Here is a 57,671-nt window from a genome sequence, read left to right on the forward strand (position 1 = left end):
ATTTCCCGGTTGTCAAGCCAATGTCAATCTGGTATCATCGTAAGCTTACTGGATTACAGCTTTCCAGCACCACATAGCTTTCAGTGGTAAGCTACAGGTTGGGAAATCATGCGTAAATCTCTGATTTTTAGATTAACGCTAACGAGTTTCCATCCAGAAACTGATTTTTCCGGATGGGCTGTTAGCTATCAGCCTTTAGCTCTCAGCTTAACCCGTTGTTTTTTCAATATTTTACTAAAAGCTGACTGCTGATTGCTGAAAGCGTTCATCAGGAAATGAACGTTTCCGGATGAACACTAACTAATTAATTCTCGCAGTCAATCAACAAGGTTTTATTGCATGCAAAGATATCACCTGAAGGAAAAAATCGGGGCTGTTGATGATATCCCCCCCCTGCCGGCTATCGCCACCAGAATTATTGATGGATGCATTAACGAACAGGTAAACAACAAGCAACTGTCCGATTTAATCAAACATGACCTGGCACTTACCAGCAAGGTCCTCTCCCTGATCAATTCCAGTTTCTATTCTCTGGATGATCATATTGATGATCTTTCCCATGCCATTTCTCTGCTGGGAAGAAAAACCATTCGGAACCTGGTCCTCAGTATCAGTATCTATAATACTTTTACCCCGGAGGGGAAAAAACATGAAAAGCAGCTGGCAGCTTTCTGGCAGCACAGTCTGGCCTGTGCCACAACGGCTGAAACTCTGGCTCGAATAACCGGATATCCGCAAACCGAAGAAGCTTTTATCGGCGGGCTACTCCATGACATAGGCAAGCTGATTGCTTTTATCAAATTTCCCGAAGAATTCAGTCTTTTTCTGCATCAGCTGCAGGAACAAAACAAATCAGGTGGAAACGATACCACACTGCTGGAGCTGGAAGATAAAATCCTTGGCCTCAGTCATCACCAACTGGGCAAATGGACAGCGGAACGCTGGGGTTTTCCGGAAAATATCATTAACGCCGTCTGGCTGCACCATCAACCCATCACCTCATTCGCCAAAAAGACTGACCCCCTGCCGGCCATTATCAGGTTCGCAGATGCTTTCTGCAACATTCATCACCTCGGTTCAAACTATTTTATCAACCGGGAAATTGATCTTCCCTGTCATAGCAATCATGTGCAAAGTTATGATCTGTTGAAAAAATTTTTCAAGATCGACGATGATAATATCAGTGACATCCTTTCCCTGACCATGGAACGTTTGGATGAGTTTGCTGAAACCCTGGATCTTTCTGATGACCAACGTTATTTTGATGCCATCAAACACGCCAACCGGGAATTAGGCCGGATAAACGTGGCCCGTGAACAGACATTGAACGAACTGCAGATGAAAAAGAGGGTTCTTAAAGGAATCTATCATCTGGACCGGGAAATCAGTCAGCATCACACCCCTGCCGAACTTGCCAGGATTATTATCCAGACAACCATCGATACCTACAAAAGCGAACTGGCACTTTGTTTTTTGAAGACTGATGACGAACAATTGCCTGTTGGACTGGGCTATGCCAATAAAACTTTTTTCAACCCCCGGGACTGGCTCAGCCATGATAAACAGCAAGGAGAAAAAGCGATAAAAGTCCCTCCCCAACAACGGAAAGCCCTCGATTCGATTGAAAAGTTGCTCTTGAACCCGGATATTTTTCTCACTTCTGAAAAGATCACTCCACTGTTACCCCGCTCATCATTTTTAGCCATTCCATTGACCTATCATGCGGGCAACAATAAAGGAATTATTGGTCAACTCATTCTTGATTGTCGAAAAATAATGCGTTATGGCGGGGAAAAAGAATCGCTGTTGCAAGGTTTACATATTTTCGCTGCCGCCATTGCCAATAATGTCCATAAAGTCATCTTGTTTGACCACCTGAATCAACAATCAGAAGAGCTGGCAGAACTACAGCGACAGACAGAACAAATGCAGGAACAGCTCTACCTTTCACAGCGTCTGGCCACCGTCGGCCGCCTGGCAGCCGGCGCCGCCCATGAAATCAACAACCCACTGGCGGTCATTTCCGCCAACATCCAGGTATTGCTGAAAAAAACCAACGCGGCTGAGAACCGAAAGAAAGAACGCAGCCAATATCAGACGATACAGCAGCAAACCGGTAAAATATCAAAAATAATTACTGACTTGGTGAACTATGCCCATCCGGAAAAGCCTCATAAGCAGGCAGCAAACATCCAGCAGATTGTTACTCAATCCCTGGAAGCGGTCGATCATCGAACCGCCTTTAAAAAAATCACGCTGAAGAATAAATTGCCCAAGGATCTTCCCCGGCTGAACGTGGATGCCATACAGATAGGCCAGGTATTGATTAATCTGCTGATCAATGCTGAACAGGCCATGCCGGATGGTGGAACCATCACGATTACTGGCAGGAAAGAAGATGGGCAGGTAGTAGTTCAGGTAGCGGATACCGGGCAAGGCATCCCCCCGGAGCAGCAAACCGTTATCTTTGATCCCTTTTTTACCACCCGTGAAGCCGGCGAAGGTACCGGTCTGGGATTGGCAATCTCTCATTCCCTGATGGAGCAGAATAATGGTAAAATCAGGGTTAAAAGTTTGCATGGCTCCGGGACAACTTTCAGCCTTTTTCTGCCAAAAAGCAAAGAAAAACATAATCCAATCTCCGAGGCATTACAGCAGAATTCAGCCGGCGATGAAAACCCTGGGACAGTCCCGGAAAAGATGGGACAGTCCCGGGTTTTCCAGCCACGCATACTCTTCGTTGAACCTGGCAGGGGAATTGGCCCCCTGCTGTCGGAAGAATTAAGCAGTTCAGGTTATCAACTGGAAACCGCTGACAGCAGTTTAAAAGCTATCGAAACCATTAAAGGAAATGTATTCAATCTCCTGATTATTGACCTCGATATGGGAGTAAGGGAAACAAGACAGATCCTGCGGTGGGTAAATAAATTCTTTAACAAACTGCCGGTTATTATTCTTACCGGGCTTAATTCCATGGAACAGCTGGAAAAGTTAAAGGATTTTGACATAAGCAGTTATCATCAAAAACCATTCCAGATTGAAACCTTGCTTAAATCCGTCACTGAATTGATCAATCGACCAGCCAATGAATAAACCCCGGCAATTTTCATGAAAACACCTGCTAATGGGTACCTGTCACTCAAAACAATTTCTGCTAAGCTCAGCCTGGAACTAAGCCTCCTGCGTTTTTATGAAAAGATTTACTCTTCCTTCCTGCCTGCCAGGATCAACGCCGGAGATCGCCTTGTCTATCCGGCCGAAGCGATAGAAATTTTCAAGACCATTCATCAGCTGAAATCAATGCATCTTGCTGAAGAAGAGATTAAAAGCCAATTGGCCTCATTGCCCCATGGGGAAAAAAACCAGAACAACAAACCTCTGGCCAGGATCATTACAGTTACCAGTGGCAAAGGAGGCGTCGGCAAAAGTAATATTTCCTTAAACCTTGCCATTGCCCTGCGCTTGCTGGATAAAAAAGTCATGCTGATTGATGGAGATCTCGGCTTGGCAAATCTCCATCTGCTGGCCGGGGTTAAAGCAGAACGCACCCTTGAAACCCTTATCAAGATGGATCTCTCACTGGCGGATATCATTACCAGCGGACCTTGCGGCATTGCCATGATTGCCGGTGCCAGCGGCATTGCCGAAATGGCCAATCTGCCTGATTACAAAAGGAGCTATCTACTCAAACAACTGGAACAACTGGAACAGGTTGCTGATTACATTATCATCGACACCAGTAGTGGCGTATCTCCGGCAGTCCTGGATTTCATCCGCGTTGCTGATGATATCATGGTCATAACAACTCCTGACCTTACTTCACTGGCCGATGCCTATGGATTAATCAAGGCATGTGTACAACAGAAAATCGGCAGCAGATTTGGGGTATTTACCAACCAGGTGAGGAACTTGAGCCAGGCAGCAGCCATCTACCAGCGGCTTGCCAGCTGCTCCCAACAATTTTTGCACCTGTCACTAACCAATCTGGGCTATATGTACCGGGATCGCAGCATAGAACTTGCCGTCAGAAAACGCCGGCCTTTTATCCTGGAACCGGAAAAAAACCGTGTCTCTTTCTGCATTCGGCAACTGGCAGAACTCCTGAACCATGATAATTTCGATATTTCAGCCCGCAAAACCCCGGCATTCCGGCGATTGCAAAATCTTTTAAACGAGACCAATGATGATGGAAGACTTTCTGAAGTTCTTTAACCTGCAGCGAGATCCGTTTCAGGACACTATTGATCCGGATATCTTTTTCCCTACCGAGATTCATGAGCAGATAATGCTGAAGCTGACAACCGGCTTGAGCCAGCGGCGACCAATTATGATGCTTTGGGGTTCGAGCGGCACCGGAAAAACGATCCTGACCCGTCTCCTTCTCAATCAGTTGGACCCGGAAAAATTTCTTTCCCTGCTGATTCTACCATCTCCCCAGATTACCCCAACTGCTTTGCTGAACCTTTTCTGCCAGCAGCTAGGCGGACCACAAGGACGCCAGCAGGCAAATAAACAGGAAAAACTTACCTGGCTGCAGCAACGAATCATCAAAGAAGGTGAAAAAGACCGGCAGACAGTTTGCCTGGTTGATGAAGCCCATTTTCTCAAGTCTGAATCTCTGCACCTGATCCGTTCGATGAGCAATTGGGAATCTTCCTGGGGCAAGCTTCTGTCAATCATCTTCATGGCTGAGCCGCCTTTTATCAAGCGCCTTAAACACCCGGCCCATGCCTCTATCCGCAGTCGCATTTCCCTGTCACTGGAGTTACCCCCCCTGAACGCCGGAGAATCAGAACAACTGATCAAGTTCCGGCTGTTGGTCTCCGGTGGCAACCCACAAATTTTTGTCCCGGGATGTTATCCACTCATCCACCAGGCAAGTGGAGGAGTTCCACGAATAATCATTAAAATCGCTGGAAATGCCTTGCTTGAAAGTTATTGCCAAAAAGAAAACCAGGTCGGCCCGGCGGCCGTCAATACAGCGGTAGCTGAAAGTTGCTGAAGGAGGAAAACATCAATGTCGGAACTCCGTAAAGATCCGGTGGTTGATCGCTGGGTTATTATTGCCCGGGAACGGGGGAAAAGACCTTCTGACTTCGCCGGTTTTGATGCAAACAAGCCGAAAGGATTTTGCCCTTTCTGCCCCGGCAATGAAGATGTAGTTCCCCCTGAAGTCCTTGCTTATCGCAAACCCGGCAGTAAACCGAACGGTCCTGGCTGGCGGCTTCGGGTGGTGCCGAATAAATTTCCAGCCCTCAAGGATGAGGAACAGTTATACAGGCATGGAAACGGCATGTATGACATGATGAACGGGGTTGGCCTGCATGAAGTCATTATCGAAACCCCTGACCACGAATCAACCCTGTCAACCATGCCGGCATATGGGGTAGAGGACGTTCTCTGGGCATATCGTGACCGGCTGGAAGCCCTGGCAGAGGATAAACGTTTTCAGTCGGTAATCATTTTTAAAAATCAGGGGATGGCCGCCGGCGCCACCCTGGAACATTCCCATTCGCAGCTCATAGCCCTGCCTATCATTCCTAAACAGATTAAAGAAGAGCTGGCCGGGGCCAAAAAATATTATGACTACAAGGAACGTTGCATTTTCTGCGATATAGTTGATCAGGAATCGTCACAACAAAATCGGATTGTCTGTGAAAACCAGGATTATATAGCCATCTGTCCCTACGCACCCCGTTTCCCTTTTGAAATCTGGATAATCCCGAGAACCCACAGCGCCCATTACCAGAAAACCAGCAAGGAAAAGATTGAATCGCTATCCATTATCCTATCTGAAACCCTGAAGCGACTGGATGTCGTCCTTGATATCCCGCCATACAACTTTGTTCTTCATTCCGCCCCATTCAGACAGGATGTTGACAAACATTTCCACTGGCACCTGGAGATCATGCCAAAACTGACCCGGATTGCCGGTTTTGAATGGGGCTCCGGTTTTCATATCAACCCGACACCGCCGGAGGAATCAGCCAAGTATCTCCGGGAAGCGAAAATCATCGACTGATATCCGCTTCATCTGACCGGAAATCGGTGGCATTGGCAGTTCAGAAAAAGGTAGAATTTTAAATAATATCAGCCTGACAGGGAATATAATCCATGAGCCAGAAAATTCTTGTGGTCGACGATGAGGAAAGTATTCGCTTACTTTATCGAGAAGAACTTGAAGATGAGGGATATACCATAAAAACGGCAGCCAGTGCTGAAGAGGCATTGAAATTTTTACCTGATTTCCACCCAGACCTGGTCATTATGGACATCAAGATGCCCGGGATATCCGGAGTGGAGGCCCTGATCAAGATAAAAGAAATGGACAGGAATATTCCGGTAATCCTTTGCAGTGCCTATGGTGAATATAAACAGGATTTCTCTACCTGGGCATCTGATGCCTATGTGGTCAAGTCTGCCAATCTGAATGAATTAAAAAAACATATTCGAACTATTCTTGCCGGCAAGACACCATGATGAAATTCTAATACAACAAATTTTTCTATTTCATCCCAGAGTCATCCGGTAAGATTTATACACCCGGGTTAGCGAAGGCTCAATCAGCAGTTTTTTCGCTGGCTGAAACAAGTCAACGAGATTGACAACTCCACAAATTTCTAGTAGGAAAAAGCGAGAGTCAGTAGTGGATATGATGTAATAAAATTTCCCATGGGGGATTAGCTCAGCTGGGAGAGCGCCACGTTCGCAACGTGGAAGTCGAGGGTTCGAGTCCCTTATCCTCCACCATTTTATCATAAAAGGCCTGTCTGCTTACTGACCGGCCTTTTATTTTTACCATCCGCAGCAGTAAAACTACAGAACATAAAACATGAGATAAGAATGAAAAACTGGCTGGATCAATATTTTCAGATTACTGACCATAACTCAACCATCAGACGGGAGCTTCACGCCGGCCTGACAACTTTTATTACTGTCGCTTACATCATGATCGTTAATCCCGCCATTCTCGAAGTGGCAGGAATACCCAAAGGGCCATCCATGGTGGCAACCATCTTGAGCGCCGTGGTTGGCACCCTGATCATGGGATTCTATGCCAAGCGCCCGTTCGTTATTGCTCCCTATATGGGTGAAAATGCTTTTATCGCCTATACGGTGGTAAAAGTTTTAGGCTATTCCTGGCAAACCGCCCTGGGAGCAATTTTCATTGGCGGTGTTCTCTTTGTCCTGTTGACCGTTCTCAAGATACGTAGCTGGTTCGTCATCGCCATCCCCCCATCACTGAAGTATGCCTTTGCCGTCGGCATCGGCCTTTTTATAACCCTGATAGGGCTGGTCAATACCGGACTGGTCACCGTTGGAGTACCGCTGGCACCGATTAAAGTGGGCGCTATAACCTCGCCACCCGCCCTGCTGGCCATTGCCGGATTCCTGCTCATCACTACCTTGATGATGCTAAAAGTTCCCGGCGGTATTTTAATCGGGATGTTAGCGGTTACCTTAACCGGCTACCTGACCAGCATTACTTCCCTGCCGCAGCATTTTTTCAGTTTGCCCCCATCACTTGAGCCAATTTTTTTTCAGCTTGATATCAAGGGAGCCCTGACCTGGGGATTTTTTTCCGTCATTCTCACCGTATTTATCATGGATTTTGTCGATACCATCGGAACCGTCATCGGCCTATCAGCCCGGGCCGGCATGTTGGATAAGAACGGAAATCTTCCCGAAATTGAAAAGCCAATGCTGGCCGATGCCATTGCCACAGTGGCAGCAGCCCTGCTGGGCACCACGACTACCGGCACATTCATCGAATCAGCGGCCGGGATAGAAGCCGGCGGCCGTACGGGCCTGACCGCCGTCACGGCCGGCTTGCTTTTTCTTACCGGCTTGTTTTGCGCCCCCCTGATCACCGCCATTCCCAGCTATGCCTATGGTCCGGCCCTGATAGTGGTAGGCAGCCAGATGATCGTCGCCATCACCCATATTGATTTCAGTGATCATACTGAATGGATGCCGGCCTTTGTCACTATTGTCCTGATGGTTTTTACCTATAATCTCGGAATCGGCATAACCGCCGGCTTCGTTGTTTATCCTCTGTTAAAACTCATGGCTGGGCGGAGCAGGGAAATACACCCGGGTATGTGGGGATTATTTGCTCTTTCCTGTCTATTTTACTGTTTCTTCCCTTATCATTAACAAAACCATGACGATTAAACTATGACAACCTTTCCCCTAGACAAAAAATTCGGCCTGCTATGGCCGAAATTATATCCGGGAACCCTGCTCAAACGCTATAAACGCTTTCTTGCTGATGTACGGCTGGCTGACGGCCGGCAACTACGACATGCCAGGCAGCAAGGCCTGGAAATCCTGGTCTATGATGTCCGGATTAACCTCAAACAGATTACTATTAATGCCCCGGTTCCAGTTGATTTCTAACTGGTGCTATCACCCTTCCGGACGGTCAATAACCGCTGTCACCAGCCGCTCAACCTGTTCAGCTTCAGCAATTTTACCCCGTTTCAGACAGCCATTACGAAAGATACGGACTTTTTTTCGCAATTCCGTCACCACCTGCTGCCGTTGAATTGCGGACAACTCCTCATGCTGCAACAGTTTACACAGAGATTGAATCCGGTATCTATCCAGAAACAGAACCGTTCTGGAAAGTTGATCTTCATGTCCCCCCCGTTTAATGATCAAAGGTTCTTCCAGCAGAAAAATGGGGTGATGTGCGGCTATCCGCAACCATAAATCGTAATCCTCACAGGCCGGCAGTTGCTCATCAAAAAGACCGACCCGCGATATGAGTTCACGCTTGAACATTACCGCCGAGGGGCTGACAATACATAAGGGAAGACAATGGCTGAAAATAGAGCCGGAATACTTGCGGTGTTTATGCTTGGGGTTGACCCGTTTTCCCCGACGAATCCAGGTTTCTTCAGTCTGGCAGATCATGGCTTCCGGATGAGTGAAAAAAAAATCCATCTGGCGCTCAATTTTATCCGGCAGCCAGAGATCATCGGAATCCAGCAGCGCCACGTAAGAACCACAACTCCGGCGAATGCCACAATTGCGGGCGGCACTTACCCCGCTATTCAACGGCCGCCTGATGACCTTTACGCATTCCCCGTAGGCCGCCAGACGCACCCTTGTATCATCCGTTGACCCATCATCAACAACAATAATCTCCAAAGGTTGATAGCTTTGCGCCAGAACCGAATCCACCGCTTCAACAACCATGGCCGCCCGGTTAAAGGTAGGAATGATCACGCTGACCAGAGGCTTCTTATCGATCATAAACAATGTTCATTATTAAAAAAGTTGACAAAATATATCATGTTAGTTATATTTATACTATCCGATAAATATCATAATTTTCTCACAGAAAGGAGACAGCTCATGAAAAACAGTGTCATCCGGTCAAGCAAAATAATCCTGCTGTCACTGGGATTTTGCATTTGTCTGGCATCACTATCTTTGGCAGCCAAAGACTCATGCCTGGCCGAAGACATCAACTCTCTACAGGCTTATGACATGGTAACCAACGCCAAGGAAGGAACAACATTTTTACTGGACGTTCGCACCCCGGAGGAATATCAACTGATCGGCCATGCTCCCATGGCCTATAATATTCCTGTCATGTTTTTAAGTGATGAATTCGTCGCCAAGGGCGGCCAGTTCCGCGGCAAAAAAGTAACAAAAACCCGTTACCAATATTATCTCAATCCCGATTTTGTCGCTGAAGTGGCCAAAAAATTCAAGAAAACCGACACACTGCTAGTCACCTGCCGGAGCGGCAACCGCAGCGTCCCTGCGGTAAATTTACTGGTCAAAAATGGCTTCACCAACGTCTATAACATTCGCGATGGAGTTGAAGGCGGGAAGTTCTATGGTCAAGGGGAAAATAAGGCTTTAATGAAAAAATACAGCACTTTCTATGGCCACCGCAACCACGTGGAAGGCTGGAAGTTCTATGGTCTTCCCTACACCTATCATATGAATCCAAAATATATTTATGAACCGCATATCAAAAAATAGTTTCAAATCGTTGAACACATCTGCTCAATGATTAGCCGAACAGCTGTTATTTATAACTGAGAAAAAGGGGTATGGTTAAACCATACCCCTTTTTTTTCATTGTTGTTCACCAACTCATCCAACTGAGAGGCTTTTAACAAAGCCCGCCAACACCCGAGCCCCGAAGCCGGTGGCTCCGGGAGCGAAATACTTCCACTTCTTGCTCACAAAAGAGGGACCGGCAATATCAAGATGAGCCCAGGGAACTCCCTCCGGAACAAATTCATGGAGAAACAGGGCGCCGCGGATAGTACCACCATAACGATCACTGCCAACATTAGCCAGGTCCGCGGCATCCGACTTCAAATCCTCCTTGTAACCGGGCTCCAGCGGCAACTGCCAGAGCATTTCTCCACTTCCTTCACCGGCTTTACGCAGCCGGTCCACCACCTGCTGATCGCCCAGCACTCCGGCAATTTTATTCCCCAGAGCCACCAGGCAAGCGCCGGTTAAGGTGGCAATGTCAACCAGATAGTCTGGTTTTAATTCAGCCGCCCGTAAAATACCGTCAACCAGCACCAGGCGGCCTTCAGCATCTGTATTTTTCACTTCCACGGAAGTCCCGTTTTTCATCGTGATAATATCACCAGGCCGCTGAGCCCGGGCATCGGGCATATTCTCCGCCAAAACAACAATTCCGGTCACCTTCACCGGCGGCTTTAACGCCGCGATAATTTCCAAAGCCCCGATAACCGCTGCGGCTCCGGCCATATCACGCTTCATTTCTTCCATGGAGGCCGGCGGTTTCAACGACAGCCCTCCGGAATCAAAAGTAATGCCTTTGCCCACCAGCACCACATGTGCCCGGCTTTCAGCCTCGGGAACATACTGCATCTGAACCATGCGCGGCGGCCTTATACTGCCCTGACCAACAGCAATCAGGGCAGTATAACCTTCACTTTTCAATCGCGATTCATCCCAGACATCAATGGACAGTCCTGATTTTCGGGCAACTTCCATACAGACGGAAGTCAACTCTTCCGGTCCCAGGATAGCAGCGGGCTGGTCAACCAGATCACGAACCCGGTTGACGCTGGTGCAGACAATTTCAGTTCGCTTTAAATCAGCCTCAATAGCCGCCGTATCCAAATCACCAATTACAAAAGAGATATCCGGGCACTCTCCCTGATCCTTATCCGCTTTTTTAAAGGTGGAAAACTGGTATCCTCCCAGCAAGATACCCTCAAAAGCCTTTTTATGAAAACCTGACGAGCCAGGAGCATCCATCACCATAATAACCGGTGAAATTTTCATCTCCCTGGCCAGTACAAACGCCCGCTCAGCAGCAACTTTCACCGACTCCCAGATATTCAAGTGAGTCAAAGATCCCAGGGGAAACAGATAATCGCCGGCATCTAAATCAGACCCGGTGAAATAAACCGGTTTCTTGATTTCTTTCCGGGCCATGAGCTTCGTTAATCGCTGACTTTGTTCATGCTCAACAAAAAATTGGTGTTTCTCGGCCAGCAGATAAACCCGCAGGCCTTTTTTTTCTGCCGGCAGAACATCGGTAATGCTCCAGGTTACAGCAACAGACATGTTAATTCTCCATTATTGAAAATTATTATCTCAACTTTCTGAGTTGTTCTAAAAACAGCCCTGCCTGTCGGCAGACACGGCTGAAAGAAATTGACAGAGATGTTACGGCATGGCTCTCGCTCATTCTCGCCGGCCGTCCATGGCCGGCATTCCTTTACAGCTTCAGCCAGCCTATGGTATAGAAGAAAGCAAACAAAACCGCAACCGGGGTAATGAAACGGATGAAGATCCCCCATAATGAAGCCAGAGTAAAAACATGAACCGGGGCGTTGTGTGATGGATCATCCTTAAGCCCGGCCAGCAGGCTGAAAAGATGAACATCGGCAAAGTTGGTTGATCCATGTCGAATCTCATTCACTGCCTGCCGGGGACCCCAGATCCAGCCGACAAACAGGGAAATAAACAAACCGCCCAAGGGCAGCAGCCAATTAGATGAAAGGTTGTCCATTACATCAAAAAATGAACCTTTTGAAACCCCAAAAACCACCAGAAATATTTGGTGCAGCCATTCGATATGTTCCCAACCGGTGACACTGATAGCACTCAAACAGCCAATCAGGAAGGTGATAAAACCAAAAACAATGGTCGCCCGCGGTCGGGTCCAGCCTTTTTCATCGACAAAATAGGCAATAACCACTTCCAGCAGACTGATCCCGGAAGTCAGCGCCGCAACCAGCAGCAGTATAAAGAAAACCGCCGCCCATAAAGCCCCCAGGGGAATCTGGTTAAAAACCGTCGGCAATACCTGAAAAACCAGACCAGGACCGGCATCGGGTTGAAAACCCTGGGCAAAAACAGCTGGGAAAATAGCCAGACCGGCCATCAGGGCAATCAACGTATCCAGCCCGGCGATGGACAGGGTGGCGATAAAAAGATTCTGTTTTTTATCCACATAACTGCCATAGGTAGTCATGGCCCCCATTCCCAGACTGAGAGTGAAGAAAGCATGACCAAGAGCCTGAAGAATACTGTTGGCATTAATTTTACTGAAATCAGGGCTCAGGTAAAATTGAACCCCGGCTATCGCTCCCGGCAGGGTTACCCCCCTGACAATCAACGCCACCAACAGGAAAAAAAGTATCGGCATCAGGATTTTAGACCAGCGTTCAATCCCGGACCGTACCCCTTTATAGACAATTACCATACACATGAGCATAAAAACAGCATGGCAACCGATGGCCCAGACCGGGTTGCTAATAAATTGGCCAAAATGACCGGCAGCCGCATCAACACTGTTGAAACCCAACTGCCCGGTCAAAGCCTGCCAGACATAGCCAATGGTCCAACCGGCCACGACGCTGTAAAATGAAAGGATGGTAAAACCAGCCAATACCCCCATAGCCCCGACAACCGTCCAGCTATAACGAAAGATGGCAAAACCCAGGAGCAAAATAACCACCGCCCAGCCGTAATCCTGAAAAACCAGCAAAAATACCCCGGAAAGAACCAGCAACGCCCCAATCAGATGAGCCAGTGTGGATGAATCAGGAGTAATTTTTTTAAAAGCACCGACTGGATTAAGCTGGGTATGGCGTCCCAGGGACAATTCACAGAGCATAACCGGCAGGCCGATAATGGCAATACAGATAAGATAGACCAGAACAAAGGCTCCCCCACCATTTTCACCGGTGATATAGGGAAATTTCCAGATATTGCCAAGGCCAACCGCTGAACCGGCAGCAGCCAGGACAAAGCCTAAGTTACTGCCCCAGTGTTCCCGTTTTACCTCTGTTTTTTCCATTGTCTTTTTTCCCTCTATTTCCCGTTAATCCACCAGGATTCATCATCGTCTTCAAACCACCAGGATGACCAATCGGTACAAAGGATGGCCTGGGCCAGTTCGATTGCCGCATCGGTTTTCAACCGCTTAATAGCAATGGGAATCCAGTCTGCAGAATATTTATTCCCCAAGTCCTGACATTCACGCAGCAGCAAAATCAACTCAAGCTGATCTGCATCATTGGCCAACTGTGATTCAAGGGTTTTCTTGTCGTTAAACTCCTGGAATAAAGATTCCATTTCCTCGCCAAAGGGAAGCGGCCGGCAGATATCCGCCATTGCCCTCGTTTCATCAGACTGGACATACTTTTTATTAACATAATTCAAATCTCCGGTCCGGGTTTCCACCAGGTCATGGAACAGGCACATCTTCAGTAAGCGGTTTTCATCGATACCATCAACCATCTTGGCCAGGGCAAAAGCAATGTATAGCGTCCGGCAGGTATGCTCAGCTACTGACTCGCTTCCCGAACCCAGAAACTGCAGTCCACTTCGTGGCGTCCGTTTGAGCATCCCTACTTCAAAAAGAAATTTGGCTAACTTTTTCATCTGCCTGCTAAAAGATCTTAAGGGCTTCCAACTCACGCAATCGTGACTGAACCAGGCTTTTCTTGATTGTTGCCGCCTGATATTTCATTTCATCCCCTTCTTCGATGGCTGCTTCTATCTCCTTATCCAGTTTTTCCAGGCCGGCAAACATCCTGGAATAGGATTCCCGCAATTGGGAAGTCACCTGATCAAGCTCTCCATCAACATCACTCATCAATTCAGTCATCCACTGGTTATCTTCCACATCATAAGCTAATTTATCTTCATGACCCTGTTTTTTATCCTTATCTTTCATCAAAGCCTCCGTTTTTAATCCAGGGAAAAAGCTGCCGGCAACCATTCTATCTCCGGCTTACCGGTGGGTGATTTGGTAATTGCCACCACATCAAAACGGATATCCATTGTCACCTCCTGATTGCCAAGGTACCAGGATGCAACTTTGGCAATTTTATGCTGTTTCGTCCAGGCCACTGCCTCCTGGGGCAAACCATATTCTTTGGAACTTCTGGTTTTTACCTCACAAAATACCAGACAATCACTGTCCCGGGCAATTATATCAATTTCCCCCAGAGGACAGCGATAATTACGGCAGATAATCCGCAACCCATGGGATTGCAAATAGTCAGCCGCTTGTGATTCTCCCCATTTTCCCAATGTCTGACGTTGCATTCTATATAGCCGTATCAGTTTACCTTTTGTTCTTTCAGTCTGAAACTCCGGCGATGGACAGGAGATAAACCGTAAAGATTTACGGCTTGGCGATGGACCTCAGTGCCATAACCTTTATGGCGATCAAAACCATAAAGCGGATAACGGCGATGGTAAAATTGCATAATCCGATCACGAACTACCTTGGCAATGATCGAAGCCGCAGCCACCACCTGGCAACAGGAATCTCCTTTCACCAGCGGGTACTGACAAAGGGGAAAAGGCAAACGCTGACGACCGTCAACCACCACCAGATCAGGAAAAATATTTGTATGATTGATGGCCTTTACCATTGCCAGAAACGTTGCCTGGAGAATATTTATCTCGTCGATTTCAGCCGGGGATACAACTCCTATCCCGAAAGCACAGGCCTTGCTGACAATAGCACTAAAAAGCTCTTCCCTCCGAGCGGAAGAAAGAGCTTTTGAATCATTGACCCCGGCAAGATAGACTTCCGGTGACAAAATAACGGCAGCAGCCACCACCGGGCCCGCCAGCGGACCCCGACCCGCTTCATCAACACCAAGAATATACCGGTATCCCAACCGGTGAAAACATTTCTGAAGTCCCCTCGGGGCAGTGGTCATCTTTGGCCAATCAATGGAATAACCTGCTTAAAAACAGCTTATTATTTACCTGATGGTTTTGATCCTTGCCGCTTTCCCTCGCAGGGCTCTCATGTAATACAGCTTAGCTCGCCGTACCCGGCCACGGGCAACCACCTCTATTTTATCAACCAACGGCGTATGAAGCGGGAAGGTTCGTTCAACCCCAATACCAGCGGATACCTTGCGGACAGTAAAGGTTTCCCGGTTTGATTCGCCCTGACGCCGGAGAACAAAACCCTGAAATATCTGGATGCGCTCTTTTTCTCCCTCACGGATTTTAACATGCACCTTAACCGTGTCACCGGCCTTGAAAGGCGGCACATCCATCCTTAAAAAATCTTGTTCAAGCTGCTGTATCTGGTTCATTTTACTAACTTCTCCTTTTCCGATAAATTGTCTGCACCTCTGGCAAACAGTAACTAAATTGAGCTATTAGCTTTTAGCCGTTAGCTATTAGTTTAATGATTAAAGGGATTTCACTATATACATACAGTCACCTGTTGGGTGCTGTGTATTATTAACCTAAAACGCTAATTTTACTCAGCTAAATACTAAGAGCTGATTGCTTAACATAGGAGCAATTATGTCCTAAAAATAGCTTCCGCCACAACTTTTCAAAAATCCATCTCAACGACCCAGCAATCGGTCAACTGCTATCGCCACCGCCGCCCGGACCGGTAAGTGGTTATAGATACCCCCGGTCTGAATAGGCTCCAGCTGGTAATCAGCCTGCTGCCGCAACTTCCTGCTGATTCCGTGAGCGGTGCCAAACAGCAATAGATAACGGCCTTGCCGCTGTTCAAGACGCCGACGAAACAACTCAAAACTCAGCTCAGAGCCAGTTTTTCTGGCACTGGTGGAAACGGTAAAAACCGGACCGGAAGTATCGCTGTATAATGCCTGTACTACCTCTTCCAGGCTAGCTGCCAACCTGATTTTAGACAATGCCAGTTTCCGGTCAGGATTGTGGCGGGAACCAGCACCACAGGTCCAGTGTTCAACAATATCCCTGACCAGTTGTTGCTGCTCGGGGATTGGCGTCACCACCCACACGTCCCCGGTTTCATAAGTTATGGCAATCCGGGCCAGATCATGAAGATCCAAGTTGGTTACCGCGGCGGATATCTCGTTACCATCCTTATCTTCAACCGGATAATGTAACAATACCGGATAAAGTGACGATCCAGTCACAACTGTTACTTCTCTCTGTCAGCCTTCCAACCGGATAAAAGTCTTTTTTCGGTCGGGGAAAGCGCGATATTTTCCAGAAGATCAGGTCGGCGGCAAAAGGTCCGCCACAATGCCTGCTGCCGGCGCCACTCGCTGATCTGCTGGTGATGCCCTGAACGCAGGACATCGGGAACCGCCATTCCCTCAAACTCCGCCGGCCTGGTATAGTGGGGATATTCCAGTAATGGAGAAAAACTTTCCTCAGCCAGCGATTCGGCAGAGCCAAGAACTCCGGGCAGCAGTCGCACCACTGCGTCGATAATCACCATGGCCGGCAATTCACCACCAGTCAGGACGTAATCGCCAATGCTGATTTCACGATCCACATGCGAGCGGATGCGTTCATCAACTCCCTCATAATGACCGCAAAAAAAGATTAATCGATTTTCCTCGACTAGCTCGGCAGCCATCTCCTGGGAAAAAATATCTCCCTGGGGGGAAGTAAGAATAACGGAGGCCGGACGATCTCCATCCCGAAGGGATTGAATCGCCCGAATAGCCGGCTCAGGCCGCATAACCATCCCCGCACCACCACCATATGGGTAATCATCCACCACCCGATGACGATCATGGCAGAAATCCCTGAGGTTGTGAAGCTGCAAAGAAACCAGTTGCCGCTCCATAGCCCGCCGGATTATGCTTTCGCCAAAAGGGGAAACAAACATGTCAGGAAAAATAGTTACTACATCAATATGTATCATGCCTGGCCTAAGCCTCTTCGCGCAAAGTCCGGGGATCAACAACCATACTTCCCGCCGATATATCTATGTTGACAATGAACGGTGAAACAGCCGGGATAAGCAGCTCTTCATCAGACTCTCCCCGGATACAATACACATCATGAAATCCGGTCGGTAGAATTTCAACCAATTCTCCCAGATAAACCCCGGATATATCCCTGACCGTCAACCCCAACAGCTGGAAATGATAATATTCATCATTATCCAGTGGGGGTAAATCATCTGCGCGAATCACCACCTCCGCTTTTATCAGCGGAGCCACCGCATCCAGATCCGAATATCCTTTCACCCTGAAAAGATATCCCCCCGATACCCGCCGACCACCATGGAAAACCGCCGGCATCAGGCGCCCGTCCGCAAACCGCAGGTGAATACCGGGAAGCGTCAGGTTATCGGGGGTTTCACCCGACAAAACAATCTTTATCTCACCACGAAGCCCGTGAGTCTTGACAATTTTTCCCAGCACCTGCCAGGAACACTTTTTATTCAACAATCTCTAAAATACTTTTCTTGCCCAGCTTAGCCGATGATGCCCCCAGGATTGTGCGCATCGCCCGAGCTGTTTTTCCCTGCCGGCCAATTACCTTGCCCAGATCAGTTTTGGCCACCGACAGTTCCAGCGTTATAGCACTTTCCCCTTCAACCTCAGTCACTTTAACCTCTTCAGGGTTGTCCACCAGAGCTTTAGCAAGATATTCGACCAAATCTTTCAGCATGGCTTCTCCTCCACTTGCATCTAAGTGCTGTCTCTCTGCTTACCCCCGAGCCACATAGGCTTCCAAAAATTCCGGGGAATAACCAACAAAACAGTAGTTCTACCAACAGGCAAAAATGGTTACTCCTGATTTATTCCTGAGGAGCAGATCTTCTAATCAAATTAGCCACTACAGCAGTGGGCAGCGCCCCTTTGCCCAACCAGTAGTCCACTTTATCCATTTTCATGGTGATTTCACTTGGTTCTTTACGAGGATCATAGGTCCCCAGCACTTCGATGAAACGCCCATCACGGGGAGCTTCTGAGTCAGCTACCACGATACGGTAAAAAGGCTTTTTCTTTGCGCCTCTACGGGTTAATCTGATTCTTACTGCCATTGGCTTTCTTCTCCTTTGAGTTACTGATTGGGTTTACTGTAAAAGTTTTTTAAGCCCTTTCGGACCCATTTTATTAAATTTCTTCATCATTTTTTTCATTTCAAGATAATTTTTCAACAGCCGGTTCACATCCTGCACGGTAGTACCGCTGCCTCTGGCAATCCGTTTGCGACGGCCACCATTAATCAACCGGTAATTCTGACGCTCCCCGGCAGTCATGGAATTGATAATCGCCTCAACCTTTACCAACTCATGGTCAGCCTGACCATCGGCGGCCAGCTCTTTTATTTTTCCCAAACCGGGAATCATTTTCATCAGGCCGCCCATGGAACCCATCTTTTTCAACTGCCGCAGCTGCCCGCGGAAATCTTCAAAGTTGAATTCATTTTTCCGCAGTTTCCGTGCTAGTTCGGCGGCATTCTTCTCATCAACAACATCCTGGGCCCGCTCTATCAGGGTTAAGACATCACCCATACCCAGAATTCTGGAAGCCATGCGATCCGGATAAAAGGCATCCAGGGCATTAAGCTTCTCACCCTCACCAACAAACTTGATGGGTTTACCAGTCACTGCTTTAATGGAAAGAGCGGCGCCACCCCGGGCATCACCATCAAGTTTGGTCAGCACTACACCAGATATATCGAGCAAATCATGAAATGATTTGGCAATGGTTACCGCTTCCTGACCGGTCATGGAATCCGCAACCAGAAGAATTTCCCGGGGGCTTACCGCCTTTTTTATCCGCTCAAGTTCGGCCATCAATTTATCATCAATATGGAGACGACCGGCGGTATCAATAATCAGAACGTCAAAAGCATTCTCTTTGGCATAAGTAAAAGCTTTTTTACTGATTGCTACCGGATCCTGCCCGGTCTGTGCCGGAAAAACAGGAATATCAATCTGTTTTCCCAAGCTCTGCAACTGGTCAATGGCTGCCGGTCGGTAGACATCGACCGGAACCAGCAAAACTTTTTTTTTCTCTTTGTTTTTCAGGTAAAGAGCCAGCTTGCCACTGGAAGTGGTTTTCCCTGAGCCCTGAAGACCAACCATCAGGATGGCTACCGGCGGTGTGGTAGCCAAATCCAGCGGCGAAAGAACCCCACCCATCAGGGCAACCAATTCCTCATGGACAATTTTCACAAATTGCTGGGCCGGGGTAAGGCTCTGCAGGACTTCCTGACCCATGGCCCGTTCCCGCACCGCCTTGACAAACTGCTTGACCACCACAAAGTTAACATCGGCCTCAAGGAGGACCATCCGGACATCCCGCAGGGCATCCTTAACGTTATCTTCGGTCAGTCGTCCATGACCGCGCAGTTTCTTGAAACTTACATCCAGCTTTTCTGATAATGACTCAAACATATTAAGAGAATAACATTCTCCCACAAACAGGCTAAAACAAACGCCAGAAGGCAAGGCTCAGCCCCCCATTCCCCAAAGGAGGCAACAGTAAAGCGTCGGATAATACCGCAAGGCAAAGTAAAAGTCAAGAATTCAAAATGGGCGTGTAAGTAACACGCAATCTGTCCGAATCATGTTTAAACCGGGAGGTAAGACATGAGACGGATAGAGCCGTTGCAGGAGATATGGAGAATGAGGTTTGAAGAGTCGTGCAACAACCATAAAACTATCAGCAATCATATCTCATAAACGGCATCTAGAATGGTTTGCTATACATTGAATTACTTGCTATATTTCCAAGATCATTTTATAAGTTGTGAATATCAAATGACAATAATCTGCTAATATCATTAGGGTATAGAAGGTTTTTAATATGTTTCAAATCGCAGGAATACAGATAAATCCTATCTTAGCTGATGTTAAAGCCAATTTAAAACGCGGAATTCAATTTATGCGACAGATAGAAGATGAAGCCGATCTGATCGTTTTCCCGGAATTATGGACAACCGGCTACTACCTATCTAAAGATGTTTTTATGGAGGTAGCTGAAACTCGAGATGGACCGACAATCCGCCAACTCAAAGATGAGGCCAGGAGAGCCAAAAGCGTAGTAATAAGTTCATTTGCTGAAATCGATGAAGGAAATATCTATATCTCAGCCGCCATTATTGATCACACGGGAGAGCTTTTAAGCATTGTTCGCAAAAGTCTTTTATGGGGTCGTGAAAATGAGATCTTCACCAAAGGAAAAATCGAGTACCCCATCATCGAGACAAACCTGGCAAAGATTGGGGTCTTGATCTGCTATGAGATGGAGTTCCCAGAACCCGCCCGCCTCCTGGCACTGGAAGGGGCTGAAATAATTGTCTGCCCCTCGGTGTGGAGTGTCGCTGCCTCAAGGCGCTGGGATATTCAACTACCGGCACGGGCACTTGACAACACAATTTTTATATTTGGAATCAACACCGTCGGCAACAACACCTGCGGAAAGAGCAAGCTGGTCGGGCCAATGGGCGACATCCTGGCTGAAGCCTCAAAATCCCGGGAAGAGGTGTTGTCTCGCGCCGTCGACATCAAATCTCTTTACTGGGCCCGGGATGAAGTGCACTATCTTAAACACTTCCGTGACCAGCTGACCCCCGGCGGCCGGACTATCCCGATACTATCTTATTCGAGTGAATAGAGGTATGGCTCAAGCCACTGCATCAAGGCGACAAGCTGCATGGCTCCAGGTTGGCGAGCAACCTCTAATGTGGTTTAATTTTAACTCAACTTTCTGACTTGTGCTAAAAACAGCTAAAAGTAATTTCCAGTGATGTTCCGGCATGGCTCTCGCTCATTCTCGCCGGCCGTCCATGGCCTGCCTGTGCGTGCCGCACGCAGACAGGCCGGCTTGTGGGGACACCGCTAAAGCAATGTCTCCCCGGGCGTCCGCCGCGAATCACATCGTGTGATTCGTTCGGCGGCCAATACCGCCTGCCTGTCGGCAGACAGGCTATGAGCCAAGCCCGAACATCCTGTAATGTATTCTTGGCAATGCAAGTCAGAAAGTTGAGATTTTAACGGACACTCTGCTAAGAGCAATTAAAAAAAAGCGAGGTGTCCAATGAGCGAGAAACAGAAGGGAGGGAAATCAGGGCTTCAGCTTTTTTTCAGAGAAGCATATTTCAAAGCTATTTTTTTGCGGCCCCGGTCACGGAAAATTATTACCAGTTTGGCATTATCATCGCTTCCTTCCGTTGCGGCCACCACTCCGGGACCAAAAACCGGATGTTCTATTTTAGAACCAACAGCAAATTCAGCCGAGGACAATGCCCCAGACACCGGCTGCCTGTTTTTTTTCACCGCGGTAGCTGATGGCTGAAATGACGAGGGACTTTTAAATTTCCTGTACTGGACCGCTGATCGCTGGACAGCAGCCCCGGCCGCTTGAGCATCAATCAATTCCCGGGGGATATCAAGCAAGAAGCGGGACGGTTTATTCTCATTCCGAACCCCATGAAACTGCCGGCTGCGGCTGGCAATCATATAAAGCTTTTCCCGGGCCCTGGTCATACCCACATAACATAAACGACGCTCTTCCTCCATTTCCGCATCCCGATTATAACATTTGCGGTTGGGGAACAGACCTTCTTCCATCCCGGCCATAAAAACCACCGGAAACTCCAGCCCTTTGGCCCCATGCAAGGTCATCAATGTCACCCGTGACTGCTCCAGATCCTCCCGGTCAACCGCACTAATCAGGGCCACTGACTCCAGATAGTCAGCCAAGGAAGGTTCTTCATGAGCCTGCTCCCAGGAAATAATTGAATTAAATAATTCGGCAATATTCTCTTTTTTACTGTCGTAGAGATGCTTATTACTCCCCCGTTGGAGCCAGTTATGGTAATCAGTCGCCGCAATAATCTCTTTAAGCAGATCAACCACCGATACTTGTTCCTGAATTTGGCGCCAATGTTGAATCTGCCGGACAAATTCGGCTATTGCCTGTCTGCTTTTTCCGGAACCGGAGCCCTCATCAAGCCACAATTCAACCGCCCGGCCAAGGGAACAAACTTTTTCCACTGCCAGGTTTTTCAGATTTTCAACGGTTTTCTTTCCCACCCCGCGGGTCGGGACATTAATAATCCGCAACAAACTGATACTGTCCCGGGGATTATTGATCACCCGCAAATAGGCCAGCAGATCTTTAATTTCCGCCCGGTCATAAAACCTGAAACCACCGACAATAACATAGGGAACCCCCTGCCGGCTCAGGGTCTCTTCCAACACCCGTGACTGGGCGTTAGTGCGGTAGAAAACCGCATAATCGGCCAGATCCCGTCCATGATCCCTGATTTTATCAATAATAAAACGGGCTTCCTCATATTCATCATCGGTAACATAAACAGTCACCAGCTCGCCGGTCTGATTCCTGGTCCATAAATCCTTCCCTTTACGCTTACGGTTGTGGGAAATAACCCCGTTGGCAGCCGCGAGAATATTCTGGGTGGAGCGATAATTTTCTTCCAGGCGAATGACCTTGGCGCTGGAATAATCAGCTTCAAAATCAAGGATATTTTTTAGTCTGGCCCCCCGCCAGCTGTAGATGGACTGATCATCATCTCCCACCACACATAAGTTTCCATGCAGCTCAGTAAGCAACCGCAACAGACGATACTGCACTTCATTGGTATCCTGATACTCATCAACCAGCACGTATTGAAATCGCTGCTGGTATTCAGCCAGAACTTCCGGATAAGTAGAAAAAAGTTTTACCGTCAGCAAGTGAAGGTCGCCGAAATCAAGAGCATCGTAATTTTGTAACTGCTGCTGATACATGCGATAAATTTCCGCTATTTTCTGCTCCTGAAAAGTAGCCGCCCGGTTGGCAAAATCATGATCATCAATACCCTTGTTTTTGGCATCATTAATGACTGATCGGGCTATTTCCGGCTTGAGGGCCAGTTCGGAAAGATTTAATTTCTGAAACACTTCCTTAATTAAACTCAACTGATCCTTATCATCATAAATAACGAATCTATCGGTATAACCAAGTTGGGAAATATGAGATCGCAGAATCCGGGAGCAGGTACTGTGAAAAGTATTGATCCATATTTGTCCGGCACGTGCCCCCACCATCCGGTGAACCCGTTCCCGCATTTCCCCAGCAGCTTTATTGGTAAATGTTACCGCGAGAATGCCGGCAGGAGCAATCTCTTCACAATCAATCATATAGGCTATCCGGTGGACAATGACCCGGGTTTTACCACTACCGGCACCGGCAAGAATAAGCAGCGGACCCTGACAGTTTTTTACCGCCTGACGCTGCCCGGGATTCAAGCCGGAAAGCAGCATATCAGGGTTGTGCTCAGATTTTTCAAAACATATTTCAGCCATTATTACTCCCAAATGAAACTTTTCGCGAAAACATTTCGTACGGGCAACCACCTGTGGTTGCCCTTTTACAGAAAACCTTATGGGGATTCCGGAGTTGACTTTTCACGCAGATCCCGGTCCAGCAGGGTACGATTATAAGCAGAAATAATATCCCGACGGGAGACCATGCCAACAATCTGTCGGGGATTATCTTTGGCAACCACCGGTAAATAATCAATATTGCGATAGCCAATCTTTTTCAGAGCATTGTCAAGATTATCCTCAACCGTAACAGTTATCACCCGAGTAGCAGCCAGCTCCTTGGCCACAATCAGTTCTTCAAGGCCCTGTTCATAAACCAGTTCCCTGATATCCTGAATGCTTAAAATGCCACTCAATAAACCATCCTGATCAACCACGGGAAAGGTGGTATTACGGGATCGGGGCAAAAACTGAAGAATTGTCTTTAATTTCATATCTTCGGGAATCGTTTCTATGGGGCCGGTAACCATAATATCTCCAACAGTTATGGAACGGAGAACATTCACTTCCCGACCACTTTCCAGATGGATGCCTTCCCGGGCCAGGCCATAGGTATCGATACCTTCACGTTCCAGGCTGCGGGCAATAAGAGTGCCAATAACGGTAGCAAACATGGCCGGCAACATGATCTGGTAGTCCCCGGTCAATTCATAGGCCAGAAAAATTGAAGTCATGGGCGCATGAGTAACGGCTGATAAAAAGGCTCCCATAGCCACAATTGCATAACCATCATAGTGAATTACAACACCCGGCAAAAAGATATGTCCCAGACCACCACAAGTTTCCCCGATCATGGTCCCCATAAAAAGAATCGGAGCAAAAAGGCCACCGGCACCTCCTGAACCCATGGTGATGGAAGTCGCCAGCATTTTCATAAATATCAACGGCAAGACCACATACCAGATAGTCGGCTTCTGCAACACTTCACCCATATAGAGATAAACATCACCCATAACCTGGGGAAACACCAGGCCGATAACCCCGATCAGGAAACCACCCATAATCGGTTTGAGCCAGAAAGGGATGGAAAGGTCCTGAAAAAAATCCTGAACCCAGTAAAAGAAACGAATAAATAAAACCGCCAGGATACCGACAACGACTCCCATCGCCGCATAAACCAATAATTCCCAGTTACTGCTCAGGATAAACTTCGGCACCGAGAAAAAAGCGGCCTTTCCATAGATAAAGCTGGTAAATGCCACCGCCGTAGCAGAAGAAATAACAATGGGTGCGAAAACTTCCAGGTCCATCTCACCCATGAGGATAATTTCCAGAGCAAAGAAAACACCGGCAAACGGAGCATTAAATGTCGCCGCGATTCCACCGGCAACCCCACAAGCGATAAGCAATTTTATCCGCTTGGCCCCAAGGGAAAAAACCTGGCCGACAATTGATCCCAGGGTGCCACCAATAACAGCGATGGGACCTTCCTGCCCGGCTGAACCACCGGTTCCGATGGTTATGGCGGGAGCTATCATTTTAACCAGCACGCCGCGTTTTTTCAGGACTCCACTTCCCAGATTAATGGTTTTGAGGAAATTCGGCAGGCCATAACCGGAAGCTTGACCGGGAAACATTATCTCTAACAGCACGATTAAAGCACCACCAAACATCGGTAGCAGCGGCAGCAGAAACCAGTGAAAACCACCATCGCCAATATGCAGAAACTCATGACCGGTCATGAAAATATATTCATGACAAAGCTCAATACATTTCCGCAATCCCAGGTTTCCCAAACCACTCAACAAACCGATAATCACGGCAAGAAAGATAAAAAAATAGTTTTCTGAAATGGACAGTCGGCGTTTCAGCCGGACGATGGCATTCTGAAACCGTAAAATGTGCGGTGGTAGGCGCATAGAAAAATCAATCTATAAATGCTGGATAAAACTTTACAAGGGATAGAATATAGCCGGAAACACGCGTCAGAATAAAGCAGAAAAAGCCGTCCCTGTCAACGAAAAGGAAGGATGGTAGGGGAAAAGCTTGAAACCTGGCGAAAAAGGAATGAAAAATGTCAATCTTTCACTGAATGTGAGATCAACATTTTCCGTGGATATAATCCTGCAAATATTTAATGGTGGTTTTTTGTTCTCTGGTCATTTGCCGGGTCAAATCAAGAATGGAAATAACCCCCGCAAGACATCCCTGATCCATGACTGGAAGATGGCGGCAGGATTTTTCGGCCATAACTGCCATACATTCTTCTACCGATTGATCGAGAGTAGCAAAAATAACTTTATCAGTCATAATTTCTTCCACCATAGTGGTATTGGAAGATTTGCCCTGGAGGATGACTTTTCTTAAATAATCCCGCTCAGTAATAATCCCGGCTATTTCTTTGCCATCCATAACCACCAGACCGCTGACATTTTTATCCGACATCTTTTTGATGGCCTCTAACACGGTGGTTTTCCGGTTAACCGTAAAGACCTTCTTTCCCTTTTCCCTGAGTATATCAGCTACTTTTGCCATTTCCACACCCTCTACCAAGTTTCATCATTTTATCCATATCCAGTTCAGAACAGTATATTTAAAAATAATCCTCTGACAGCATCAAGTCAAGTTTTTAATTGGCTGGCATAAAACTGTCAACAATGGTTATTCAACCGTTACACTCTTGGCCAGGTTACGGGGCTGATCAACATCTGTTCCTTTAAATACTGCGGTATAATAAGCCAGAAGTTGCAGCGGAACCACATAAACCAACGGATTCAATAACTCTCCCGGTTCCTCGATCTTGACCACTTCTGAACTATGCTCAACAATTCGCTCATCACCGGAGGCGGTAAAAGCAATAACCTGTCCATCCCGGGCTACCACTTCCTGGAGATTACTTACTACTTTTTCGTAATGATGATCGTGGGGAGCAAGAACTACCACCGGCATATTTTCATCAATAAGAGCTATGGGGCCGTGCTTCATTTCCCCGGCGGGATAACCTTCCGCGTGGATATAGGATATTTCTTTAAGTTTCAATGCCCCTTCCAGGGCGATGGGGTAGTTTTCCCCCCTGGCCAGGTAGAGATAATCCGTAGCATGATGATAGGTTTTGGCAATCTGCTCCAGGCGCGGCGCCAAAGTCAATGATTTCTCCAGCAGCCCCGGCAACTTCAGCAGACCTTCAACCATTTGGGCAATCTCCCTGGCACTCATTGTTTCTCTGGCAGCCGCCATATCCAGTGCCAGCAGCATAAGACAGGCCAACTGGGTGGTAAATGCCTTGGTGGACGCCACACCGATTTCAGGCCCGGCATAGGTATACATTACCCCATCCGACTGGCGCGAGATACTGCTTCCCATCACATTACAGATAGATAAAATTTTAGCACCCTTACGTTTACCCTCCTGCAGGGCAGCCAGAGTATCGGCCGTTTCACCTGATTGTGAAATACCCACCAGCAAGGTTTCATCATCAACCAACGGATCACGATATCTGAATTCGGAAGCAATATCTATCTCAGTCGGAATCCTGGCCAGTTTCTCGAACCAGAATTTACCCACCAGTCCCGCATGCCAGGAAGTACCACAGGCCAGAATCATAATTTTTTTTACCGCCTGCCAATCGGTTGAAGTAAACCCGGTTTCCCGCAGATCAACTTTTTTCCGATCTTCGGAAATTCTTCCCAACAAGGTATTGCTGACCGCCTGGGGCTGCTCAAAGATCTCTTTGAGCATGAAATGTTTATAGCCACCCTTTTCGGCCATAATCGGATCCCAGGTAACTTGGTTTATTTCCTTCTGCTGCTTCTGGCCATCAGTTACGGTTATGATGGACATTCCGCCAGGAGTACAGACAGCCATCTCATCGTCATCAAGAAAAATAACCTCTCGGGAATAAGCCAAAAGCGCCGGAATATCCGAAGCGATATAATATTCGCCCTTTTGTGCCCCATAGGCTACGACCAGTGGACTACCTTTCCGGGCGCCGATGAGCATTTCAGGCTCCTGCTCATACATTATCCCCAGGGCAAAGGCTCCTCTGACCTGCTGTAATGCAGCCCGCACAGCTTCACAGAAACCTAAGCCACGAGCCAATTCCCGGGCAATCAGGTGACTGATAATTTCGGTATCGGTTTCCGAGGAAAACTGGTGGCCGGAAGCCGCCAGTTCCTCTCGCAGAGCAACATAATTTTCAACAATTCCATTATGAACCACCACCACGCCCTCATAAACATGAGGATGGGCGTTAGGTTCCGTCGGCCGGCCGTGGGTAGCCCAACGGGTATGACCGATAGCCGGGGAACCACATAAGGTGGAAATTAAGAGTTTTTTCTCCAACTCTCGCAATTTACCGACACTCCGGCTGATGGCTATCTGACCATCCTGAAACACGGCCACACCGGCTGAATCATACCCCCGATACTCTAGCTTCTGCAAGCCATCCATGACCACCGGCACCCCGTCCTGAGGGCCTATATATCCTACGATTCCACACATTTCTTACTCCTCTCTGGTCACGGTTCTTGAAGCCATCCCCCGGTCCGGATAAATTGTCTGCCGATTCCGGGAGGTCACCACGGCATTTTCCGGCACATTTTTGGTTACCGTACTGCCGGCTCCAACTAAAGCATTTTTTCCAATACGAACCGGGGCCACAAACTGGCTGTCACTTCCCACAAATACCCCATCCTCAATGATTGTCCGGTGTTTATCAAAGCCGTCATAATTACAGGTAATAGTCCCGGCACCAATATTAACGCCATTACCAATGGTGGCATCGCCGATATAAGAAAGATGGGATGCCTTGCTGCCGATTCCGATTTCAGCCTTTTTCACCTCAACAAAATTGCCTATTTTAGCCTTTTCACGCAGCAGGCTGCCAGGACGCAGATGGGCAAACGGACCAACCTGGGCATCAGCTTCCACCACCGCCTGTTCCAGCACGGAATAAGGAAGAACTCTTACCCTATCACCCAGATGGACATCTTGGAGAATCACCCCTTCACCTATATAACAACCAGCTCCGATAACGGTCTTTCCCTTCAGGGATACACCTTTTTCAATAGTGGTATCCATGCCGATGTGCACATCGGGCTCAATAACGACCTGTTCCGGAAAGCTGATAGTTACTCCGTCCCCCTGCCATTGCCGCCTGATTCTGGCAGCCAGCAACATCTCAGCGTTACTTAGTTGCTCCCGATCATTAATACCCATAATTTCATCCGGGTCGGCAACATCTGAAAACATAACTTTTTTGCCCACCTGAAAAGCTTCAGCAACCATATCAGTCAAATAATATTCACCCTGGGCATTGGCACAACCAATTCCTGCCAGAGCCTGGCGGAGAAAATCAGCATCGACACAATAAATACCGGAATTGATGCGGCAAATCTCCAATTCAGCTGGTGAAGCATCACGTGCCTCAACAATTTTCACCAGTTCACCGGCAGCGTCAAGTACCAATCTGCCGTAGGCCCCACCATTTGGCAAAACCGCACTCAAAACGCTCACCACTGCCTTAGTTTGCCGATGTTTGAGCAATAATTCTTCAAGGGTTCCCGCTTTCAGCAGGGGAACATCACCACAAACAATAAGAATATTCCCGGAAAAATCTTCAAGTTCAGTCAAAGCCATTGCCGCGGCATCAGCCGTTCCCCGTTGTTCCCGCTGCCAGGCGAAACTGACTCCGGACCAATCGCTGAAACCATCCATGACCTCCTGGCCACTGCTGCCAATCACCACCACCTGCCGGCCGATCTCCAATTTCTTTAATGCCCGCAAAGGGTAGCTGAGCATGGGAAGACCCAGCAGGGGATGTAACATCTTTGACACCGCGGATTTCATCCGCGTACCCTTGCCGGCCGCCAGAATCATTGCCGCAACCTGATCCATTAAAAAACCTCCTGAACTCTGTTCATCATTCGTCTTCCACCAGAAAAGCACATCTCTCAACTTTTCGACAACTTACAGATAAAAATTAATCATTAATTAGTTTTCATCCGGAAACTGTTGTTTCGGATGGGCTGCTAGCTTTCATCCTTCTGCTCTCAGCTTAACCAGTTGTTTTTTTAAATATTTTACTGAAAGCTGCCTGCTGATCGCCGAAAGCGTTTATCAGGAAATAAAGGTTCCCGGATGAACAATAATTAACTTACCATACCTCATTAAGCAATTATCCTAAACGCAAAAAGGCGGGGTAACCCCCGCCTTCATAAATCCTGACAATATATATTTTCCGCTTTATTTAACTTTGGCAATTTGAATCCGATTGAGCGCCCTTTCCAAAGCAGCACGTTCTTCAAAAAATGCTTTCTCCTCAGGAGAAAGCACGGCCAGTTTTTCCTCTGCCCGTTTCAAGGCCTTCTCTGCCCGTTGAATATCAATTTCCTGAGGACGCTCTGCCGCATCAAGCAAGGCAATAACATGATGGTAACCCACTTCAGAATATCCATTGCTGACCGCCAGATGAAATAACTGGCTTCCTTTGCGGTACAGGAGATCCCCAACCCTGATCTTTGCCAGAAAGGGGGTATGCCCTGGAAGCACACCAAACTGCCCTTCCTCGCCAGGAGCAATCACCTCATCAACTTCTTCAGCAAGAACCTGACGATAGGGGGTTACGACCTCAAATAAGATCTTATCAGTGTCCATGAAAATTCCTATTCAGTATTCATCCAAAAAACTGTTACTTTCCAGATGAAAGCTATTTAAACACCAAGCTTCTTACCCTTTTCCTGAGCTTCTTCAATGCCGGCAACCATGTAGAAAGCCTGCTCGGGCAGATCATCATGTTTACCCTGTAGTATTTCATCAAAGCTACGGATGGTATCCGAAAGTTTAACATAAACTCCGGGTGTCCCAGTAAAATCTTCGGCCACATGAAAAGGCTGGGAGAGAAAGCGCTGAATCTTCCTGGCTCTGGTTACCAGCTGCTTATCTTCTTCTGATAATTCGTCCATACCCAGAATGGCAATAATATCCTGCAGATCTTTATACCGTTGCAGGATCAACTGTACTTCCCGGGCAACCCGGTAATGCTCGTCGCCAATCACCTTCGGATCAAGAATTCGCGAAGTGGAATCCAGTGGGTCAACAGCAGGGTAAATCCCCAGTTCAGAAATCTGCCGTGACAAAACCGTCGTGGCATCCAAATGGGCAAATGCGGTTGCCGGAGCCGGGTCAGTCAAGTCATCAGCTGGAACATAAATGGCCTGAACCGAAGTAATTGAACCACTCTTGGTAGTGGTAATCCGCTCCTGCAGCTCACCCATTTCAGTTCCCAGAGTTGGCTGATATCCAACCGCTGAAGGCATACGGCCAAGCAGTGCCGACACCTCTGAACCAGCCTGGGTAAACCGGAAGATATTGTCAATAAAAAGCAGCACATCCTGCCCCTCTTCATCACGAAAATATTCCGCCACGGTCAGCGCTGAAAGCCCAACCCGCAAACGGGCTCCCGGAGGTTCATTCATCTGTCCATAGACCAAAGCCGCTTTATCGAGAACCCCCGAACCTTTCATTTCATGCCAGAGATCATTACCCTCACGAGTCCGTTCCCCAACTCCGCCAAAAACAGAAAATCCACCATGCTGGGTGGCAATATTATGAATCAATTCCATAATAACAACGGTTTTACCAACCCCGGCACCACCAAACAAGCCGATCTTTCCACCTTTGGAGTATGGCGCCAACAGATCAACTACTTTGATGCCAGTTTCAAAAGCTTCAACTTCAGTACTCTGATCAACATAAGGAGGTGCGGGACGGTGGATAGGATAACGCTTTATCTCATTAAGCGGGCCTTGTTCATCTACCGGTTCACCGGTGACATTAATAATCCGTCCCAGAACTTCCCGGCCAACCGGCACTGTGATCATCTCATCGGTATCCCAAACCTCCATGCCGCGGACCAAACCATCAGAAGAATCCATGGCAATTGCCCGGACGGTATTTTCACCGAGATGCAGCGCAACTTCACATATCAGGTTCCATTCCTGATCGTTGATGGCGGGATTGGTAATTTTCAGTGAATTATATATCGCCGGCAGCTTCCCCTTTTCAAATTCCACATCGATTACCGGGCCGATAACCTGGTTAATTTTACCGATATTTTTTTCACTCATCCCTTACAATCCTCCTCAAATATTTTTATTTTCCGAGCTTAACCTAATGCTTCAGCGCCGCTCACAATTTCCATCAGTTCGGTGGTGATTGCTGCCTGACGGGCCCGGTTATACAGCAATGTAAGCCTGTCAACCATTTCAACCGCATTACTGGTCGCAGAATCCATTGCTGTCATCCTAGACCCATGTTCGCTGGCAACGGATTCCAGCAGCATTCTGAACAACTGGGTATAAACATAACGAGGCAGGATATCTGCCAGCAATTCATCTTCAGAAGGTTCATAAATATATTCCACTGCCACTTCATCTTCAGCCAGTTCCATCGGCTCTACGGGCAACAGGCGCTGAACGATAACATTCTGGGTCATGGCCGATTTAAATTCGGTATAAATCACATACACGGCATCGGTGGTTTTCTCTACATAACGATCAATGGCATCCGTAGCAATTTCTTCAGCATAGGAAAAAGTTACAGTTCCAGGATTGAGGAATTCAGTCGCAAATTCCTTTCCCTGACGGCGGTAATGATCCCTGACTTTCTTACCAACGACACTGAGAAGAATATTTTCATATTCTCCCTGTTTTTCAGTAACAAATTTTTCGCTGGCCTTGATGACATTATGGTTAAAGCCGCCGCACAAACCACGATCAGAAGTCATGACGATCAGTTCGACATTTTTCTCCTCCCGGTGCTCAAGGAGTGGATGCTTCCCGGATTCAGTACGCAAAGCCAGGCTGGCCAGCACCTCGTTCATCTTGATAGCATAAGGCCGCGCCGCCACCACGCTGTCCTGAGCCCGCTTCAATTTTGAAGCCGCCACCATCTGCATAGCTTTGGTGATCTGCTGGGTACTCTTGACGCTTGCAATTCGCTTTCTAATATCCCTGAGATTAGCCATCTATTATTCCCTAATGAGATCAACAGGTTCTTTACTGCTCAAATCCAGTTACTGACAAAATTAAGGCTTAAAAAACTCGCCAAACTCCTTCAGCAGATTTTCCACCTTTAATTTCAAATCATCATCAATTTTCTGTTTCTCTTTGATCTCATCCAGCACTGCAGCAAACTTACTCTCTGCAAAAGGATACAATTCCTGTTCATAACGCCCCAGAACTGATTCATCATAATCATCGACAAAACCATTGGTAGCGGCAAAAATAATCAGAACCTGCTTTTCCACTGTCAAAGGAGTATATTGATCCTGCTTCAGGATTTCAACCAAACGGCTACCTCGAGCCAGCTGCGCCTGGGTGGCCTTATCAAGATCACTACCAAACTGGGCAAAGGCAGCCATTTCACGATACTGAGCCAGATCCAGCCGCAGAGAACCGGCAACCTGTTTCATTGCTTTCACCTGGGCTGCACCACCAACCCGGGAGACGGAAAGGCCAACGTTAATGGCCGGACGGATACCGGAATAAAATAGATCAGATTCCAGGTAAATCTGCCCGTCGGTAATGGAAATAACGTTGGTAGGAATATAGGCTGACACGTCGCCGGCCTGGGTTTCAATAATCGGCAGTGCCGTCAAGGAGCCTCCTCCTTTTTCATCACTCATTTTAGCCGCTCTTTCCAAGAGGCGGGAATGAAGATAGAATACATCTCCAGGGTAAGCTTCACGTCCGGGAGGCCGCCGCAACAGGAGAGAAAGCTGACGATAAGCAGTTGCCTGTTTAGAAAGATCATCATAAATAATCAGGGCGTGCATGCCGTTGTCGCGAAAATACTCTCCCATGGTTACCCCGGCATAAGGAGAAAGATACTGCAAAGGTGCCGGTTCACTGGCAGTTGAGGCAACAACGGTAGTATATTCCATCGCCCCATATTCTTCCAACTTCGCCACTACCTGGGCTACAGTAGAACGCTTCTGGCCAATTGCCACATAGATGCAACAGACATCCGTATCTCTCTGATTGATAATGGCATCAATAGCCACCGCGGTTTTACCTGTCTGCCGGTCACCAATAATGAGTTCACGTTGACCACGACCGATGGGAACCATGGAATCAATGGCCTTCAAGCCAGTCTGCAACGGCTCATTTACGGATTGACGGTCAACAATCCCGGGGGCTTTAATTTCCACCCTTCTGGTTTCATCAGTTTCCAGCGGGCCTTTACCATCAATGGGCTGTCCAAGGGAATTGACAACCCGACCGAGCATACCTTTGCCGACGGGAACTTCAACAATCTTACCGGTCCTTTTTACCTCATCACCTTCCTTGATCTCTATGTCTTCACCAAAAATAACAGCTCCGACATTATCTTCTTCAAGATTCAGCACCATCCCATAAATATCATGGGGAAAAAGAAGCAACTCCGCGGCCATGGCTTTCTCGAGACCATATATCCTGGCAATACCATCACCAACCGTCAGGATGGTACCTGTCTCATTGACCTCAACCTTTTTATCATAATTCTCAATCTGATCTTTGATAATCTGGCTTATTTCTTCCGCACGTAGTTCCATGGTTTCCTACCACTCCTTTATCAAATTTTCTCCAAGGTTGTTAAGCTGCGTCCTGATACTGCCATCATATACCATCCCGGAAAAACGGGTAATCAAACCACCAATCAATGACTCATCAACCTTGACGGATAACTGTACCTTCTTGCTTGTAAGTTCAGCCAATTTCTGTTTTAACCTCTCCAATGTCGCCTTATCAAGGGCAGTAGCTGAAACAACATCAACGTGCAAACGACCCTCTGCCGCATCCACCATCAGATCTAGATAGCTGACAATCGACGCCAGGTATTTCATTTTGTTTTTTTCGATAAGGATAAAGAGAAACCCCTTAACCCCGTCACTGACATCTGTTTTAGCCATAACCGCATTCAAAACCGCTTTGCGCTCAGAGGTTTCATAGACCGGGTTGTTCAAAACATCACTCAGCTTTTCATGATCGGCCAACAAGACGGCAAAGCCTCGTACCTCCTCAGTAGCCTGATCCAATACCCCATGTTCACTGGCAAAAGCAAAAAAGGCCTTGGCATAACGTCTGGCTATAATATCACGAATCACTGTGCACCCACCACTTTTTCCAGATAGTTTTCGACCATTTTATCCCGATCTGCTGCAGAAATATTCTCTTTAATCATCTTTTCCGCCGCCTGCAAAGCCAGCTTCGACGCCTCATCTTTCAGCTGCCGTTTGGCCATCATGACTTCCTGATTGGCCATCTGCTCCGCCTGCTGCTTAACTTTCACCGCGAATTGCTCGGCCTCAGACAGTATCCGCTGTTTTTCCGCTTCGGCTTCCGACCTGATCCTGGACTCAAGTTCTTTGACTTCATCGTCAAGGCGGGCCAGCTTTTCCTGATACTCCTGATAAAGACGCTCAGCAGCCTCTTTAGCTTCCCTGGCCTCGTTGATTCCCTGAACCAATGCTTCCCGACGATTGGCAAAATAATTTTTTATCGGTTTTCCGGTAAATTTAATCAGAATCCACAATATAACTGCAAAGTTTATTACCCGCCAGAGCAAATCTTTGAGGAGGGGAACAGGGTTTTCTGCAAGCGCAGCATAAAGTGACTGATGATGCGCCGCAGCTTCGTGCCCTTCACTGGCAAAGGCGCTTACCGCCAGCACCACCAAAAGAAGTACAACTGATGTCCCAACGACAATAAGAGCTTTTCCACCAATTGATCTGCACTGCTTCATCAAACATCCCTCTCGAGAATCTTACCGGAAATCTGTCTGGCAATCACCTTAATATCGGCAGTCATTTCTACCTGAACTTTCTGATACTCAGCAGCTATCCGCTGACGCATATTTTCAACCTGCTGCATGGCTTCACTGCGGGCTTTATCCATCCTGACCCGGGAAGTACTCATCGTCTCTTCACGCAGGGAGGCACTTTCCTGTTCCAACTTCTCTCTCGTCTGGGTCATACGAGACTCATAGGCTGCCTGATGTTGACTGGATCGCTCATTGAGGGCCACAGCACTTTCATGGGTTCCCTCTACCTTTTCTCTACGGGCATCAATCACCCGCAAGACAGGTTTAAACAGGAACTGATTCAGAAAAATCATCATAAAGATGAATATCGCCCACTGACCGAGAAACGTGATATTAAGATCAATCACCTGCCTGCACTCCTAAATTCCTGCCAATCCATCCAATGTTTGAAGAAAGCCATTTTAATATCGTTGAAAAACGAGATTAAAGACTACTGTTGAATTCCAGCCCGCACACATACGGCACTATTTAAAACCTCATTATTGTAACAATTATACAAAATTCAAAAGGCGGGGGACAGTTATCATGAGAAGGGTCAGAATGTCAAGTTTTTTTTGGCTCTGGGGAGGGATTTAGTAATATGAAAACTTTTTTAAAACTTCTCAACTTTCTGACTTGCATTGCCAGGGACATATTAGCAGGATGTTCGGGCTTGGCTCATAGCGGTATTGGCCGCCTGGGTTGTGACAGTTTTAAAAACTGTCCCACATTGTGATTCGCGGCGGACGCGGGGACATTGCTTTAGCGCGCCCCACAAGCCGGCCTGTCTGCGTGCGGCACGCACAGGCAGGCCATGGACGGCCGGCGAGAATGAGCGAGAGCCATGCCGGAACATCCGGGGACATTGCTTTAGCGGTGTCCCCACAGTCTAGCTGTTTTCAGATCAACTCAGAAAGTTGAGAAAACTTAAAAAACTGTAAAGGAAATATAAAAAAAATCGAACATAGTAAACAGAATCATAAAACAGCTCGTGCAATAATCTAATAACGGTGTCGTGTATATCTAGACTTACAATCTCAGGTTTTTAACCTTGACAACAATAAATTATTCGCCTAGATAAATTTTAAAATATTTAACCGTTTAAGGAAATTATATAATTCATATTAAGAATAGCAAAAATAAAACTGGATTATACATACCTAAATTAAGCGATTAGCTTTTAGCACTTAGCGATTAGCTCAATAATTACAAGATATTTAATATTATACATATTCACCCGATGGGTTTTGTTACTAATCAACGTAAAGCTCTGATTTCTAAAAGCTAATGGCTAATGGCTAACCGCTAATAGCTCAGCTTAGGATATAATCTAAAATATCTCATAAAGAACAACAATGATAAAAAAATCCACCTCAATAGGAAAGTACATTGTAACTTTTCTGCTTCTCCTGCCTCTCTGGCTGCTTCTTTCAGGCCATTATGATCTGTTCCACATCGGTATAGGGATATTATGCTGCGCTTTAGTTTCCCTGTTTTCCGCTGGTCTCCTGTTCACCTCCGCGAATATTACCACCCATCATATAGTCATGGGGAGATTTATTCTCTACATTCCCTGGCTTATTTACCAGATAATTCTGGCCAATATTTTGGTTGCCAAGCTGGTCTTATCACCAAAATTAAAAATAGAGCCACAGGTTTTCAGCTTTAAGAGCAAATTAAAATCAGATGTAGCCCAAACCACGTACGGCAATTCTATTACCTTGACCCCGGGAACCATTACCATAGATATCAAAGATGATGAAGTATACGTCCACGCCCTGGCAGGCAATTTCAAGGATGACCTGTTAACCGGGGAAATGGAGAGAAGGATCAGTAAAATTTTTCAAAGCTAAAAGAAATCAAAATAAAGGCTGTAAGGATTCTCATGCTCAGACAAAAATATGAAGACGTCATTGCCCAGACCGCTGTGCGGATAATGGTGCCGTTTGTCCAGCTTTACGCTTTATATGTCCTGGCTCACGGCCATTACTCACCGGGAGGAGGTTTTCAGGGAGGAGTAATTCTGGCCGCGGCGCTGGTATTGATTTTTCTGGTCTTCGGCTACGAGGATGCTCTTGACCGTCTCAGCTTGGGAACTACTGGCCGCTTATGCAGCATTGGAGTCTTAATCTATGCCGGCATCGGTTTTATCTGCCTGTTGCTGGGAGGCAATTTCCTTGATTACAGTCGCCTTGCTTCCGTGCTCCAGGTGACAACTCCAAAAGCCCGGTCCCTGGGTATCCTGGGAATAGAAACAGGAGTGGCGCTGACGGTAATGGCGGCCATGTACAGCATCATCATGGATATTGTCAACAGTGAAACTGGCAGTAATAAGGACGATACTGATGATGAAAATCAAACTGGAGAAATTTACAGTGGCGGAGAATAAAATTTCCGTATTTTTTCCCTGCTGGAGTGTTTTATGAAATCTTTTTTCCTGTCGGTGGATATTTTCCTCTGCCTGATGGTTTTCCTTTGCCTTTACCGGGTAGTTTTCGGCCCGACGCTGGGAGACCGCATCGTAGCCACCGGAGCCATTGGCACCAAGACCCTGACTATTCTGGTAATTATAGGCTTCCTGTATGACCGGGTGGAAATGTTTCTGGATATAAGCCTGGCATACGCTCTGCTGAATTTCGTCGGCACCCTGGCAGCCAGCAAATATTTTGAAACAAAAAGAGAATTCTGATGCTAATACGTGATATTATTGCCGTGGCAATGATCCTGGTCGGCTGCTTTTTCTTCTTAACCTCCGTTATCGGCCTGTTGCGTTTCCCCGATATGTTCACCCGCATGCATGCCACCGGAAAGTGTGACACCCTGGCCGTGCTGATGATTATGACCGGACTGATCGTCCACCATGGAATCAACCTGGACAGCTTCAAGATACTCCTGATAGTTGTGTTTATCTACATTGCCAACCCGACGGCTACTCATGTGCTTGCCCGGGCGGCTTTCCGACTCGGGGTACAACCATGGACAAAGGATAAAAAATGATCTGGCAACTGGATTTATTTTTATTGGTGTTTGTCGTCATCTGTGCTCTGGCAGCCATCAACGTCAAGGACCTGCTGAGTGCGGTAATAATTCTTGGTGCTTACAGTTTTTTCATGTGCCTGCTGTGGGCTGAAATGGGGGCGGTAGATGTAGCGTTCACCGAAGCAACGGTTTCCGCTGGAGTCGGCACCGTTCTTTTTGTGGCCGCAGTGTTCAAAACCGTCAGGAGGTCAAAGGATTGATGAAAAACTGGTTTAAACTGATATCCTGGGTTGCGGTCATCATGACCGGGGCCCTGCTGATTTACGGCATCCATGACATGCCGGCCTGGGGTGACCCCAATTCACCGGCCAACTCCCACGTCTCACCGCGCTATATCCTTGAAGCCACGGAAAAGACCGCCACCCCCAACATCGTTTCAGCGGTTCTGGCCGATTACCGGAGCTATGACACCTTGGGAGAGACAACTGTAATTTTCACCGCCGCGATCTCCTGTCTCTTTCTCTTGCGCCGCCGGGGAGGAAAAAAGTAGATGCTAGAATACATTCTGGCCAAATATAATTTCTGGATCTACGTTGTCCTGATGATGATCGGTCTCTATGCCATGATGGGCAAGCGCAACCTCGTCAAGAAATTAATCGGCATGAATATCTTCCAGACCTCAATCATCCTCTTTTTTGTCTCTACCGGGGTCAAGAAAGGCGGTGCCACGGTTCCGATTCTTATGGGACATGGTCACGGTCACGGCCAGCACCTCATCCAGGTAGCCGACTACCTCAACCCCCTGCCCCATGTCCTGATGCTGACGGCAATCGTCGTCTCAATCGCGACCACCGGCGTTGCCCTGGCAACGCTTATCCTCATATATAAACGTTACCACACCCTGGAGGAGGATGAGATTATGGCAATCAGAAAAGATCCTTCTGCTTACAAAACACTAGGCTAAACGTTGGGATGAAAATAACTACATAAATTGTGGCGTCACAACATATCTATAGCCGCAGTCAATCTTTGAACCTGTAAAAGAATAATATTTAATGATCGATCAGCTTCCCGCTTTAATCATTGTCGCCCCCTTGCTCGGGGCCTTACTGACCCCGATTATCGGTTGGCGCTACCGCCAGCTCTGCCGCCCTTGTGCGCTTATGATTCTGGTCATCCCTCTCTACGCTTCCTGTGGAGCGCTGTTGCAGGTTGTCAGGACCGGCCCCTTCGGCTACAATCTCGGCGGCTGGGCCCCACCCTGGGGGATTGAATACCGGATCGATTACTTAAGCGGCCTGATGCTGGTTCTGATAGCAGCCATCGGCCTGCTGGCGGCATTTAACGCCAAACCCGGTGTCAAAATGGATCTCCGGGGCAAAGAACCCCACTTTTATACCCTTCTGCTTCTCCAGATTACCGGACTGCTGGGCATTGTCATCACCGGCGATCTTTTCAATATCTTTGTATTTCTTGAGATCTCTTCACTTTCCGGATACGGACTTATCGCCCATGGAGAAGACGGAGCTCCGATGGCGACCTTTAATTATATCATCATCGGCACCATCGGTGCCAGTTTCTACCTGCTTGGGGTCGGCTATCTTTACATGGCTACCGGCTCCCTCAATATTGCTGATCTCGCAACAATCCTGCCCAACCTCTACCATTCCAAGATGATCCTCGTTGGGTTTGCCTTTTTTACCACCGGCGTCGCCATCAAGATGGGACTCTTTCCGCTCCATGTCTGGATGCCGGACGCTTATACCACCGCCCCGTCCCCGGTCAGCACCCTGATTGCCCCCTTGATGACCAAGGTCGCAGCCTATATCCTGATCCGCATCATGTTTACCCTCTTTCAACCTGAGTTTTCCATCTCAGTGGTTCCCGCGGCCACGATTCTCGGCTGGATGGCGGTGGTTGCCATCATTGTCGGCGGCATCAAGGCCCTGGCCCAGACCGACATCAAAAGAATGGTCACCTATATCATGATTGCCGAGGTCGGCTATATCGTTATGGGGATCAGCGTCATGAACCGGCCCGGCCTGACCGGTGCCATCCTCCACATCGTCAATGATGCCTGCATGGTCTTCTGCCTCTTTCTGGTAATCGGCGCCATCTCCTATAAAGGTCATGGCCGGGAGATATATCACTTTCAGCATCTTAACAAAAAGATGCCCTTTACGATGGCCGCTTTTGTCATCGTTGCCCTCTCAATGTGCGGCATCCCGCCAGCCTGCGGTTTCTTCAGTAAATGGTACCTGATTATGGGTACAATTGTGGCCAAACAGTGGGTTTTCTCGATTACTTTGCTGGGCAGCAGCCTGGTTAATGCGGTTCTCTTTTTTCGCATCATTGAAAAAGCCTATCTCGCACCTCTGGACGGCGGTGCCCATAGCCACGATCATGATCGTGAAGAGGTGGTCGTAGTCCGCGATGAGGCTCCGGCCAGCATGCTGATTCCCATCCTGATCATGGCGGCAATTATCATTATTCTCGGCCCTTTGAGCGGCAAAATCATTGCCGCGGTAATTCAACATGCGGTACCGGCGGCTTTTTAATCCGCAAAACCGGTGAGTATTTAACTTTATTAAGGACTTGTAATTCATGGGTGAAGTGATCTATTCGGCGAAACCATTGTGGGCTGTACTGGTCTCGATGATTGCCGCTTTTCTGATCCTTTTGACTGGCGAAAAGGCCCGCAACCTCCGGGAAGGCTGGACCATCCTGGCGGCGCTGATCAAATTCGGTCTGGTCTTCTCCCTGATTGAACCCGTTCTCGCGGGCAAAACCATAGAGTATACCCTGATCACCCTGCTGCCCGGGGTAGCGTTGCAGTTTAGAGTCGATGCCTTTGGCCTGCTTTTTGGCGTGGTCGCAGCCACCTTATGGATTCCAACCTCTTTCTATTCCATCGGCTATGTCAGAACCCTCAACGAACACGGCCAGAGCCGCTACTTTTTCAGCTTTGCCATCTGCCTCTCTTCGGCAATTGGCATAGCCTTTGCCGGCAACCTCCTGACCCTGCTGATCTTCTATGAAATTCTGACCATCGCAACCTGGCCCCTGGTCATCCATCATGAAGATAAAAGCTCCATCATGGGGGGACGCAAATATCTGGTCTATACCCTGACCGCAGGCTGCACCCTGCTACTGGCAATCGGGATCACCTATTCCTTAACCGGCACCCTCAATTTTACCAGCGGCGGTTTTCTCGCCGGCCACGGTTCACCTGGTTTATTAATCCTTCTCCTGGCCATGTTCATTGCCGGCTTCGGAGTCAAGGCCGGAATCATGCCCTTTCATGAGTGGCTTCCGTCAGCCATGGTCGCCCCAACCCCGGTAAGTGCCCTGTTGCACGCGGTAGCCGTGGTCAAAGCCGGGGTTTTTGGCTGTGTCCGGGTAATCCTTTTTGTCTTCGGCCCGGAACTCCTGCACCAACTCGGGGTCTGGACCGTTCTGGCCGGAGTTGTGGCTTTTACTGTAGTCGCGGCCGGATTGCTGGCTTTAGGGCAGGATCACCTCAAACGACGACTGGCCTTTTCAACCATCAACAATCTGGCCCTGATAATCTTGGGCGTCAGCCTGTTGAGCAAAAACTCGATGACCGGCGGCATCCTCCATCTTGCCAACCACGCATTTATGAAGATCACCCTCTTCTTCTGCGCCGGAGCGATCTACGCCAAAACCCACAAGGATCATGTCAGCCAGCTTGATGGTCTCGGCCGGCAAATGCCCTTTACCTTTGCCGCCTTTACGATTGCCGCAATGGGGCTTTGTGGACTCCCGCCGGTCAATGGTTTTATCAGTAAATGGTTTCTCTGTCTGGGAGCCGTCGAGACCCACCAGATCATTTTTCTCTTTGTCATCCTGACCAGCGCTATGCTTGATGTCGCCTTCTTCTTTCCGATAATCTACAATGGCTACTTCAAAAAACCGCTACCCGATGTCGCGCCGAAAATTGATGAGGCACCCATGCTCATGGTGATCCCTTTATGCATGACGGCAATTTTTTGCATTATTTTAGGGGTCATGCCCAACGCTTTTCTCAACTTCTTCAACATTGTCCGACTCGCCGTGACCAACGTTCTCGGAGGATGAGATGAAAACAACCATCCGGCGCCGCATCATGCTGGCAGCAATCCTTGCACTCTTTCTCTTAGGGTTTTTGTTTCCCAATCCGCACCCCCATTTCTGGTGGCAGAAGATCCCTGTATTCGACATTTTCTTCGGTTTTTTCGGCTCTATCCTGCTTATCGTTTTTGCCAAATGGCTCGGACATAACTGGCTGCTTAAAGATAAGGACTATTATAACAATGATTAACCTGCCACCGGCCTTCATCTATATCATCGGTGCCCTGCTGATTCCGCTGATCCGGGGACGTCGCTTGCAGCAGGCTGTGGCCCTGCTGATCCCGGTTATCGCCATGGCCACTCTTTTGCAAATGCCGCAGGGCGTCTACTGGCAGGTGCAGTTTCTTGACTATGAACTGATCCTGGGCCGGGTCGACCGCTTAAGCCTGCTCTTTGCCTATATCTTCGTCATCATCTCCTTTATCAGCATGATCTACGCTATCCATATCAAGGAGATGGGCCAGCATGTCGCCGCCTATCTCTATGTCGGCAGCACTTTAGGAGTGGTCTTTGCCGGCGATCTCTTTTCGCTCTTTTTCTTCTGGGAAATCATGGCGGCAGCCTCGGTTTTTCTCATCTGGTACAACAAAACTCCGACTTCACTGATGGCCGGTTTCCGTTACGCCATGGTTCATCTCTTCGGCGGGGCCATCCTTTTAGGCGGGATTGTCATGCAGGTTTCAAGTACCGGCTCAATCGCCTTTAATCCTTTTGACCTGAGTACGCTGGCGGCCAAATTCATCCTTTTCGGCTTCCTCATCAACGCCGCGGTGCCGCCACTCCACGCCTGGCTGCCTGATGCCTATCCTGAAGGAACCATCACCGGCAGCGTCTTCATGACCGCCTTTACCACCAAAAGCGCGGTCTATGTTCTGGCCCGCTCCTTCGCCGGAACCGAACTTCTGGTTTGGCTCGGAGCGATCATGGCCGTCTACGGGGTCATCTATGCAATCATTGAAAAGGATATCCGCCGCCTGTTATCCTACCACATCGTCAGTCAGGTCGGTTACATGGTCTGCGCCGTCGGACTCGGCAGCGAGATGGCGCTCAACGGGGCCGGAGCCCACGCCTTCTGCCATATTATCTATAAAGCGGTACTCTTCATGGGAATGGGAGCGGTTATTCAGGTTACCGGCCGCCGCAATATCCTCGACCTTAAAGGCCGTAATCTCTATCGCCAGATGCCGATTACCCTGGTGCTCTATATGGTTGGGGCTTTCTCGATCTCAGCGGTACCTCTCTTTAACGGTTTTGTCAGCAAAACCATGATTGTGGCCGCCGCCGGCTACGGTCATCGGCCGGTCATTGAACTGATGTTACATCTGGCTTCAGTGGGTACATTTTTAAGTGTCGGCCTCAAACTCCCCTGGGGGGTCTGGTTCGGAAAAGCGGACGGCAGTGAAGATGAAATTGCCAATGTCAAAGAGCCGCCTCTCAACATGCAAATCGGTATGGGCTTAGGCGCCCTGCTCTGTGTGATCACCGGGATTTTTCCCCAAACCCTTTATAAACTTTTACCATACGAAGTCCATTTCCACCCCTACACCCCAAGCCATGTGGTCGCCTCATTGCAACTACTGCTGCTGACTCTGGCCGGATTCTGCCTCTATATTGACAAACTGATGGCCGGCAAGAAATCAATCAGCCTTGATACCGACTGGTTTTACCGAATCTTCGGCTGGACAGTACTACTCTTTTGCCGCTACCCATTAAATCGTTTTCGCAACCTTGTCCAGCTCGCCTTCGCCGATAAAATCCAAATCGCCGCACGTTTAAGCAAACACCCTTACGCCCTGCTTGAAATTGTCTGGTATGCAATTATTGGTCAGGAGAAGTCAATGACTGAACTCCTCCAGCGGCCATATAACGAAAAGGATTACCGGGTACCGATCGGCATCGGGGTCTGCGCCTCCCTGATTTTTCTCTTCCTCTATGCCCTGATATATATGCGGGTCGCCGGATGAGTCTTACCGGAAAAAACAATCATAGCTCGGACGCTATCAGGGCCGCCCCATAGGCCCCGACCATTTGCGGATTTTCCGGGACCAGCACCGTGGTTTTCAACTGTTCTTCCAGCAACCTGCAAACACAGGGGTTCCAGGCAACCCCGCCGACAAAACCGATTGTGGCCCCGGAAAGGGAAAACCTTTTCAACATGCTGACAGCCCGGTTGGCAATGGAACGATGGAGACCAAAGGCAATATCCAAACGATTTTCACCCCGACCCACCATGGAAGTAACTTCCGATTCGGCAAAAACCGCACACATACTGTTAATCTGAATATCTTTTCTCGCCTTGAGCGCCTCCTGCCCGAACCGATCCAGGGGAAATCCTAAAGACATGGCCGTCAATTCCAGAAATTTACCGGTGCCGGCAGCACAACGGTCATTCATCTCAAATTTGCGCACTCTACCCTCTGGATTCAGAGCTATAACTTTTGAATCCTGACCGCCGATATCCAAAATAACATCGACATCGGGCAGCAGGGCCCGGCAACCGGCAGCCACGGCTTTAATTTCGGTCACCGTCTGGCTGTCAGCTCCATGGGTCGTCTCAAAAAGGTGTCGGCCATAGCCGGTAGCCAGCAAATAGTCACAGTGTTCACCCGCAAGCAGATTTTCCGCCTGTTTTACCGGTTCAAAACCGGTCTCCGCCTGACGGCTGGCAACCAGCTGCCCATCTTCGACAATCACCACTTCAATAGTGCGGGAACCCAAATCAATACCGGCACAACGCATACACATTCCTGACCATCAGGCTGTAAACCAGCCATCAACTGATAATTTCAATAAACGCTTCAATCCTGGTCTGCAACTGTCCCACATCTTCCTGGCTGTAGTCCGTTTCGATACGGAGGAAGTTGCTCCCCTGGTCATTCAAACGCCGCTCCATGGGCATCGATTCAATAATATAGGGCTGACAAAACTGCAGGCTGTAATGAATCACCCCATCGGCTTGATAATCACGGCACATCTCGGCCACATGCCGTTCACGATCGGGGTTGGGTGTGAAAACAGCACAGTCAACCTGAAAATAGCGATCAACGATAGCATTAAGCAGTTCATCCACCGTATTCCCGGCAGTCGCTGTCAGGTTACGCCAGCCTCGTTCGCCAACACAAGATTCCTCACCTACCACCACGGCCCCCGAACGCTCAATGAGCGAGGGAAGCTTCCAGTTGGGCACGGCCATGGGACAGCCGGAAAGCATAATTTTCGGGGTATCGGCCGGGAATGCACCTATCTTTTGTTGAATTCGCTCTTCCAGCTCATCACAGAGCTTGTTGATTGATTCGGTAAAACGCTGAGGATCATCGTAAAAGGCCACCTGGTTAATCAACAGCACATCCAGGCCGGAAATCGGAACCGGATTTGCCGCCCGCAGACGGGTCAATCGCTGCAAGGCCCACCTTTTATTATTTGTCAGTTCAATCCCCCGGCGGAGGCGATCAACCGTAATCTCAACCCCTGAAAGCTCCTCCATAACCTGCAGAAAACGCCGATATTCCTGGCGCAACAGATGCCTGCCGTCTTCCGTCTTCTGCTGGGGAAGATCCATGACATAAAGGTTGGGGATGAGTTCCAGCAGCTGTTCGTAAGACTTCTTTTTGCCGTCGCAGGTATTTTCACCCACAACCATATCGGCAGCTTCAAGATATGGGCATACCCTGCTCAGCTTGAAACCAAAGGCTGACTTGATCAGTGAGCAGGTATTGCGCGGGAGAATTTTTTCCACCTCTTCCATGGCAAAATCCGCCCCGGTACACAGACCTACCAGGATAGCATCAGCCGCCAGAACAATCTCTTCGGGGACAAATACGCAAAAGGCGCCAATGACCTTGCGTCCTGTTTTTTTGGCATCCAGCAACTCTTTAATCCGTAATCCATGGACCTCTCTCATGACAAAATCGAGATATGCCATACCCCGGGGACGGTTTTTCTGGCTCAGAAAGATATCCTGATATGCCGTCCCCAACCCCTGCAACAAATCATCATGGGCCTGCAAATCCAGCCCCAACTCCTGCCACATTGGCTGATAATCAACGGTCATCCTTATTCTCCTTCCTGCCATCCGGCAGACTACAACCGAACATAGTCTAAAATCAATCTTGCTCCAGACATCGCATAACCAATGGCACAATAAAAAATTCATCTTTGAGGCAGGCAAAACCTGAGGCATGAGGCGTACTTCAGCGTACGTTGTAATGACAAAGGTCGCAGCATAGAAAAGAAGATGAAGCTTTCACGAAGCCACTAAAATATATAATGGGAAAACAGCACAAGGTCTAATTTTTTATGCCAATGGTAGTCTTCCTATCCATAGCAATAACCGATCATTACCGGCTTTTTGGGAAACAGCTCCCACCGGTCACGGCAACAATCAGAGGGATGTGATAGGCTGACGGGAAAACAATATCAGGATCAGCGGGAAATCAGGAAATAGACAGAATTGCGTTCAGGAGGGAAAGGAATAAAGCTACTTTGTACTCTGAATCATCGTTTTTCAAGACTGCCTTTAGTCCCGGTTCTGATTGCAAACCGGATCAACTTGAATAATTTTATTCCCCTGAAAAGACAGATTGAATAATGTTTTCTCCATTTCACCATCCGGCAAAACCGAGGTGATACCGGTCACCATCGGGAAGTTCTGCACGGCCAACAACTTTTCGCGTATCGCCTCTGGATTAATTCCCCGATCATCCTGCTGCAATGCAGTCAGAACCTGGTGAATCAGCACCATGGTATCGTAGCCATAGGCATCATAAATCGAAGCTGTTTCAACAAACATTGATTCATATTGATCCCGGTATTCAGCCAATTGCTGTGGTTCAGCACATTCATGGCAGAAAGCATCCACAAACAAAGCTCCATCCACCTGCGCTCCCGCATCCTCGGCAAGTTCTGGTGAATTCCAGCCCCGGGTACCAAAAAAACGGCTGTCCATAAGATCGTAAAAAGCCAGCTGAGGAACCAGCAATCGGATTCGCTGGTAAAAATCAGGAATAATAATCCCGGAAAAATCCAGCTCAAGAATCGGCCGGGGCATGAACTCCTCGTCCTCCCCGGATTTTTCAAACAGTTCTTCTGCCTCCAGACCGATTTCTTTCGCCAGGGTCAGAGCCGAATCTGATGTCCCGTTTTTCTGATCTTCCACCAAAGCTTCCTGTTCCTTCGCCCAGGATTCATAAGCTTTTTTCTGCCGTTGGTATTCAGCGTACTTTTCCACCCCGATCAATTCTTTGATACTGCGCCCATAGTCCTTACTGGTCGGGTCATAACTGACAACCCGCACCAGTTCAGCGCCCCACTGCCGCGCGCCTTCCCTGAATAACTTTGCCGCCTGGCGGCCATAATAGGTGGAAGGATACAATAACGCCAACGAGGTAATACCCAGGCGCCCCACCGCCAGTTCCATAATCTGTTTCGCTTGATTTTCCATGGTCAGAAAATGCTGAAACACATAATCTCCACGGGACGCGATTCCCGAACGCGGGGTGAGGGTTATAATATCGATTTCTCGACTCTCTGCTTCAGCCGCGGCATAAAGAGCTGCCTGCCCGGTCACCGGGCCCACCAGCAGACTGGCACCCTCATCATCAACCAGTTGGCTAACCAGTTCCCTGGCCCGGCTACTGTCTCCACCGGTATCACGCACCAGGAGTTCTATTCCTGAATCATGACTTTCCAATGGGTTATCATGAAAAACCTCCAAGGCCAGTTCCATCCCCTGAAGAATTTTATTACCATAATCCGCATATTCTCCAGTCAGGGGCAAAAGACAGCCAACCCTAAAAGACGGTCGTTCAGCCCCCGATAAATATGATTGCAGCAACTGTTCATATTGGTATCTTGCGGCTTCTGAGAGGGAACAATTGGTGAGGATATCCTTTAAGACAGGAACATAGTCACCGGCCTGTAACTGATTTTCATCCAGCGCAACAAAATTTTTTTCCAATACCTGACAGCGCAGCTCATTGTTCTCTTCCCAATCCTTTAAACTTTGCAATGATTCCAAAGACATCTTGTCAAGCAAGCGCAGCAGCCACTGATGCAGGTCCGGACGCAATGAATCCAGATAGAAATCGTGAACCTGTTCATACGCCCCCAGATAATCCCCCTCAAATTCAAGCTGTCTCGCCTGCCGCTCCCATCCAAGTTCAGCCTGGGTGATGGTTGGTTGACGAACCGGAGGGGCGGCACAGGACGACAGACAAAAAACAGCGAAAATCGCCAGGAACGGAAAGAAAACGTAGCGAGCTACTTTATAAAAGTTCTGGACCATATTTTATTAAACTCCTGTTCATAACGTGAAGCCAGGGAAACCGAATCAATCACCAGAAGGTTTTCATAATTCCAGCGTTCGGCGGATACCGTCCAATTATAAGAACCGGTCACCACCAGATGCCCGTCAATCACCGCAAACTTATCATGCATCAAACCATAGGAGATTTTCTTTCTTTGACGCCGCAATCCCCGGGCATAGCGGACAGCAATACCCCGTTTAGATAAATAATAGCCTTTGGAATATTCATTTTCATCATTACCGTCCAGGATCACGGAAATCTTGACCCCCCGTTTCCCGGCTCGGAGGATGGCCTTGGCCACCGTCCGGCTGGTAAAATAATAAACCGCTGCCTGAATGCTTTTTTGTGCCTGATCCAGAGCCTGCACCAGCGCCTTTTCAGCCCCGCCATTAGGGCTGAAATACACCACTACCGGAGGTTTTGCCAGCACCGGAGTCAAAGCCAGAAACAAAATAGCCAGAACCACTAAACAAATCTTCCTCATTTCTCACCTTTATCGATTATTTATCGGTTATCATAATGATTTTTACCGATCATTGTCAAGAATTAGAAAAAAAGAAGCCACCTTAACGGCGGCTTCCGGTAAAGCTCTTCAAATCATTGATTTTACCATAACATCTTTTCAGGATTCAACCACTTCTTCAGCATCTATAACCGCTTTGTGCAGCAGAAGAAAGCCATCATCATCAGCCAGAATGTAGTCCAGGTTCGACTTCACCCGATACAATGCCTTTGAAATATACAATTTTGCCACCGTCTTTTTACGTTCCGACAAAAGAGCCTTTCGACACAGCAGGTAGCCGTTAATAACATCCGTGGTCATATTGACCAGTCGGGTGGCATGAAATTCCTGATAACCGGCATCCCCTTTATCCTTGATATGGGAAATAGCCATCTCCAGCTGGGTCCGCATTTTCTGAACCGGCTGAAAAAGTTCGGAAATAACTGAAAAATCACTGTCTTCCTCATACTCATTGAGCCGCTCGGAAAGCACCCCGCCAATCACACCACCCATGGCGGCCAGCACCTGCAACTGGGTTGTTCCCTCATAAATATTGGTTATCCGGGCATCACGGTAATGGCGTTCCACATCAAATTCTTTGGTATAGCCAACCCCGCCATGGACCTGGATGGCATCATAACAGACCTTGTTAGCCATCTCGGCGCTGGAACTCTTGGCCAGTGGGGTAAACAAGGAAGCAAAGCGCGTATAGCGCTTCAGGTCGTCTTTCAGATCAGCAGTCCGTTCAGGATGCTTCTCGATCCGGTCCTCGATGCCTTCCTTGATATCAACAATGCGCGAGGTTTCATAGACCAGACAGCGGGCCGCTTCAATGGAAATCTTCATTTCGGTCAGCATCTCGGAGATAACCCCAAAATTACGAACTGGTTTTTTAAACTGTTCCCGGTCATTGGCATAAGCATAGGCTTCCCGGTAAGCGGCCTCGGCAATACCCACCGACTGGGCCGCCACCGCCAGACGGGCACCATTCATCAGGTAGATGGTATACTTGATCAGGCCAAGTTTCCGTTTCCCCAGCAATTCCGCTTTGGCATTGGTAAACTGCAGCTCACAGGTCGGTGAACCGGTAATCCCCAGCTTATGTTCAATGCGCCGAACCTTCATCCCGCCATCACGCTCATAAATAAACAGGGATAATCCCCGGCCGCTGGTCGTCCCCTCTTCAGAGCGGGCCATGACCAGCGAAATATTTCCACAGCCATTGGTAATAAAACGTTTCACCCCATTCAATCGCCACTGCCCATTCTCATCCTGAAAAGCCCTGAGCATCACCGACTGCAGATCAGAACCTGCATCCGGTTCGGTCAAAGCCATGGAACCAACAATCTCACCGGTGGCAAAACGAGGGAGAAATCTTTCCTTCTGATCTTCAGAACCAAACTTGCAGATGGTGTCACTCAAACCCTGGAGGCCGAAAACCAGCATCAACGAGGCATCAGCCCGGGAAACCATCTCAATGGCGGCGGAAAAGATAGTCATCGGCATATTGATGCCGCCATATTTGCGCGGCATGGTAAATCCGGCCAGATCAGCTTGATTAATCCTGGCCACCGCCTCCTGAATTCCCTTGGGATAGGTCACTTCACCATCGGCAAAGGTCGCCCCCTGTTCATCAACTTCACGGGCCCGGGGGGCGGCAAACTCCCCGGCAATTTCACCGACAATCTCCAACACCCGATCGTAATTATCCTTTGTATCGCCCTCGTCCCGCGGGGCGTAGGGATAGGCATCCTTTTCGGCAAACCCATCTTCTTTCAAATCAATGATCCGGCTCAAATCCATGCTTTTCATATGGAAGAGAATATCTGCATTATCACGATAAAAATTTGCCATTATCGGACTCCTATGCTTTGGTTTTATAGGCTTTGATCATTTTTGCCAGCACATCCTTGACATCCCCGACGATACCATAGTGGGCGATGGCAAAAATCGGCGCCTGGGGATCTTTGTTGATGGCAATAATCCGCTTGGCTTCCGACATGCCGGCCCGGTGCTGAATCTGGCCTGAAATACCACAGGCAATATAAAGATTGGGGCGAACCGTGGTTCCCGTCTGGCCAACCTGGTGATCTTTAATCAATACCCCGGAATCCACCACCGGCCGGGAACAGCCCAACTCCCCGCCCAGATTCCTGGCCAATTCCCTGACCAGAACCAAACCATCTGGATCACTGGCACCCATACCAGCGGAAACAATGATCTGGGCCGCTTTCAGGTTAACCTGTTTTTCCTCGATCACCACCTCCAGAATCTCGGTCAAAAAATCATCATCGGCAACCTGGCAGGGCTCAGCAATGATTTTCACCAATTTTTCCGGATCCGGCTCAATCATCTTCATCACCCCTTCCCGCACGGTTGCCATGCTGGGCACGCTCTCGGGAGAAACGATGGTGGCGACAATATTACCGCCAAAAGCTGGCCGAATCTGCATCAGGGTATTTGCATAATGCACGTCCTTGAGGTCATGCTCACCAATCTGAAGATCGGTACAATCAGCAGTTAAGCCGCACATCAGGGTCGATGCCACCCGCGGGGCCACATCCCGGCCCATGGTCGTGGCCCCGAAAAGCACTACCCCGGGCTGATATTCCCGGACGGTCCGAACCACGGTTTTAGCATAGGGAATAGAGGTAAAATGAGCCAGCCGTTCATCATCGGTGTAATAAACCCGGCCACAACCGTATTGCCCCAGAGTTTTCAATTCATCATGGAGTTGATATCCCATGGCAACCGCTTCCACTGAACCACCCAGTTTTCCGGCCAGACGATTGGCCGCACTGATCAACTCCAGGCTGACTTCAGCAATCTTGCCACGCCGGGTTTCAATGAAAACCATCACATTTTTTCCAGTGCCCATTTTCCCGCTCCTATCCGATGATATTCTCTTCAATAAGTTCGTGCATCAAATCGGCAATTCCCGCATCAGTATTCGGGACCTGTTTACTTTCACAAGCCGTCAGCACCACACTTTGGATCTTTTTTACTTTAGTCGGGGAACCGGACAGTCCACACCGCTCGGGATCCGCGCCGATGGCTTCCACATTCCATTCCTTAATATGGCTGACAACCCCACAAACCCCGGGTGACAGATACGCTTCATCGTAGGAGGAATTGCAGACCTCTTTACCGATATTTTTATAGGTCATCACCTTTTTGGCGCTGGCTGAGCGCGGTTCATTGGCAACCGAGGTTACGGTGAGCAAGACTGGGAAACTGCTCTTGACAATTTCATAGCCATCTTCAACCGAACGTCTGACGGTAATGGAACTATCATCAACCGCCGTTACCGCTGAGAGACAGGTAAGCTGGTTGATATGAAGTTTTTCCGCTATCTGCGGCCCCACCTGAGCGGTATCCCCGTCAATGGCCTGACGACCACAGAGAATCAGGTCGTAGTCACCAACTTTTTCAATGGCGCATTTGAGGGCATAAGAGGTTGCCAGAGTGTCGGCCCCGGCAAAGCGGCGATCGGACACCAGAATAACATCATCGGCACCCCGATACAGACATTCCTTCAAAACCTCGGCGGCGTTGGGCGGCCCCATGGAAATACAGGTGACCACCCCCCCGACCTGCTCCTTGATTTTCAAAGCCTCTTCCAGGGCGTTGAGATCCTCCGGATTAAAAATTGCGGGCAGGGCGGCACGGTTTACCGTACCATCCTCTTTCATCGCCTCTCCCGATACATTATGCGTATCCGGTACCTGTTTAACCGTAACGATGATGTTCAAACCCATGAAGTCCACCTCCATAAATCATCAGGTTCAATATTTTTTTACTGAAAACTTGATATTGCCGCCTGGCTGACAAAATCAGGCACAACTGCATAGCAAAAATCACCTACAAATACAAGCGGTTATATTGTGCACGAAGCCATAGCGATACATAGACAAAAAAATCTCATATTTTGTTCTCTTATTTAAAAACCAGGTCAGGGGCGTATGGTCTTCCAGGCAGTACTATTACCTGACAGCAGCTGACCGCAATTACCTGTTGTCATCAACCTGATTTTTCCATTACTCACGGAACAACTGCGTCTTTTCCCGACTGAAAAATCAGCAAATAACCAAAAAAGTCCTCTTTTTCCCACCATGTCACGGAAACAAGCAAATACTCATGAGAAAAAATCAAGTATTTTTGACATTCAACTTTTTGCGCCGCTATGCACAGGCTACCAATTCACTATTTTCTTTTATATTTCAACAGATTGAAAACAAACCCCATAGAGTCATAATCACAAAAAAGTAAGTCCTTCCTATGAACCCGCGGCTCATTTCAACAACAGTTTATCAATCATCCCGCTTTGTAAAAAATAATAGCTGTGATACGGTCAGTAACCTGGAAATTCAACATCCCGGCACCGTCATATGCGGGACGAATGATAAAACGCTCTTAGTTGGGTGAAAAAAATACCTTCTTGACATAGTATCAAATAGTGATATAATATTTTTGTGAATAAAAAGCAGCGGCGAACTTTAAAACGCATATTCGAAAAACCTGAACGTTCGGATATTTCTTGGATAGATATTGAATCTATATTCACTGCTCTTGGGGCTGACATTTCAGAGGGTAAAGGTTCACGGGTAAGGGTTGCATTCAATGGGGTTCGAGCTATATTTCATCGGCCGCATCCAAATCGAATAACAAATAAGGGTGCAATAAGGTCAGTCCGTAGATTCTTGCAAGAAGCGGGGGTGAAACCATGATGGAACATAAAGGATATTTTGCAAAGATTGAATTTGATGACGAGGCTAATACTTTTTACGGAGAAATCATCAATTTGCGAGATGTAATCACTTTTGAGGGTGAAACGGTTGAAGAGTTGCGGAAAACTTTTCATGATTCAGTTGAAGATTATCTTGAATTCTGTGCTGAACGAGGAGAAGATCCTGAAAAACCGTATTCTGGTAAGTTCATAGTTCGTGTAGATCCAGGACTTCATAAAACAATTGCCATACAAGCAAGAATGACAGGGAAAAGCCTTAACGCATGGATGAATGAAACTCTTAAGAATATCACCCAACAATCGCATACACGCTGACACCAAAAGCTACGCTGTTTTTTCACCTTCCTTAGGGTTCACGCAAAAATAAATGAGGAGATATGAGGTGTGATATGGACATTTAGGGAAGTGATCTGATTGAATGCAACCGCAGGCGTAGTAATGCTACGTTGAGGATTGCGTGATTGAAGATCGCTTTTATAAATGTTCAGAGTGTGCCTCAAAATGCTAAGTTATTTTTGTGTGAGCCCTTAGCCCAATCTTTGCAGGGTTTCATCCAGCGGTATGCCGTGGAAGCCAAACCCTTTTTCCGGATAAACCGCAGCAGTCAAAATCTCATATTGCCGGCGGCGGTGATTCTGCAGGATAAACGAGAGGGAATATCGCAAGGAGAAAAACTGAGATTACTTTATAGACACTGTTGACACAGCCGAAAAAGGTGTTTTTGCTGCCGATACCGACATTAACAAAGGCAATTGCAAACGAGGCTGACCTGCAGGAAGTGGAGCAGAAGGTGCTGGACATTATGAAGATCTGATCGCGGGAACGAGACCAGGCTATTATTCTTTGAGTTCGATGTGGAGTTCTCCTTCCCTGATGGTAATGGATTCCACCCCATCAGAGAATGCTTGCCAAAACCCCTGATCAGAACCGAATTCTTTGACCAGATCAACATTTTTAAGGCCGCCAAGCCAAGCGGCAGGCACGGGAACACCCATGATACTGACACCCCGAATTTTCACTATCGGTCTCTGATCACGGTACGCCAGTTCCAATCCTGCCCGAACCCGCAACGTTTTACCGCCAAACAACGGAAAATCCGGATCAACCGGCAGCAGGAGTCTGGCACTGACCAGATCTTCTGACAGATCAATAGCCACTTTCCGAGCCAGATCAGTATTTTTTGCCAGAAGACCATTGAGTTCACGTTCACTCAAGTTAATCTCCCTTGAAGCCCCCTTCTCACTGTAGGCTTCAGGTTTCAATCTGCCATCAGACAGCCAATCATTCTTTTGCGGCTTTGAGTTTGAGGCTTTTGGCACCGGCAGTGGCTTATAACCCGGGCGTTCAAATTGTTCCAGCTTGCGCTCCAGCCGTTTTTCTTCCTGCTGACTCAAAACCACCGGTTTAAACGGACGGGGAAAGAACCAGGCCCTGGCCGCAAAGATTGTTCCGGCAACAGCAACAATCATCACCAGGACGGCAATACCGAAAACCTGCAGGCCTGAGAAACCTTTTTTGCTTTCTTGCCGGGTCATGAAATTTTCTCCGGATAAATGGAATTTAAGGATAAATTATCCTATAATTAAATTGTCGGATTGTCAAATGATCACCTTGGTGCCGTTGATCGACATATTCGAGCGTTTTCTTTAAAAGATCCACCTAATCTCTACCGAAGGGGGGGGTAACCGATGATAAAAACTAAGGGCATTGAGATAATCGGAACTGAATCTCTGGGAGTTCGCGGAATGTGTTGCCTGGTAACTGCCGGAGAACGGCGGATTCTCATTGATCCGGGCATTGCCCTTGGATACCGGCGGCATGGATTGCTTCCCCACCCTCGCCAGGTGAAAACCGGGATAAAAGTCAGACAGGAGATCATAAAAGCAATGAAAGGGGCTACAGATATCGTCTTCAGCCACTTCCATGGTGATCATGTTCCCCTGCTGCAGGCAAATCCCTACCAGCTTTCATTTGAGCGGCTGGCTGATAGTTTAGAAGGATTGCGTGTCTGGGCCAAATCAACAGAAGGTCTTTCTTCAAAAATGCAGCACCGTGCCCTGGACCTGGAAGTATTATTGGGAAGCAACATGAAGATCGCCGAAGGATGCCAGGATGGCCCTTTAACTTTCTCCGGTCCGGTTCCCCACGGTTTGCCAGGGGAAAGGTTCGGTACAGTCATGATGACCAGGATCGATACGGGAAAGCAAGTATTCGTCCATGCCAGCGACATCCAGCTACTGAGCAAGGAAACCATAGACCAAATCATTCAATGGCAACCAGACATCGTTTTTGTCGACGGACCGCCTCTCTATCTTGGCTCACTGACCGGATCAGAACGAAAATCAGCCTGGGAAAATGGGCTCCGTCTGGCCCGAAATGTGGAAATTCTGATTGTTGATCATCACCTGCTACGTTCCGAACCGGGTATCATTTGGCTGAACAATATGAGCCGAATTTCAGCTAAAAAGGTTTATTGCGCCGCGGATTTCATGAACAAATCACGGCTTCTGCTTGAGGCCCAGCGCCGGAAACTCTACCGGAAGATACCGGTAGCTGAAAACTGGCACCAAGATTATGAGGCGGGAAAAATCAGCATTGGCTAAAAGCTGATGAATGAAATGTTATTGGCCGGGGTTCAGATAAAAATCTTTCCCGGATTCATCAAACCCAGAGGATCAATAAGGTTTTTTATCTGCCGCATCAGCTCCAGGCTTTCACCGTGTTCCTGATGCATAAATTGGCGCTTACCAATGCCCACTCCATGCTCCCCGGTACAAGTCCCCCCAACCTCCACTGCCCGGGCGACAATCTGGTGGTTGATTGCCTCAAGTGATTCCCATTCCCCCGCTTTTTCGGGATCCCCCACCAGCACAACGTGCAGATTGCCGTCGCCGGCATGACCGAAAACATAACCAACCGCCAGATTATCATCCACCTGGGCTTGGGCAAAAACAACCATGTCCGAATATCTGGAAATGGGAACTGCGGCATCCACGATCAAAGTTTCCTTTCCCGGATGGGCGCGATGAATAGTTTCCCAGGCTTCATGACGAGCCCGCCAGAGATTATTTCGGTGTGTTTCTTCCATCCCGAAGCGAAAAACTTCGGCATCATAGTCTTGGCAAAGTTCAGTGGTTAACTGCTCGGTTTCTTTGAGGGTTGCTTCGCTGATTCCATGAAATTCACAAAAAAGTGATGGTTGTTCAGGCAGTCCCAAGGCTTTCTCATGATTCATCAAGCTAATAAGATTAGGGGTCAAAAGCTCCAGGGCAGCCGGTTCCAGGCCCGAGCTTATCATTGCGGTAACTACTCGGGTGGCACTTTCCAGATTGGGAAAAGTGATGGTTGCCGCCAGGTGGTGGGCGGGGAGGCCGGTGAGACGGAGATTTGCCTCGGTGACGATCCCCAAAGTTCCTTCAGAACCGACAAACAGACGGGTCAAATCATATCCGGATGAAGATTTTGGTGCCAGACAGCCGGTATGGATAATCTTTCCCTGGGGAAGAACTATGGTAAGTCTCATCACGTAATCCTTGGTAGCACCGTACTTGACCGTTTGGATACCGGAGGCGTTGTTGGCAATCATGCCGCCAATAGTAGCGTCAGCACCGGGATCTGGAGGGAAAAACAAACCATGTT

At 48.2% G+C, this 57,671-nt stretch carries 59 protein-coding genes, 1 tRNA gene and 1 pseudogene (1 of these 61 running past the window's edge); 25 read left to right on the top strand and 36 right to left on the bottom strand.

Going from position 1 to position 57,671, the window contains the following annotated elements; all coding sequences use genetic code 11:
- Positions 1-339 precede the first annotated feature (339 nt).
- From U9P07_05460 to U9P07_05495, 8 genes and pseudogenes are all read left to right on the top strand, one after another.
- Positions 340-3,093, top strand: coding sequence for an HDOD domain-containing protein (locus tag U9P07_05460; protein MEA2108850.1), 2,754 nt, complete (start codon positions 340-342; stop codon positions 3,091-3,093).
- A gap of 15 nt (positions 3,094-3,108) precedes the next feature.
- Positions 3,109-4,212, top strand: a complete 1,104-nt coding sequence (locus U9P07_05465) for a P-loop NTPase (protein ID MEA2108851.1) — start codon at positions 3,109-3,111, stop codon at positions 4,210-4,212.
- A complete protein-coding gene (locus U9P07_05470; protein MEA2108852.1) occupies positions 4,181-5,002 on the top strand; it encodes an AAA family ATPase in 822 nt (273 codons plus the stop codon). Before U9P07_05465 ends, U9P07_05470 begins: the two co-directional genes overlap by 32 nt.
- Before the next feature lie 15 nt (positions 5,003-5,017).
- Positions 5,018-6,022 carry a galactose-1-phosphate uridylyltransferase gene (gene galT, locus U9P07_05475; GenBank protein MEA2108853.1) on the top strand — a complete coding sequence of 335 codons (1,005 nt, stop codon included), beginning with the start codon at positions 5,018-5,020 and terminating at the stop codon, positions 6,020-6,022.
- A 92-nt stretch (positions 6,023-6,114) separates the two neighbouring features.
- Complete coding sequence (locus U9P07_05480) at positions 6,115-6,480, top strand: response regulator (protein MEA2108854.1); 366 nt, start codon at positions 6,115-6,117, stop codon at positions 6,478-6,480.
- A 194-nt stretch (positions 6,481-6,674) separates the two neighbouring features.
- Positions 6,675-6,750: transfer RNA gene (locus tag U9P07_05485), tRNA-Ala, on the top strand.
- Between the two features lie 93 nt (positions 6,751-6,843).
- Positions 6,844-8,157 (top strand): NCS2 family permease, encoded by a 1,314-nt coding sequence (locus U9P07_05490; GenBank protein ID MEA2108855.1) that lies wholly within the window; start codon positions 6,844-6,846, stop codon positions 8,155-8,157.
- A gap of 21 nt (positions 8,158-8,178) precedes the next feature.
- Positions 8,179-8,298: pseudogene (locus tag U9P07_05495) on the top strand (DNA/RNA nuclease SfsA).
- A gap of 111 nt (positions 8,299-8,409) precedes the next feature.
- On the opposite strand, the gene U9P07_05500 reads toward U9P07_05495, so the two are convergent.
- On the bottom strand, positions 8,410-9,261 hold the full coding sequence (locus U9P07_05500; protein MEA2108856.1) for a glycosyltransferase: 852 nt from the start codon (positions 9,259-9,261) through the stop codon (positions 8,410-8,412).
- A gap of 102 nt (positions 9,262-9,363) precedes the next feature.
- On the opposite strand from U9P07_05500, the gene U9P07_05505 reads away from it, so the two are divergent.
- On the top strand, positions 9,364-10,002 hold the full coding sequence (locus tag U9P07_05505; protein MEA2108857.1) for a rhodanese-like domain-containing protein: 639 nt from the start codon (positions 9,364-9,366) through the stop codon (positions 10,000-10,002).
- Between the two features lie 114 nt (positions 10,003-10,116).
- On the opposite strand, the gene U9P07_05510 is transcribed toward U9P07_05505, so the two are convergent.
- The 13 genes from U9P07_05510 to ffh all read right to left on the bottom strand — a co-directional run bounded on the left by U9P07_05510 (position 10,117) and on the right by ffh (position 19,648).
- Positions 10,117-11,580, bottom strand: coding sequence for a leucyl aminopeptidase (locus tag U9P07_05510; GenBank protein MEA2108858.1), 1,464 nt, complete (start codon positions 11,578-11,580; stop codon positions 10,117-10,119).
- Positions 11,581-11,734: 154 nt separating this feature from the next.
- Entirely contained in the window at positions 11,735-13,321 is a 1,587-nt protein-coding gene (locus tag U9P07_05515; protein MEA2108859.1) for a sodium-dependent transporter, read from the bottom strand.
- A 14-nt stretch (positions 13,322-13,335) separates the two neighbouring features.
- Entirely contained in the window at positions 13,336-13,908 is a 573-nt protein-coding gene (locus tag U9P07_05520; GenBank protein MEA2108860.1) for an HD domain-containing protein, read from the bottom strand.
- Positions 13,909-13,915: 7 nt separating this feature from the next.
- A complete protein-coding gene (locus U9P07_05525; GenBank protein MEA2108861.1) occupies positions 13,916-14,203 on the bottom strand; it encodes a hypothetical protein in 288 nt (95 codons plus the stop codon).
- 14 nt (positions 14,204-14,217) lie between these two features.
- The gene (locus U9P07_05530; protein MEA2108862.1) at positions 14,218-14,577 is read right to left on the bottom strand and encodes a YraN family protein; all 360 of its coding nucleotides are present in this window, start codon (positions 14,575-14,577) and stop codon (positions 14,218-14,220) included.
- A gap of 14 nt (positions 14,578-14,591) precedes the next feature.
- Positions 14,592-15,203, bottom strand: coding sequence for a ribonuclease HII (locus tag U9P07_05535; GenBank protein ID MEA2108863.1), 612 nt, complete (start codon positions 15,201-15,203; stop codon positions 14,592-14,594).
- Between the two features lie 45 nt (positions 15,204-15,248).
- Positions 15,249-15,590 carry a 50S ribosomal protein L19 gene (gene rplS / locus U9P07_05540; protein MEA2108864.1) on the bottom strand — a complete coding sequence of 114 codons (342 nt, stop codon included), beginning with the start codon at positions 15,588-15,590 and terminating at the stop codon, positions 15,249-15,251.
- Positions 15,591-15,851: 261 nt separating this feature from the next.
- Positions 15,852-16,415, bottom strand: coding sequence for an RNA methyltransferase (locus tag U9P07_05545; protein ID MEA2108865.1), 564 nt, complete (start codon positions 16,413-16,415; stop codon positions 15,852-15,854).
- A 5-nt stretch (positions 16,416-16,420) separates the two neighbouring features.
- Positions 16,421-17,155 carry a tRNA (guanosine(37)-N1)-methyltransferase TrmD gene (gene trmD, locus U9P07_05550; protein MEA2108866.1) on the bottom strand — a complete coding sequence of 245 codons (735 nt, stop codon included), beginning with the start codon at positions 17,153-17,155 and terminating at the stop codon, positions 16,421-16,423.
- Positions 17,156-17,162: 7 nt separating this feature from the next.
- A complete protein-coding gene (gene rimM / locus U9P07_05555; protein ID MEA2108867.1) occupies positions 17,163-17,684 on the bottom strand; it encodes a ribosome maturation factor RimM in 522 nt (173 codons plus the stop codon).
- Positions 17,677-17,910: a KH domain-containing protein gene (locus U9P07_05560; protein ID MEA2108868.1), complete on the bottom strand. Its 234-nt coding sequence runs from the start codon at positions 17,908-17,910 to the stop codon at positions 17,677-17,679. Before U9P07_05560 ends, rimM begins: the two co-directional genes overlap by 8 nt.
- Before the next feature lie 130 nt (positions 17,911-18,040).
- Complete coding sequence (rpsP, locus tag U9P07_05565; protein ID MEA2108869.1) at positions 18,041-18,286, bottom strand: 30S ribosomal protein S16; 246 nt, start codon at positions 18,284-18,286, stop codon at positions 18,041-18,043.
- A 33-nt stretch (positions 18,287-18,319) separates the two neighbouring features.
- Complete coding sequence (gene ffh / locus U9P07_05570; protein ID MEA2108870.1) at positions 18,320-19,648, bottom strand: signal recognition particle protein; 1,329 nt, start codon at positions 19,646-19,648, stop codon at positions 18,320-18,322.
- Positions 19,649-20,060: 412 nt separating this feature from the next.
- Between ffh and U9P07_05575 the strand changes: the two genes are divergently transcribed.
- On the top strand, positions 20,061-20,870 hold the full coding sequence (locus tag U9P07_05575) for a nitrilase-related carbon-nitrogen hydrolase (GenBank protein ID MEA2108871.1): 810 nt from the start codon (positions 20,061-20,063) through the stop codon (positions 20,868-20,870).
- A 142-nt stretch (positions 20,871-21,012) separates the two neighbouring features.
- Positions 21,013-21,141, top strand: a complete 129-nt coding sequence (locus tag U9P07_05580) for a hypothetical protein (GenBank protein MEA2108872.1) — start codon at positions 21,013-21,015, stop codon at positions 21,139-21,141.
- Positions 21,142-21,328: 187 nt separating this feature from the next.
- Here U9P07_05580 and U9P07_05585 read toward each other — a convergent pair whose 3' ends face one another.
- The 13 genes from U9P07_05585 to U9P07_05645 all read right to left on the bottom strand — a co-directional run bounded on the left by U9P07_05585 (position 21,329) and on the right by U9P07_05645 (position 36,224).
- Positions 21,329-23,566 carry a UvrD-helicase domain-containing protein gene (locus tag U9P07_05585; GenBank protein MEA2108873.1) on the bottom strand — a complete coding sequence of 746 codons (2,238 nt, stop codon included), beginning with the start codon at positions 23,564-23,566 and terminating at the stop codon, positions 21,329-21,331.
- 77 nt (positions 23,567-23,643) lie between these two features.
- A complete protein-coding gene (locus U9P07_05590) occupies positions 23,644-25,446 on the bottom strand; it encodes a chloride channel protein (protein MEA2108874.1) in 1,803 nt (600 codons plus the stop codon).
- Between the two features lie 181 nt (positions 25,447-25,627).
- Positions 25,628-26,062, bottom strand: a complete 435-nt coding sequence (locus U9P07_05595) for a CBS domain-containing protein (protein MEA2108875.1) — start codon at positions 26,060-26,062, stop codon at positions 25,628-25,630.
- A 126-nt stretch (positions 26,063-26,188) separates the two neighbouring features.
- Entirely contained in the window at positions 26,189-28,027 is a 1,839-nt protein-coding gene (gene glmS / locus U9P07_05600) for a glutamine--fructose-6-phosphate transaminase (isomerizing) (protein ID MEA2108876.1), read from the bottom strand.
- A 3-nt stretch (positions 28,028-28,030) separates the two neighbouring features.
- Positions 28,031-29,422, bottom strand: a complete 1,392-nt coding sequence (glmU, locus tag U9P07_05605; GenBank protein ID MEA2108877.1) for a bifunctional UDP-N-acetylglucosamine diphosphorylase/glucosamine-1-phosphate N-acetyltransferase GlmU — start codon at positions 29,420-29,422, stop codon at positions 28,031-28,033.
- 348 nt (positions 29,423-29,770) lie between these two features.
- Positions 29,771-30,181: a F0F1 ATP synthase subunit epsilon gene (locus tag U9P07_05610; protein ID MEA2108878.1), complete on the bottom strand. Its 411-nt coding sequence runs from the start codon at positions 30,179-30,181 to the stop codon at positions 29,771-29,773.
- A gap of 56 nt (positions 30,182-30,237) precedes the next feature.
- Positions 30,238-31,653 (bottom strand): F0F1 ATP synthase subunit beta, encoded by a 1,416-nt coding sequence (gene atpD, locus U9P07_05615; GenBank protein MEA2108879.1) that lies wholly within the window; start codon positions 31,651-31,653, stop codon positions 30,238-30,240.
- A 38-nt stretch (positions 31,654-31,691) separates the two neighbouring features.
- A complete protein-coding gene (gene atpG / locus U9P07_05620) occupies positions 31,692-32,552 on the bottom strand; it encodes an ATP synthase F1 subunit gamma (GenBank protein MEA2108880.1) in 861 nt (286 codons plus the stop codon).
- A gap of 60 nt (positions 32,553-32,612) precedes the next feature.
- Positions 32,613-34,121 (bottom strand): F0F1 ATP synthase subunit alpha, encoded by a 1,509-nt coding sequence (atpA, locus tag U9P07_05625; GenBank protein MEA2108881.1) that lies wholly within the window; start codon positions 34,119-34,121, stop codon positions 32,613-32,615.
- 6 nt (positions 34,122-34,127) lie between these two features.
- Positions 34,128-34,673 carry an ATP synthase F1 subunit delta gene (gene atpH, locus U9P07_05630; GenBank protein MEA2108882.1) on the bottom strand — a complete coding sequence of 182 codons (546 nt, stop codon included), beginning with the start codon at positions 34,671-34,673 and terminating at the stop codon, positions 34,128-34,130.
- The gene (locus tag U9P07_05635) at positions 34,670-35,311 is read right to left on the bottom strand and encodes an ATP synthase F0 subunit B (GenBank protein ID MEA2108883.1); all 642 of its coding nucleotides are present in this window, start codon (positions 35,309-35,311) and stop codon (positions 34,670-34,672) included. Before U9P07_05635 ends, atpH begins: the two co-directional genes overlap by 4 nt.
- Positions 35,311-35,736: an ATP synthase F0 subunit B gene (locus tag U9P07_05640; protein ID MEA2108884.1), complete on the bottom strand. Its 426-nt coding sequence runs from the start codon at positions 35,734-35,736 to the stop codon at positions 35,311-35,313. The genes U9P07_05635 and U9P07_05640 overlap by 1 nt, the downstream gene beginning before the upstream one ends.
- A 287-nt stretch (positions 35,737-36,023) precedes the next feature.
- Positions 36,024-36,224: a hypothetical protein gene (locus tag U9P07_05645; GenBank protein MEA2108885.1), complete on the bottom strand. Its 201-nt coding sequence runs from the start codon at positions 36,222-36,224 to the stop codon at positions 36,024-36,026.
- Positions 36,225-36,723: 499 nt separating this feature from the next.
- Between U9P07_05645 and U9P07_05650 the strand changes: the two genes are divergently transcribed.
- The 11 genes from U9P07_05650 (at position 36,724) to U9P07_05700 (ending at position 44,442) form a co-directional block, all read left to right on the top strand.
- Positions 36,724-37,221 (top strand): Na+/H+ antiporter subunit E, encoded by a 498-nt coding sequence (locus U9P07_05650; protein MEA2108886.1) that lies wholly within the window; start codon positions 36,724-36,726, stop codon positions 37,219-37,221.
- 32 nt (positions 37,222-37,253) lie between these two features.
- Positions 37,254-37,757, top strand: a complete 504-nt coding sequence (locus U9P07_05655; GenBank protein MEA2108887.1) for a Na(+)/H(+) antiporter subunit B — start codon at positions 37,254-37,256, stop codon at positions 37,755-37,757.
- 33 nt (positions 37,758-37,790) lie between these two features.
- A complete protein-coding gene (locus U9P07_05660) occupies positions 37,791-38,057 on the top strand; it encodes a monovalent cation/H+ antiporter complex subunit F (protein MEA2108888.1) in 267 nt (88 codons plus the stop codon).
- Entirely contained in the window at positions 38,057-38,365 is a 309-nt protein-coding gene (gene mnhG, locus U9P07_05665; protein MEA2108889.1) for a monovalent cation/H(+) antiporter subunit G, read from the top strand. Before U9P07_05660 ends, mnhG begins: the two co-directional genes overlap by 1 nt.
- Complete coding sequence (locus U9P07_05670) at positions 38,362-38,607, top strand: hydrogenase subunit MbhD domain-containing protein (GenBank protein MEA2108890.1); 246 nt, start codon at positions 38,362-38,364, stop codon at positions 38,605-38,607. Before mnhG ends, U9P07_05670 begins: the two co-directional genes overlap by 4 nt.
- Positions 38,607-38,897, top strand: coding sequence for a hydrogen gas-evolving membrane-bound hydrogenase subunit E (mbhE, locus tag U9P07_05675; GenBank protein MEA2108891.1), 291 nt, complete (start codon positions 38,607-38,609; stop codon positions 38,895-38,897). Before U9P07_05670 ends, mbhE begins: the two co-directional genes overlap by 1 nt.
- The gene (locus U9P07_05680; GenBank protein MEA2108892.1) at positions 38,898-39,311 is read left to right on the top strand and encodes a cation:proton antiporter subunit C; all 414 of its coding nucleotides are present in this window, start codon (positions 38,898-38,900) and stop codon (positions 39,309-39,311) included.
- A 91-nt stretch (positions 39,312-39,402) separates the two neighbouring features.
- A complete protein-coding gene (locus tag U9P07_05685; protein ID MEA2108893.1) occupies positions 39,403-40,905 on the top strand; it encodes a monovalent cation/H+ antiporter subunit D family protein in 1,503 nt (500 codons plus the stop codon).
- A gap of 46 nt (positions 40,906-40,951) precedes the next feature.
- Positions 40,952-42,445, top strand: a complete 1,494-nt coding sequence (locus U9P07_05690) for a monovalent cation/H+ antiporter subunit D family protein (protein ID MEA2108894.1) — start codon at positions 40,952-40,954, stop codon at positions 42,443-42,445.
- Position 42,446: 1 nt separating this feature from the next.
- The gene (locus tag U9P07_05695; protein MEA2108895.1) at positions 42,447-42,668 is read left to right on the top strand and encodes a hypothetical protein; all 222 of its coding nucleotides are present in this window, start codon (positions 42,447-42,449) and stop codon (positions 42,666-42,668) included.
- A complete protein-coding gene (locus U9P07_05700) occupies positions 42,661-44,442 on the top strand; it encodes a Na(+)/H(+) antiporter subunit D (protein MEA2108896.1) in 1,782 nt (593 codons plus the stop codon). Before U9P07_05695 ends, U9P07_05700 begins: the two co-directional genes overlap by 8 nt.
- 19 nt (positions 44,443-44,461) lie before the next feature.
- On the opposite strand, the gene U9P07_05705 is transcribed toward U9P07_05700, so the two are convergent.
- The 7 genes from U9P07_05705 to U9P07_05735 form a co-directional block, all read right to left on the bottom strand.
- Positions 44,462-45,217, bottom strand: coding sequence for an acyl-CoA dehydratase activase (locus U9P07_05705; protein MEA2108897.1), 756 nt, complete (start codon positions 45,215-45,217; stop codon positions 44,462-44,464).
- 34 nt (positions 45,218-45,251) lie between these two features.
- On the bottom strand, positions 45,252-46,529 hold the full coding sequence (locus U9P07_05710; GenBank protein MEA2108898.1) for a double-cubane-cluster-containing anaerobic reductase: 1,278 nt from the start codon (positions 46,527-46,529) through the stop codon (positions 45,252-45,254).
- 465 nt (positions 46,530-46,994) lie between these two features.
- Positions 46,995-48,761, bottom strand: coding sequence for a penicillin-binding protein activator (locus U9P07_05715; protein ID MEA2108899.1), 1,767 nt, complete (start codon positions 48,759-48,761; stop codon positions 46,995-46,997).
- Positions 48,737-49,267, bottom strand: coding sequence for a phospholipase D-like domain-containing protein (locus U9P07_05720; protein MEA2108900.1), 531 nt, complete (start codon positions 49,265-49,267; stop codon positions 48,737-48,739). Before U9P07_05720 ends, U9P07_05715 begins: the two co-directional genes overlap by 25 nt.
- Before the next feature lie 138 nt (positions 49,268-49,405).
- A complete protein-coding gene (locus U9P07_05725) occupies positions 49,406-51,139 on the bottom strand; it encodes an acyl-CoA dehydrogenase family protein (GenBank protein ID MEA2108901.1) in 1,734 nt (577 codons plus the stop codon).
- A gap of 10 nt (positions 51,140-51,149) precedes the next feature.
- Positions 51,150-52,163, bottom strand: a complete 1,014-nt coding sequence (locus U9P07_05730) for an electron transfer flavoprotein subunit alpha/FixB family protein (protein ID MEA2108902.1) — start codon at positions 52,161-52,163, stop codon at positions 51,150-51,152.
- A gap of 10 nt (positions 52,164-52,173) precedes the next feature.
- Positions 52,174-53,043, bottom strand: a complete 870-nt coding sequence (locus U9P07_05735) for an electron transfer flavoprotein subunit beta/FixA family protein (protein MEA2108903.1) — start codon at positions 53,041-53,043, stop codon at positions 52,174-52,176.
- 708 nt (positions 53,044-53,751) lie between these two features.
- Here U9P07_05735 and U9P07_05740 point away from each other — a divergent pair.
- Together U9P07_05740 and U9P07_05745 are read left to right on the top strand one after the other, a co-directional pair.
- The gene (locus tag U9P07_05740) at positions 53,752-54,012 is read left to right on the top strand and encodes a type II toxin-antitoxin system HicA family toxin (GenBank protein MEA2108904.1); all 261 of its coding nucleotides are present in this window, start codon (positions 53,752-53,754) and stop codon (positions 54,010-54,012) included.
- Positions 54,009-54,347 carry a type II toxin-antitoxin system HicB family antitoxin gene (locus tag U9P07_05745; GenBank protein MEA2108905.1) on the top strand — a complete coding sequence of 113 codons (339 nt, stop codon included), beginning with the start codon at positions 54,009-54,011 and terminating at the stop codon, positions 54,345-54,347. Before U9P07_05740 ends, U9P07_05745 begins: the two co-directional genes overlap by 4 nt.
- Positions 54,348-54,868: 521 nt before the next feature.
- Here the strand turns inward: U9P07_05745 and U9P07_05750 are convergent.
- Positions 54,869-55,567 carry an arginine N-succinyltransferase gene (locus U9P07_05750; GenBank protein ID MEA2108906.1) on the bottom strand — a complete coding sequence of 233 codons (699 nt, stop codon included), beginning with the start codon at positions 55,565-55,567 and terminating at the stop codon, positions 54,869-54,871.
- A gap of 153 nt (positions 55,568-55,720) precedes the next feature.
- Between U9P07_05750 and U9P07_05755 the strand changes: the two genes are divergently transcribed.
- Positions 55,721-56,635, top strand: a complete 915-nt coding sequence (locus U9P07_05755; protein MEA2108907.1) for a hypothetical protein — start codon at positions 55,721-55,723, stop codon at positions 56,633-56,635.
- Between the two features lie 32 nt (positions 56,636-56,667).
- On the opposite strand, the gene U9P07_05760 is transcribed toward U9P07_05755, so the two are convergent.
- Positions 56,668-57,671: the 3' portion of an FAD-binding oxidoreductase gene (locus tag U9P07_05760; protein ID MEA2108908.1), read on the bottom strand. 376 nt of this gene lie beyond the right edge of the window; only the last 1,004 of its 1,380 coding nucleotides appear in the window; its start codon lies off the right edge, out of view; it ends in the stop codon at positions 56,668-56,670.

The organism is Pseudomonadota bacterium, from assembly GCA_034660915.1.
Classification (GTDB): Bacteria; Desulfobacterota; Anaeroferrophillalia; order Anaeroferrophillales; family Anaeroferrophillaceae; genus DQWO01.

Coding starts and splice junctions, on each gene's coding strand:
- U9P07_05460 (MEA2108850.1), top strand. CDS start 340: ATGCAAAGATATCACCTGAAGGAAAAAATCGGGGCTGTTGATGATATC.
- U9P07_05465 (MEA2108851.1), top strand. CDS start 3,109: ATGAAAACACCTGCTAATGGGTACCTGTCACTCAAAACAATTTCTGCT.
- U9P07_05470 (MEA2108852.1), top strand. CDS start 4,181: ATGATGATGGAAGACTTTCTGAAGTTCTTTAACCTGCAGCGAGATCCG.
- galT (MEA2108853.1), top strand. CDS start 5,018: ATGTCGGAACTCCGTAAAGATCCGGTGGTTGATCGCTGGGTTATTATT.
- U9P07_05480 (MEA2108854.1), top strand. CDS start 6,115: ATGAGCCAGAAAATTCTTGTGGTCGACGATGAGGAAAGTATTCGCTTA.
- U9P07_05490 (MEA2108855.1), top strand. CDS start 6,844: ATGAAAAACTGGCTGGATCAATATTTTCAGATTACTGACCATAACTCA.
- U9P07_05500 (MEA2108856.1), bottom strand. CDS start 9,261: ATGATCGATAAGAAGCCTCTGGTCAGCGTGATCATTCCTACCTTTAAC.
- U9P07_05505 (MEA2108857.1), top strand. CDS start 9,364: ATGAAAAACAGTGTCATCCGGTCAAGCAAAATAATCCTGCTGTCACTG.
- U9P07_05510 (MEA2108858.1), bottom strand. CDS start 11,580: ATGTCTGTTGCTGTAACCTGGAGCATTACCGATGTTCTGCCGGCAGAA.
- U9P07_05515 (MEA2108859.1), bottom strand. CDS start 13,321: ATGGAAAAAACAGAGGTAAAACGGGAACACTGGGGCAGTAACTTAGGC.
- U9P07_05520 (MEA2108860.1), bottom strand. CDS start 13,908: ATGAAAAAGTTAGCCAAATTTCTTTTTGAAGTAGGGATGCTCAAACGG.
- U9P07_05525 (MEA2108861.1), bottom strand. CDS start 14,203: ATGAAAGATAAGGATAAAAAACAGGGTCATGAAGATAAATTAGCTTAT.
- U9P07_05530 (MEA2108862.1), bottom strand. CDS start 14,577: ATGCAACGTCAGACATTGGGAAAATGGGGAGAATCACAAGCGGCTGAC.
- U9P07_05535 (MEA2108863.1), bottom strand. CDS start 15,203: ATGACCACTGCCCCGAGGGGACTTCAGAAATGTTTTCACCGGTTGGGA.
- rplS (MEA2108864.1), bottom strand. CDS start 15,590: ATGAACCAGATACAGCAGCTTGAACAAGATTTTTTAAGGATGGATGTG.
- trmD (MEA2108866.1), bottom strand. CDS start 17,155: ATGATACATATTGATGTAGTAACTATTTTTCCTGACATGTTTGTTTCC.
- U9P07_05560 (MEA2108868.1), bottom strand. CDS start 17,910: ATGCTGAAAGATTTGGTCGAATATCTTGCTAAAGCTCTGGTGGACAAC.
- rpsP (MEA2108869.1), bottom strand. CDS start 18,286: ATGGCAGTAAGAATCAGATTAACCCGTAGAGGCGCAAAGAAAAAGCCT.
- ffh (MEA2108870.1), bottom strand. CDS start 19,648: ATGTTTGAGTCATTATCAGAAAAGCTGGATGTAAGTTTCAAGAAACTG.
- U9P07_05575 (MEA2108871.1), top strand. CDS start 20,061: ATGTTTCAAATCGCAGGAATACAGATAAATCCTATCTTAGCTGATGTT.
- U9P07_05580 (MEA2108872.1), top strand. CDS start 21,013: ATGGCTCTCGCTCATTCTCGCCGGCCGTCCATGGCCTGCCTGTGCGTG.
- U9P07_05585 (MEA2108873.1), bottom strand. CDS start 23,566: ATGGCTGAAATATGTTTTGAAAAATCTGAGCACAACCCTGATATGCTG.
- U9P07_05590 (MEA2108874.1), bottom strand. CDS start 25,446: ATGCGCCTACCACCGCACATTTTACGGTTTCAGAATGCCATCGTCCGG.
- U9P07_05595 (MEA2108875.1), bottom strand. CDS start 26,062: ATGGCAAAAGTAGCTGATATACTCAGGGAAAAGGGAAAGAAGGTCTTT.
- glmS (MEA2108876.1), bottom strand. CDS start 28,027: ATGTGTGGAATCGTAGGATATATAGGCCCTCAGGACGGGGTGCCGGTG.
- glmU (MEA2108877.1), bottom strand. CDS start 29,422: ATGGATCAGGTTGCGGCAATGATTCTGGCGGCCGGCAAGGGTACGCGG.
- U9P07_05610 (MEA2108878.1), bottom strand. CDS start 30,181: ATGGACACTGATAAGATCTTATTTGAGGTCGTAACCCCCTATCGTCAG.
- atpD (MEA2108879.1), bottom strand. CDS start 31,653: ATGAGTGAAAAAAATATCGGTAAAATTAACCAGGTTATCGGCCCGGTA.
- atpG (MEA2108880.1), bottom strand. CDS start 32,552: ATGGCTAATCTCAGGGATATTAGAAAGCGAATTGCAAGCGTCAAGAGT.
- atpA (MEA2108881.1), bottom strand. CDS start 34,121: ATGGAACTACGTGCGGAAGAAATAAGCCAGATTATCAAAGATCAGATT.
- U9P07_05635 (MEA2108883.1), bottom strand. CDS start 35,311: ATGAAGCAGTGCAGATCAATTGGTGGAAAAGCTCTTATTGTCGTTGGG.
- U9P07_05645 (MEA2108885.1), bottom strand. CDS start 36,224: ATGTTCCGGCATGGCTCTCGCTCATTCTCGCCGGCCGTCCATGGCCTG.
- U9P07_05650 (MEA2108886.1), top strand. CDS start 36,724: ATGATAAAAAAATCCACCTCAATAGGAAAGTACATTGTAACTTTTCTG.
- U9P07_05655 (MEA2108887.1), top strand. CDS start 37,254: ATGCTCAGACAAAAATATGAAGACGTCATTGCCCAGACCGCTGTGCGG.
- U9P07_05660 (MEA2108888.1), top strand. CDS start 37,791: ATGAAATCTTTTTTCCTGTCGGTGGATATTTTCCTCTGCCTGATGGTT.
- mnhG (MEA2108889.1), top strand. CDS start 38,057: ATGCTAATACGTGATATTATTGCCGTGGCAATGATCCTGGTCGGCTGC.
- U9P07_05670 (MEA2108890.1), top strand. CDS start 38,362: ATGATCTGGCAACTGGATTTATTTTTATTGGTGTTTGTCGTCATCTGT.
- mbhE (MEA2108891.1), top strand. CDS start 38,607: ATGAAAAACTGGTTTAAACTGATATCCTGGGTTGCGGTCATCATGACC.
- U9P07_05680 (MEA2108892.1), top strand. CDS start 38,898: ATGCTAGAATACATTCTGGCCAAATATAATTTCTGGATCTACGTTGTC.
- U9P07_05685 (MEA2108893.1), top strand. CDS start 39,403: ATGATCGATCAGCTTCCCGCTTTAATCATTGTCGCCCCCTTGCTCGGG.
- U9P07_05690 (MEA2108894.1), top strand. CDS start 40,952: ATGGGTGAAGTGATCTATTCGGCGAAACCATTGTGGGCTGTACTGGTC.
- U9P07_05695 (MEA2108895.1), top strand. CDS start 42,447: ATGAAAACAACCATCCGGCGCCGCATCATGCTGGCAGCAATCCTTGCA.
- U9P07_05700 (MEA2108896.1), top strand. CDS start 42,661: ATGATTAACCTGCCACCGGCCTTCATCTATATCATCGGTGCCCTGCTG.
- U9P07_05705 (MEA2108897.1), bottom strand. CDS start 45,217: ATGCGTTGTGCCGGTATTGATTTGGGTTCCCGCACTATTGAAGTGGTG.
- U9P07_05710 (MEA2108898.1), bottom strand. CDS start 46,529: ATGACCGTTGATTATCAGCCAATGTGGCAGGAGTTGGGGCTGGATTTG.
- U9P07_05715 (MEA2108899.1), bottom strand. CDS start 48,761: ATGGTCCAGAACTTTTATAAAGTAGCTCGCTACGTTTTCTTTCCGTTC.
- U9P07_05720 (MEA2108900.1), bottom strand. CDS start 49,267: ATGAGGAAGATTTGTTTAGTGGTTCTGGCTATTTTGTTTCTGGCTTTG.
- U9P07_05725 (MEA2108901.1), bottom strand. CDS start 51,139: ATGGCAAATTTTTATCGTGATAATGCAGATATTCTCTTCCATATGAAA.
- U9P07_05730 (MEA2108902.1), bottom strand. CDS start 52,163: ATGGGCACTGGAAAAAATGTGATGGTTTTCATTGAAACCCGGCGTGGC.
- U9P07_05735 (MEA2108903.1), bottom strand. CDS start 53,043: ATGGGTTTGAACATCATCGTTACGGTTAAACAGGTACCGGATACGCAT.
- U9P07_05745 (MEA2108905.1), top strand. CDS start 54,009: ATGATGGAACATAAAGGATATTTTGCAAAGATTGAATTTGATGACGAG.
- U9P07_05750 (MEA2108906.1), bottom strand. CDS start 55,567: ATGACCCGGCAAGAAAGCAAAAAAGGTTTCTCAGGCCTGCAGGTTTTC.
- U9P07_05755 (MEA2108907.1), top strand. CDS start 55,721: ATGATAAAAACTAAGGGCATTGAGATAATCGGAACTGAATCTCTGGGA.